Annotated in this window: 60 protein-coding genes and 3 tRNA genes (1 of these 63 running past the window's edge); 31 read left to right on the top strand and 32 right to left on the bottom strand. The window is 66.9% G+C overall.

All coding sequences use genetic code 11. The features are described from left to right. From purM to amcA, 3 genes are all read left to right on the top strand, one after another. A protein-coding gene (purM, locus tag CLV67_RS38505) for a phosphoribosylformylglycinamidine cyclo-ligase (RefSeq protein WP_106327642.1) crosses the window boundary here: on the top strand, positions 1 to 1,131 show its 3' portion. Its footprint begins 21 nt before the window's first position; the window shows 1,131 of its 1,152 coding nt (coding positions 22-1,152); its start codon lies off the left edge, out of view; the stop codon is at positions 1,129 to 1,131. A 169-nt stretch (positions 1,132 to 1,300) separates the two neighbouring features. Further along, positions 1,301 to 2,404: a cyclophane-forming radical SAM peptide maturase AmcB gene (gene amcB, locus CLV67_RS38500; protein ID WP_106327640.1), complete on the top strand. Its 1,104-nt coding sequence runs from the start codon at positions 1,301 to 1,303 to the stop codon at positions 2,402 to 2,404. Continuing rightward, positions 2,373 to 2,600, top strand: a complete 228-nt coding sequence (gene amcA, locus CLV67_RS38495) for a multiple cyclophane-containing RiPP AmcA (protein WP_106327638.1) — start codon at positions 2,373 to 2,375, stop codon at positions 2,598 to 2,600. Before amcB ends, amcA begins: the two co-directional genes overlap by 32 nt. Before the next feature lie 124 nt (positions 2,601 to 2,724). Here amcA and CLV67_RS38490 read toward each other — a convergent pair whose 3' ends face one another. Continuing rightward, on the bottom strand, positions 2,725 to 2,961 hold the full coding sequence (locus CLV67_RS38490) for a DUF3073 domain-containing protein (protein ID WP_106327636.1): 237 nt from the start codon (positions 2,959 to 2,961) through the stop codon (positions 2,725 to 2,727). A 205-nt stretch (positions 2,962 to 3,166) separates the two neighbouring features. Beyond that, positions 3,167 to 4,231, bottom strand: a complete 1,065-nt coding sequence (locus tag CLV67_RS38485; protein WP_106327634.1) for a Glu/Leu/Phe/Val family dehydrogenase — start codon at positions 4,229 to 4,231, stop codon at positions 3,167 to 3,169. A gap of 151 nt (positions 4,232 to 4,382) precedes the next feature. Here CLV67_RS38485 and CLV67_RS38480 point away from each other — a divergent pair, with 151 nt between their 5' ends. Both CLV67_RS38480 and CLV67_RS38475 read left to right on the top strand, forming a co-directional pair. Further along, positions 4,383 to 5,222 (top strand): DUF8083 family protein, encoded by an 840-nt coding sequence (locus CLV67_RS38480; RefSeq protein WP_106327632.1) that lies wholly within the window; start codon positions 4,383 to 4,385, stop codon positions 5,220 to 5,222. A 282-nt stretch (positions 5,223 to 5,504) separates the two neighbouring features. Continuing rightward, complete coding sequence (locus CLV67_RS38475) at positions 5,505 to 5,714, top strand: BldC family transcriptional regulator (protein ID WP_014687221.1); 210 nt, start codon at positions 5,505 to 5,507, stop codon at positions 5,712 to 5,714. A gap of 73 nt (positions 5,715 to 5,787) precedes the next feature. Here CLV67_RS38475 and CLV67_RS38470 read toward each other — a convergent pair whose 3' ends face one another. Continuing rightward, a complete protein-coding gene (locus CLV67_RS38470) occupies positions 5,788 to 6,159 on the bottom strand; it encodes a PPOX class F420-dependent oxidoreductase (protein WP_106327630.1) in 372 nt (123 codons plus the stop codon). An 18-nt stretch (positions 6,160 to 6,177) separates the two neighbouring features. Between CLV67_RS38470 and CLV67_RS38465 the strand changes: the two genes are divergently transcribed. The 4 genes from CLV67_RS38465 (at position 6,178) to CLV67_RS38450 (ending at position 9,449) form a co-directional block, all read left to right on the top strand. Continuing rightward, positions 6,178 to 6,954 (top strand): class I SAM-dependent methyltransferase, encoded by a 777-nt coding sequence (locus tag CLV67_RS38465; protein ID WP_106327909.1) that lies wholly within the window; start codon positions 6,178 to 6,180, stop codon positions 6,952 to 6,954. Further along, the gene (locus CLV67_RS38460; RefSeq protein WP_106327628.1) at positions 6,951 to 7,517 is read left to right on the top strand and encodes an RNA 2'-phosphotransferase; all 567 of its coding nucleotides are present in this window, start codon (positions 6,951 to 6,953) and stop codon (positions 7,515 to 7,517) included. The genes CLV67_RS38465 and CLV67_RS38460 overlap by 4 nt, the downstream gene beginning before the upstream one ends. Positions 7,518 to 7,599: 82 nt before the next feature. Next, positions 7,600 to 8,178, top strand: a complete 579-nt coding sequence (locus CLV67_RS38455) for a hypothetical protein (protein ID WP_106327626.1) — start codon at positions 7,600 to 7,602, stop codon at positions 8,176 to 8,178. Continuing rightward, positions 8,175 to 9,449 carry a PrsW family intramembrane metalloprotease gene (locus CLV67_RS38450; protein ID WP_106327624.1) on the top strand — a complete coding sequence of 425 codons (1,275 nt, stop codon included), beginning with the start codon at positions 8,175 to 8,177 and terminating at the stop codon, positions 9,447 to 9,449. The genes CLV67_RS38455 and CLV67_RS38450 overlap by 4 nt, the downstream gene beginning before the upstream one ends. Before the next feature lies 1 nt (position 9,450). On the opposite strand, the gene CLV67_RS38445 is transcribed toward CLV67_RS38450, so the two are convergent. Next, positions 9,451 to 9,705: a hypothetical protein gene (locus CLV67_RS38445; RefSeq protein WP_106327907.1), complete on the bottom strand. Its 255-nt coding sequence runs from the start codon at positions 9,703 to 9,705 to the stop codon at positions 9,451 to 9,453. 196 nt (positions 9,706 to 9,901) lie between these two features. Here CLV67_RS38445 and CLV67_RS38440 point away from each other — a divergent pair, with 196 nt between their 5' ends. Continuing rightward, positions 9,902 to 10,252: a hotdog fold thioesterase gene (locus CLV67_RS38440; protein WP_106327905.1), complete on the top strand. Its 351-nt coding sequence runs from the start codon at positions 9,902 to 9,904 to the stop codon at positions 10,250 to 10,252. A 50-nt stretch (positions 10,253 to 10,302) separates the two neighbouring features. Continuing rightward, on the top strand, positions 10,303 to 10,692 hold the full coding sequence (locus CLV67_RS38435) for a hypothetical protein (protein ID WP_106327622.1): 390 nt from the start codon (positions 10,303 to 10,305) through the stop codon (positions 10,690 to 10,692). A 6-nt stretch (positions 10,693 to 10,698) separates the two neighbouring features. Here the strand turns inward: CLV67_RS38435 and CLV67_RS38430 are convergent, their stop codons facing one another. Next, on the bottom strand, positions 10,699 to 11,052 hold the full coding sequence (locus CLV67_RS38430) for a hypothetical protein (protein WP_239166504.1): 354 nt from the start codon (positions 11,050 to 11,052) through the stop codon (positions 10,699 to 10,701). 87 nt (positions 11,053 to 11,139) lie between these two features. On the opposite strand from CLV67_RS38430, the gene CLV67_RS38425 reads away from it, so the two are divergent. The 4 genes from CLV67_RS38425 (at position 11,140) to CLV67_RS38410 (ending at position 15,238) form a co-directional block, all read left to right on the top strand. Beyond that, the gene (locus CLV67_RS38425; RefSeq protein ID WP_146169459.1) at positions 11,140 to 11,664 is read left to right on the top strand and encodes a permease-like cell division protein FtsX; all 525 of its coding nucleotides are present in this window, start codon (positions 11,140 to 11,142) and stop codon (positions 11,662 to 11,664) included. Between the two features lie 29 nt (positions 11,665 to 11,693). Beyond that, entirely contained in the window at positions 11,694 to 12,653 is a 960-nt protein-coding gene (locus CLV67_RS38420; RefSeq protein ID WP_106327616.1) for a calcium-binding protein, read from the top strand. 134 nt (positions 12,654 to 12,787) lie between these two features. Further along, positions 12,788 to 14,020, top strand: coding sequence for a calcium-binding protein (locus CLV67_RS38415; RefSeq protein WP_170154165.1), 1,233 nt, complete (start codon positions 12,788 to 12,790; stop codon positions 14,018 to 14,020). Positions 14,021 to 14,164: 144 nt separating this feature from the next. Further along, positions 14,165 to 15,238, top strand: a complete 1,074-nt coding sequence (locus CLV67_RS38410; RefSeq protein WP_170154164.1) for a calcium-binding protein — start codon at positions 14,165 to 14,167, stop codon at positions 15,236 to 15,238. A gap of 65 nt (positions 15,239 to 15,303) precedes the next feature. Here CLV67_RS38410 and CLV67_RS38405 read toward each other — a convergent pair whose 3' ends face one another. Then, complete coding sequence (locus CLV67_RS38405; protein WP_106327609.1) at positions 15,304 to 15,747, bottom strand: HIT family protein; 444 nt, start codon at positions 15,745 to 15,747, stop codon at positions 15,304 to 15,306. A gap of 137 nt (positions 15,748 to 15,884) precedes the next feature. Continuing rightward, positions 15,885 to 16,061 (bottom strand): hypothetical protein, encoded by a 177-nt coding sequence (locus CLV67_RS52250; RefSeq protein ID WP_170154163.1) that lies wholly within the window; start codon positions 16,059 to 16,061, stop codon positions 15,885 to 15,887. Positions 16,062 to 16,319: 258 nt separating this feature from the next. Between CLV67_RS52250 and CLV67_RS38400 the strand changes: the two genes are divergently transcribed. The 7 genes from CLV67_RS38400 (at position 16,320) to CLV67_RS51340 (ending at position 25,728) form a co-directional block, all read left to right on the top strand. Continuing rightward, the gene (locus CLV67_RS38400; protein ID WP_146169457.1) at positions 16,320 to 16,928 is read left to right on the top strand and encodes a hypothetical protein; all 609 of its coding nucleotides are present in this window, start codon (positions 16,320 to 16,322) and stop codon (positions 16,926 to 16,928) included. A 1,930-nt stretch (positions 16,929 to 18,858) separates the two neighbouring features. Then, positions 18,859 to 20,967 carry a hypothetical protein gene (locus CLV67_RS38395; protein ID WP_106327605.1) on the top strand — a complete coding sequence of 703 codons (2,109 nt, stop codon included), beginning with the start codon at positions 18,859 to 18,861 and terminating at the stop codon, positions 20,965 to 20,967. A 277-nt stretch (positions 20,968 to 21,244) separates the two neighbouring features. Then, positions 21,245 to 21,715, top strand: coding sequence for a hypothetical protein (locus CLV67_RS51350; protein WP_146169456.1), 471 nt, complete (start codon positions 21,245 to 21,247; stop codon positions 21,713 to 21,715). Positions 21,716 to 21,909: 194 nt separating this feature from the next. Further along, on the top strand, positions 21,910 to 22,860 hold the full coding sequence (locus CLV67_RS38385) for an Eco29kI family restriction endonuclease (RefSeq protein WP_203737253.1): 951 nt from the start codon (positions 21,910 to 21,912) through the stop codon (positions 22,858 to 22,860). A 595-nt stretch (positions 22,861 to 23,455) separates the two neighbouring features. After that, positions 23,456 to 23,818: a hypothetical protein gene (locus tag CLV67_RS38380; protein WP_106327599.1), complete on the top strand. Its 363-nt coding sequence runs from the start codon at positions 23,456 to 23,458 to the stop codon at positions 23,816 to 23,818. Between the two features lie 240 nt (positions 23,819 to 24,058). Then, complete coding sequence (locus CLV67_RS51345; protein WP_146169455.1) at positions 24,059 to 24,805, top strand: DUF6932 family protein; 747 nt, start codon at positions 24,059 to 24,061, stop codon at positions 24,803 to 24,805. Further along, positions 24,802 to 25,728 (top strand): hypothetical protein, encoded by a 927-nt coding sequence (locus CLV67_RS51340; protein ID WP_146169454.1) that lies wholly within the window; start codon positions 24,802 to 24,804, stop codon positions 25,726 to 25,728. The genes CLV67_RS51345 and CLV67_RS51340 overlap by 4 nt, the downstream gene beginning before the upstream one ends. A 215-nt stretch (positions 25,729 to 25,943) precedes the next feature. On the opposite strand, the gene CLV67_RS38375 is transcribed toward CLV67_RS51340, so the two are convergent. Beyond that, positions 25,944 to 26,447, bottom strand: coding sequence for an HAD hydrolase-like protein (locus tag CLV67_RS38375; RefSeq protein WP_307833878.1), 504 nt, complete (start codon positions 26,445 to 26,447; stop codon positions 25,944 to 25,946). 221 nt (positions 26,448 to 26,668) lie between these two features. On the opposite strand from CLV67_RS38375, the gene CLV67_RS38370 reads away from it, so the two are divergent. Further along, on the top strand, positions 26,669 to 27,451 hold the full coding sequence (locus CLV67_RS38370) for a tyrosine-type recombinase/integrase (protein ID WP_106327595.1): 783 nt from the start codon (positions 26,669 to 26,671) through the stop codon (positions 27,449 to 27,451). Positions 27,452 to 27,694: 243 nt separating this feature from the next. On the opposite strand, the gene CLV67_RS38365 is transcribed toward CLV67_RS38370, so the two are convergent. From CLV67_RS38365 to CLV67_RS38310, 12 genes are all read right to left on the bottom strand, one after another. Next, a complete protein-coding gene (locus CLV67_RS38365; RefSeq protein ID WP_106327593.1) occupies positions 27,695 to 27,910 on the bottom strand; it encodes a type II toxin-antitoxin system HicB family antitoxin in 216 nt (71 codons plus the stop codon). After that, positions 27,907 to 28,080: a type II toxin-antitoxin system HicA family toxin gene (locus CLV67_RS38360; protein WP_239166510.1), complete on the bottom strand. Its 174-nt coding sequence runs from the start codon at positions 28,078 to 28,080 to the stop codon at positions 27,907 to 27,909. Before CLV67_RS38360 ends, CLV67_RS38365 begins: the two co-directional genes overlap by 4 nt. A gap of 31 nt (positions 28,081 to 28,111) precedes the next feature. After that, entirely contained in the window at positions 28,112 to 29,245 is a 1,134-nt protein-coding gene (locus tag CLV67_RS38355; protein WP_203737257.1) for a tyrosine-type recombinase/integrase, read from the bottom strand. Then, positions 29,245 to 29,457, bottom strand: coding sequence for a helix-turn-helix domain-containing protein (locus tag CLV67_RS38350; protein WP_239166508.1), 213 nt, complete (start codon positions 29,455 to 29,457; stop codon positions 29,245 to 29,247). The genes CLV67_RS38355 and CLV67_RS38350 overlap by 1 nt, the downstream gene beginning before the upstream one ends. Beyond that, positions 29,450 to 31,261 carry a replication initiator gene (locus CLV67_RS38345; RefSeq protein WP_106327591.1) on the bottom strand — a complete coding sequence of 604 codons (1,812 nt, stop codon included), beginning with the start codon at positions 31,259 to 31,261 and terminating at the stop codon, positions 29,450 to 29,452. Before CLV67_RS38345 ends, CLV67_RS38350 begins: the two co-directional genes overlap by 8 nt. Next, positions 31,258 to 31,785, bottom strand: coding sequence for a DUF2637 domain-containing protein (locus CLV67_RS38340; RefSeq protein WP_106327589.1), 528 nt, complete (start codon positions 31,783 to 31,785; stop codon positions 31,258 to 31,260). Before CLV67_RS38340 ends, CLV67_RS38345 begins: the two co-directional genes overlap by 4 nt. Continuing rightward, entirely contained in the window at positions 31,782 to 33,212 is a 1,431-nt protein-coding gene (locus CLV67_RS38335; protein WP_106327587.1) for an FtsK/SpoIIIE domain-containing protein, read from the bottom strand. Before CLV67_RS38335 ends, CLV67_RS38340 begins: the two co-directional genes overlap by 4 nt. Before the next feature lie 2 nt (positions 33,213 to 33,214). Next, entirely contained in the window at positions 33,215 to 33,544 is a 330-nt protein-coding gene (locus CLV67_RS38330) for a hypothetical protein (protein ID WP_106327585.1), read from the bottom strand. A gap of 93 nt (positions 33,545 to 33,637) precedes the next feature. Then, positions 33,638 to 34,066, bottom strand: a complete 429-nt coding sequence (locus CLV67_RS38325; RefSeq protein WP_106327584.1) for a hypothetical protein — start codon at positions 34,064 to 34,066, stop codon at positions 33,638 to 33,640. Between the two features lie 92 nt (positions 34,067 to 34,158). After that, complete coding sequence (locus CLV67_RS38320) at positions 34,159 to 34,890, bottom strand: GntR family transcriptional regulator (protein WP_239166511.1); 732 nt, start codon at positions 34,888 to 34,890, stop codon at positions 34,159 to 34,161. Between the two features lie 5 nt (positions 34,891 to 34,895). Then, the gene (locus CLV67_RS38315) at positions 34,896 to 35,183 is read right to left on the bottom strand and encodes a hypothetical protein (protein ID WP_106327580.1); all 288 of its coding nucleotides are present in this window, start codon (positions 35,181 to 35,183) and stop codon (positions 34,896 to 34,898) included. 19 nt (positions 35,184 to 35,202) lie between these two features. Then, positions 35,203 to 35,460 carry a hypothetical protein gene (locus CLV67_RS38310; protein ID WP_106327578.1) on the bottom strand — a complete coding sequence of 86 codons (258 nt, stop codon included), beginning with the start codon at positions 35,458 to 35,460 and terminating at the stop codon, positions 35,203 to 35,205. Positions 35,461 to 35,711: 251 nt separating this feature from the next. Between CLV67_RS38310 and CLV67_RS38305 the strand changes: the two genes are divergently transcribed. Genes CLV67_RS38305 through CLV67_RS38295 form a run of 3 tightly spaced genes read left to right on the top strand, consistent with a single transcriptional unit; the run spans position 35,712 to position 38,100 of the window. Next, positions 35,712 to 36,578, top strand: a complete 867-nt coding sequence (locus tag CLV67_RS38305; protein ID WP_106327576.1) for a winged helix-turn-helix domain-containing protein — start codon at positions 35,712 to 35,714, stop codon at positions 36,576 to 36,578. Continuing rightward, a complete protein-coding gene (locus tag CLV67_RS38300) occupies positions 36,575 to 37,279 on the top strand; it encodes an HAD family hydrolase (RefSeq protein ID WP_170154162.1) in 705 nt (234 codons plus the stop codon). Before CLV67_RS38305 ends, CLV67_RS38300 begins: the two co-directional genes overlap by 4 nt. After that, entirely contained in the window at positions 37,276 to 38,100 is an 825-nt protein-coding gene (locus CLV67_RS38295; protein WP_106327572.1) for a phosphotransferase, read from the top strand. The genes CLV67_RS38300 and CLV67_RS38295 overlap by 4 nt, the downstream gene beginning before the upstream one ends. Before the next feature lie 133 nt (positions 38,101 to 38,233). Here the strand turns inward: CLV67_RS38295 and CLV67_RS51335 are convergent, their stop codons facing one another. Next, positions 38,234 to 39,085, bottom strand: coding sequence for a hypothetical protein (locus tag CLV67_RS51335; RefSeq protein ID WP_146169453.1), 852 nt, complete (start codon positions 39,083 to 39,085; stop codon positions 38,234 to 38,236). 367 nt (positions 39,086 to 39,452) lie between these two features. Between CLV67_RS51335 and CLV67_RS51330 the strand changes: the two genes are divergently transcribed. Continuing rightward, on the top strand, positions 39,453 to 40,481 hold the full coding sequence (locus CLV67_RS51330) for a hypothetical protein (protein WP_146169452.1): 1,029 nt from the start codon (positions 39,453 to 39,455) through the stop codon (positions 40,479 to 40,481). A 139-nt stretch (positions 40,482 to 40,620) separates the two neighbouring features. Here the strand turns inward: CLV67_RS51330 and CLV67_RS51325 are convergent, their stop codons facing one another. The 11 genes from CLV67_RS51325 to CLV67_RS38240 form a co-directional block, all read right to left on the bottom strand. Further along, on the bottom strand, positions 40,621 to 41,187 hold the full coding sequence (locus CLV67_RS51325) for a hypothetical protein (protein ID WP_146169451.1): 567 nt from the start codon (positions 41,185 to 41,187) through the stop codon (positions 40,621 to 40,623). 30 nt (positions 41,188 to 41,217) lie between these two features. Next, positions 41,218 to 41,679: a hypothetical protein gene (locus CLV67_RS38290; protein ID WP_106327570.1), complete on the bottom strand. Its 462-nt coding sequence runs from the start codon at positions 41,677 to 41,679 to the stop codon at positions 41,218 to 41,220. 687 nt (positions 41,680 to 42,366) lie between these two features. Next, the gene (locus CLV67_RS38280) at positions 42,367 to 43,608 is read right to left on the bottom strand and encodes an AlbA family DNA-binding domain-containing protein (RefSeq protein ID WP_170154161.1); all 1,242 of its coding nucleotides are present in this window, start codon (positions 43,606 to 43,608) and stop codon (positions 42,367 to 42,369) included. 236 nt (positions 43,609 to 43,844) lie between these two features. Then, on the bottom strand, positions 43,845 to 44,363 hold the full coding sequence (locus CLV67_RS53835; RefSeq protein ID WP_239166509.1) for a hypothetical protein: 519 nt from the start codon (positions 44,361 to 44,363) through the stop codon (positions 43,845 to 43,847). Positions 44,364 to 44,562: 199 nt separating this feature from the next. Beyond that, positions 44,563 to 44,636 (bottom strand) — tRNA-Phe (locus tag CLV67_RS38270). Between the two features lie 13 nt (positions 44,637 to 44,649). Next, positions 44,650 to 44,723 (bottom strand) — tRNA-Asp (locus CLV67_RS38265). Between the two features lie 57 nt (positions 44,724 to 44,780). Next, positions 44,781 to 44,853 (bottom strand) — tRNA-Glu (locus CLV67_RS38260). A 227-nt stretch (positions 44,854 to 45,080) separates the two neighbouring features. Beyond that, on the bottom strand, positions 45,081 to 46,025 hold the full coding sequence (locus CLV67_RS38255) for a MerR family transcriptional regulator (protein ID WP_106327566.1): 945 nt from the start codon (positions 46,023 to 46,025) through the stop codon (positions 45,081 to 45,083). Continuing rightward, the gene (gene idi / locus CLV67_RS38250) at positions 46,015 to 46,674 is read right to left on the bottom strand and encodes an isopentenyl-diphosphate Delta-isomerase (protein ID WP_106327564.1); all 660 of its coding nucleotides are present in this window, start codon (positions 46,672 to 46,674) and stop codon (positions 46,015 to 46,017) included. The genes CLV67_RS38255 and idi overlap by 11 nt, the downstream gene beginning before the upstream one ends. Then, positions 46,671 to 48,152, bottom strand: coding sequence for a phytoene desaturase family protein (gene crtI / locus CLV67_RS38245; RefSeq protein WP_106327562.1), 1,482 nt, complete (start codon positions 48,150 to 48,152; stop codon positions 46,671 to 46,673). Before crtI ends, idi begins: the two co-directional genes overlap by 4 nt. Positions 48,153 to 48,185: 33 nt before the next feature. Further along, the gene (locus CLV67_RS38240; protein WP_239166512.1) at positions 48,186 to 49,220 is read right to left on the bottom strand and encodes a polyprenyl synthetase family protein; all 1,035 of its coding nucleotides are present in this window, start codon (positions 49,218 to 49,220) and stop codon (positions 48,186 to 48,188) included. A gap of 125 nt (positions 49,221 to 49,345) precedes the next feature. On the opposite strand from CLV67_RS38240, the gene CLV67_RS38235 reads away from it, so the two are divergent. The 4 genes from CLV67_RS38235 (at position 49,346) to CLV67_RS38220 (ending at position 54,047) form a co-directional block, all read left to right on the top strand. Further along, positions 49,346 to 50,233 carry a phytoene/squalene synthase family protein gene (locus CLV67_RS38235; RefSeq protein WP_106327559.1) on the top strand — a complete coding sequence of 296 codons (888 nt, stop codon included), beginning with the start codon at positions 49,346 to 49,348 and terminating at the stop codon, positions 50,231 to 50,233. Continuing rightward, positions 50,233 to 51,555: a cryptochrome/photolyase family protein gene (locus tag CLV67_RS38230; RefSeq protein WP_106327557.1), complete on the top strand. Its 1,323-nt coding sequence runs from the start codon at positions 50,233 to 50,235 to the stop codon at positions 51,553 to 51,555. Before CLV67_RS38235 ends, CLV67_RS38230 begins: the two co-directional genes overlap by 1 nt. A 246-nt stretch (positions 51,556 to 51,801) precedes the next feature. Further along, positions 51,802 to 53,154, top strand: coding sequence for a dihydrolipoyl dehydrogenase family protein (locus tag CLV67_RS38225; protein WP_106327555.1), 1,353 nt, complete (start codon positions 51,802 to 51,804; stop codon positions 53,152 to 53,154). 35 nt (positions 53,155 to 53,189) lie between these two features. Then, positions 53,190 to 54,047: a Rieske (2Fe-2S) protein gene (locus CLV67_RS38220; protein WP_203737259.1), complete on the top strand. Its 858-nt coding sequence runs from the start codon at positions 53,190 to 53,192 to the stop codon at positions 54,045 to 54,047. The last annotated feature ends 786 nt before the right edge of the window (positions 54,048 to 54,833 follow it).

Genomic DNA, 54,833 nt, shown 5'->3' with positions numbered 1-54,833 from the left:
AGCAGTGCCGGATCCAACGGCGCCGAGGGAGGCGACCGTCAGCCTTGGACGGCCGGCTCCGCACGCGGACCGCGCAAGCGTTCGGCCACGTACGCCGCCGCGGGTGTCTCCATCGAGGCCGGTGACCGGGCCGTCGAGCTGCTCAAGTCGAAGGTCCGCAAGACCACGCGGCCCGAGGTGATCGGTGACCTGGGCGGCTTCTCCGGCCTGTTCCGGCTGAACACCGCGAAGTACAAGAGCCCGATCCTGGCGTCGTCCACCGATGGCGTCGGGACCAAGCTGGTGATCGCCCAGCAGCTCGACATCCACGACACGATCGGCATCGACCTGGTCGCCATGGTCGTCGACGATCTGGTGGCCTGTGGTGCCGAGCCGCTGTTCCTGCTCGACTACATCGCCTGCGGTGAGGTCGTCCCGGACAAGGTGGCCGAGATCGGCGCGGGTATCGCCGACGGCTGCCGGTACGCCGGTTGCGCGCTGCTCGGTGGCGAGACCGCCGAGCACCCGGGCGTCCTGCGCCCCGACGAGTACGACGTCTCCGCCACCGGTGTCGGGGTGGTGGAGGAGAGCGAGATCCTCGGCAAGGACCGGGTCGAGCTGGGCGACGCGGTCATCGCGATGCGCTCGTCCGGCCTGCACTCCAACGGTTACTCACTGGTCCGGCACGTGCTTCTCGGCGCCGGCCGGATGCGCCTGGACACCGTGGTCGACGACTTCGGCACCCAGCGCACCCTGGGCGAGGAGCTGCTCACCCCCACCAAGATCTACGCCAAGGACTGCCTGGGCCTGATCGAGGAGACCGACGTCCGGGCGTTCTCGCACGTCACCGGCGGCGGCATCCCCGGCAACCTGAACCGGGTCCTCCCCACCACCATGGACGCCGTGGTCGACCGGTCCACCTGGCGTCCGCAGCCGATCTTCGACCTGATCCAGGCCAAGGGCCGGATCGAGGACTCGGAGATGGAGGCCACTTTCAACATGGGTGTCGGCATGTTCGCGATCGTCTCGTCCGACGACGCGGACCGGGCGATGGCCTACCTGACCGGCCGTGGTGTCGAGGCCTGGCAGGTCGGCGAGGTCGTCGAGGGCTCCGGCGAGGTGCAGATGCTGGGGTCGTACACCCGGGGCTGACCGGAAAGTGATTCTGGTTCGCAATAGTCCGAACGTGAAATGATCCGCGTGTGTCGATGTCCGGCACATGCGGATCTTTCGCATGGACTGTGGAGCGCGAGGCCTAGCCTGACCTGAGTCACGAATGCCGGACGGGAGTGTGCGGGACATGGCGATTGCGTGGAGCGGGATGCGGGGCATCTCGGCGGAACCCGGATACGTCGTCATGCAACCCACTACCCTCTGCAATCTCGCGTGTGGCTACTGCTATCTGCCGCTCCGCCGGGAGAACCGCAAGATGCCGGTCGCGGTCGCCGAGGCCGTCGCTGCCGGAGTGGCCGACTTCGCCCGTACCGGCAGATTCTCGGTGGTGTGGCACGGTGGTGAGCCGCTCGCCGCCGGCCGGGACCACCTGGCCGCGTTGTTCGCGCCGTTCGGCACGGGCGTGGAACACCACGTGCAGACCAATGCGACCCTGATCGACGACGCGTGGTGCGAGTTCTTCATCGAGCACGACGTCCGGGTGAGCGTCAGCGTGGACGGCCCGCGCAGCCGCAACGACGACCGGGTGGATCGGGCTGGTAAGCCCGCCTACGACCTGATCGTCCGCGGTATCGAGCGGCTGCGGGCACACGGGATCCCGTTCTCCACCCTCTGCGTGGTCGGTGATCCGGGTCCGGGCGTCGCCACCGAGCTCTACGACTTCTTCCTCGGCCTCGGCTGCGAGGTGCTCGGTATCAACCTCGAGGAGCTCGAGGGCGTCAACACCCGGCTGAACAGGCATGATCCGGCCGCTGTGAGCGCCTTCTGGGCCGAATTGGTGACCGCCTGGCGCCGGGACCCCCGGATCCATCTCCGCGAGGTGGAGTGGACGCTGCGGTATGCGGCCGCGGTCCTCGACGGCAACGCCGACGACCTGCTGCCCCGGCGGCTGGACCCGATTCCGACGATCGCCCACGACGGGTCGGTCGTGCTGCTCTCCCCCGAACTGGCGGGCTTCCACGATCCCCGCTACGGCGACTTCACCAGTGGCAACGTGCTGACCACGCCTCTGCCGGAGATTCTCGCCGGTGCGGCCGGTACGCCCTGGATCCGGGAGTTCCTGGCCGGGATCGAGGCATGCCGCAGCAGCTGTCCCTACTTCGGCTTCTGCGGGGGCGCGCACGCCGCCAACCGGTACTTCGAACACGGCAGGTTCGACGTGACCGAGACGAACCACTGCCACAACAGCAAGATTCGCCTATTGGAGGGAGTGCTGGATCATGCCCGAGATCACGAAGCCACAGCTGTCTGACGGCGTGGAGACGGATCCGGTGACGGCACGGGTGCGCGACACTCGTGCCGGGCTGGCCGCGCTCATCGCGGAGGCGGAAGTGGCCAGGGAACAGCGCGCCGAGGAGTCACCGCAGGACGGCGGCTCGGCGGTGTGCGCCTGGAACCACTTTGAGAACATCCCTACGTTCTACAACTGGAACAACCGTCCCCGTTGAAGATGATGGCGGTTGAAGCCCACGCGGAGCTTGCCCGCGTGGGCTTCGTCGTCAACCGTAGGAATCGTGACCACGTGACACACTGGAGCACGCGGTAAGCCCGCGTGCTCTGTACGAAACGGGGTCAGCGCCGCCTTGTAGTAGGCGACCAGGATTCCTGAGGTTTCCAGGAGTCTTGGTCGTCTTCAGCGTCGTCCTCGTCATCGTCGACGAACTCATCGTTGTCGTCGTCGAAGTGACGGTCGGACTTACCGGCACCCGCCAGTTCGCGCTGCAAGGCGGTGAGGTCGGTGTTCGGGGAGTGATACTTCAACTCCCGGGCCACCTTCGTCTGCTTGGCCTTAGCACGGCCGCGCCCCATGGCTCGACCCCCTCGCACAGAATTCGGGGCAGCCCGAAGGCTGGGCCCCGATGACGTCAGGCATCTCTCGTGGGTCTTACGGTACATGGACGAGGGCGTCTTCGGCACCTCGGGTTGCGTGTGACACTGCCGCGCGTCGCGGAAGACCTTCAAAGACGCCGCGCGGCAGGCCCCACACGACCTCAGCCGAGGTGGACGAGCGACCTCAGCCGAGGTGGATCGAGCGCAACCGGCCGACCTCTGCCATCCGTCGCTCGGCGAGCCGGTCGGCCGCGGTCGCCGGCGGGACACCCTCGTCCACGGCGAGCTGGAGCAGCCGCCGGGTGGTCTCGAAGATCCCGGTCGCCCGGAGCTTGGCCCGCTCGAAGTTGAAGCCGTGGATCTCGTCCGCCACCTGGATCACGCCGCCGGCGTTCACCACGTAGTCGGGGGTGTAGAGGATGCCGCGGTCCTCCAGCAGCTTGCTGATGCCGGAGTGGGCAAGCTGGTTGTTGGCTCCACCGGCCACGACCTTCGCCCGCAGCACCGGCACCGTGTCGTCGTTCAGCGCGCCGCCGAGGGCGCACGGCGCGTACACGTCGATGTCGGAAGTGATCAGGGTGGCGGTGTCCGGCACGAGCCGGGTCTCCGGGTGGGTGGCGCGGGCCCAGGCGAGGGCGGACTCGCTCACGTCGGTGGCGACCACCGAGGCGCCGTCCTCGATGAGGTGCCCGGCCAGGTACTTGCCGACCTTGCCGAGGCCGGCGATGCCGACGGTCCGGCCGGCGAGTGACGCAGTGCCCCAGGTGTGCTCGGCGGCGGCGCGCATGCCCTGGAAGACGCCCCAGGCGGTGAGGACGGAGGAGTCGCCTGCGCCGCCGTGCTCCACGCTGCGGCCGGTCGCGTAGCGGGTCTCGCGGGCCACGACGTCCATGTCCTGCACGTAGGTGCCGACATCGCAGGCGGTGTAGTAGCGGCCGCGCAGCGACTCGACGAACCGGCCGTACGCCCGGAGAAGGGCTTCGGTCTTGAGTTTCGCCGGGTCGCCCCAGATGACCGCCTTGCCTCCGCCCAGGTCGAGACCGGCCATGGCGTTCTTGTAGGCCATGCCGCGGGACAGCTTGAGCACGTCGGCGAGGGCGGCCGCCTCGCTCGCGTAGGGGTAGAACCGGGTGCCGCCGAGCGCGGGACCGAGGGCCGTCGAGTAGATACCGATGATCGCCTTGAGGCCGGTGTCCCGGTCCTGGCAGAAGACGACCTGTTCGTGCCCGTCGGTGTCGAACACGTCCATCGCTGGTTCTCCTGATCTCTGCGTAGGCCTTCGTGGGGCCCATGATCCCGGCGGGGTGAGCCGGTACCGCCGAGCGTAGTCGTGCGAATGGCGCGCCGATTACGTCCGCGCGGGAAGTTCCAGTCGGCCGGTTTCGTGAAAGGATCGCGCCGTGCCGTCACTGTTCGCGTCGTACCTACGGGTTTACGAGCCACTGACCGCCTTCGACCGGGAGCGGCAGATCTTCTGGCGCGAGTACGCGCGCGAGGGTCGCGATCTGGGCCTGGTCGAGGGTCCCGCCCGGCAGCGCACCGCCGTGCTCGAGGCCCTCGGTGCCGGCTGGACGCGGCTTCCCGATCTGCCCGACGAGGCCTATGTGCTGGAGTGGGACAACGCCGTGCTGGTCTGCCCCTGGAACCTGCGGTTGCGGGTCGCCGAGGCGGCACTGAACGCCCGGGACGGCGTGCCCGCTGTGCTTGCCGACGCGTTCGTTCCGCCAGTGCTCGCCGGCCAGGCGAAAGCGGTCGTGGAGGACTGGCGCAGCGGCGCGAAGGTTCTGGAGCAGGGTGTGCCGAGAGTGCACGAGCAGATCTCCACGTGGGGTGTCCCGCTGCGCTGGTTCGCCTTCGTCGATCTGGACGAGCGGGAGATCGCGCTGACCGGCCGCCGCCGGGTGCTGCGGTACCGCACGGAGATCTCCAAGGCCCGCCGCCGGGCGCACCGGGCGGTGTCGGTGCTGCGCAAGTCGCTGGGCGACGCGCCGATCACCGAGGCGGTCGAGGAGGGAACCCGCTGGCTGGAGGAGTTCCATCCACGCTCGGTGGTGGAGCTCGACTACGGCGGTCTCGTCAACCTCCTCCCGGAGGACAACCTCACCGAGGACGATTCCCCCGGATTGGTGGCAGCCGGACTTTCGGCACTTTCTCGCGGTGACGCTGAGTCAGCAAGTGAGGCTTACGAGAAGCTTGTGGCGCGGTGGCGTGTCGTCCAGCTTCTCGAGCGATGCAATTGACCTGCGGAAATAGGACAGACACCCATTTTTCTCGGCCCATGGGAACGCTCCCGAAGCGAACACTCTTCGTAATCACCGTTCGCCTAAGCGTGATAATCGGGCCAAACGAGACACTATCTGGCGTATAAAACGCGCAAAAATCGGGCATGCTTCATCCGTCTATCTGGGGACGTTCGTCCGTTCGGCCCATGTCGGACATCGGGGACTAGCCGGACCATGAGAGACGCACCGGCCGGCGGGACCCCGGCCGATGTTTTTTAGGCACCTGTGGAGGAGTGACCGATGGCATCGCGTACGCACGATCCTGAGCCGCTACTAACGCCGGCCGAGGTGGCGTCGATGTTCCGTGTCGACCCGAAGACCGTTACTCGGTGGGCGAAGGCGGGCAAGCTCAGCGCAATTCGCACGCTGGGTGGCCACCGTCGTTACCGGGAGTCGGAGGTCCGCGCCCTGCTGCAGGGGCAGATCCCCACGCAGCGCCAGGGCGACTGACCAGGTCGACCGTAACGTCGCAAGGGGCGAGCGCTGGGGAAGGCGATCGCCCCTTCTTCGTTCACAGAACTTTTTAGGACACCACGACGGCGACAGTCCCGTCGACCCCCCGGCGCAGCCGGCTGCCGAGCATCGTCAGGCGGCCGACCAGCCCGTACTTCCTCTTGATGCCCTCGCCCACGCGAAGCCGGTCGGCGTGATCGCCGATCCGCGCGGTGGCCTCGACAGCCTCGCCAGTGGGATTGCCGCGCATGTCGCAGGGGGCCACCGTGACCCGCCCGCTGTTGCGGATCCGCTTGAGCTTGCCGCTGCCGGCCACTGTCCAGAAGGCCAGGCCGGAACCGTCGGGAACCACCCATAAAGGGGTCGGAACTGCCCGGCCGTCCCGGCGGAATGTGGTGAGAAGGACGTATTTCTCCGAGCCGAGTTGCTCCAGTGCGGTCATCGCTCAAGAGTAATGACCATGACTCATCCGGCGATCGGTGACGCCTTCGGAGAAATGATCCGCGACGCCTATGCGGTGCACCTCGGCGTCGGCCGCCGTCCGCTCGCGGGAGGGCGGTATCCGCGGCCCGTGATCGAGGTGATCGAGCGGGACGACGGTCTGATCAACGGAGCCCTGGCCGGGCACTATCTGACCGAGCCGGACGAATGGCGGACCTTCGACCACCGGGCGGTACGGCTGGCGCGCGGCCGGGTCCTCGACATCGGGGTGGGCGCCGGCCGGATCGCGATCGAGCTGCAGAGCCGGGGCGTGGCGGTGACCGGCCTGGACACCTCGGCCGGCGCGATCGAGGTGGCCCGCGACCGGGGCCTGCGCGACACGGTGCTGACCACGGTCGACGAGTTCTCCCGGGCCACCGTCCGGTACGACACGTTCCTGATGCTCGGCAACAACCTCGGCCTGCTGGAGGGTCCGGAGCGGGCACCGGTGTTCCTGGCGGCGCTGGCCCGGCTGGCGGCTCCCGGGGCCCGGATCATCGCGCAGGGCACCGATCCGTACGGGACGACCGACCCCCTGCACGTGGCCTATCACGAGAGCAACCGTGCCCGTGGGCGGCTCGGCGGGCAGTTGCGGTTGCGGCTGCGGTACCGCGAGCTCGCCTCCGACTGGTTCGACTACCTCAACTGCTCCGTCAGCGAGCTGGAAGCCCTGGTGGCGGGCACACCGTGGCGGCTGAAATCGATCGACGACAAGGACCACCCGTACTACGTTGCCGTCATGGAGTTGATTGAATGACGGTTCTCAACCGGGACCAGGTCCGCCTCAGCAGGCGGATGTCCCTGGTCCTGCGACACCGGCCGGAGTCGGCCGGTCTGACCCTGGACGCGAACGGGTGGGTGCCGGTCACCGACCTGCTGACCGCGCTCGGGGTCACCCGTGCCGACCTCGATCTCGTGGTCGCGCACAACGACAAGTCACGGTTCGCCGTGCAGACCGGCCCGGACGGCGTCGATCGCATCCGGGCCAGCCAGGGGCATTCGCGGCGGGTCGCCGTGGACCTGGACCTGCCTGCCGCGGCACCGCCCACCGAGCTGTTCCACGGCACCCCGCGAGCCAACCTGGAGGCCATCCTGCGTGACGGCCTGCGCCCGCGGAGCCGGCATCACGTACACCTCTCGATCGATCTTCCGACCGCGGTGACCGTCGGTCGACGCCGTTCGCAGGACGTGGTGGTGTTCAGCGTCGAGGCCGGGGCGATGGCCGAGGCGGGACACGTCTTCCATCGCAGCGCCAACGGGGTGTGGTTGACCTCGTCCGTGCCACCTCGACATCTTTCGGTTAAACGGACAAATACGTAATCTCCCAGGTTGATCCGGCCTCCACAATGGCCGGTCGCCGGTTCTCCGGACAGCGACCCGTGACCGCCGTTAACTTGGACGGATGGGGAGGGTCACTCGGCGTCATCTCACCGACCTTCCCGGCACCCTCGGTCTGCCCGTCGCACTCGCGGTGGCACTCATTCTGGCCCTCCTGGCCTTCGGTCTGCCCGCGCTGGACCGGGCCGTTCCGGCCGAGCGAACCGTCGAGTCCGGCCGGCCCTACCTGGTGGGCGCCGGGGTCACCGTGGTGCCTCCGGCCGGGGCCACGCTCGACGTCACCGGGACCAGGCCCGGCACCGATCGCGGGACCGCGCTGTTCCGGATCGAACAGGTGCGGTACGCGATCGAGGTCGAGCCCTTCGACGGTGACCTGACCGCGGCCGCCGTCCGGCTCCGGCAACGCATCACCGGCACCTCCGGTCACCAGATCACCGGCACCCAGCTCGCCGTCTCCACGGCCGGTGGGCTCGCCGGGATCCAGGGCGGATACACCGCCGGCGACCGGGACGGCCGGTATGCCGTCTTCGTCGCGAACGGGCTCACCATCGAGGTCATGATCAGCGGCGACGATACCGACCTGGGGCGGGCTCTCCCGGTGATCGACGCCAGCACGCGCACCCTGCGCTACGAGAACAGATGAGTGAGGCGGTCCGGCCCGGCGCGCCCCGATCGGCCGCGCTCGTACGCCAGCCGGCCTTCTGGGTGGTGCTCGTGCTGCTGGCCGTCGGCGCCGTCCGGATCTCCCAGATCACCGCGCTCTTCCTGAAGTCCTACCCGGTGGCGACGCTCACCGCGATCGTGCTCTTCGGGCTGCTCGCGGTCCCGTTCTGGCTGTTCCTGTCGGAGCTCGACTTCCTGGAACGGGAGCCGCCCAGCCTGCGCGTGCTCGCCTTCGCCTGGGGCGGCCTCGTCGCGACCAGCGTCTCCATCCCGGGCAGTACGGCCCTGGACAACCTGATCGCCAAACTCGGCTCACCCGATCTGGCCGCCGAGTGGGGCGCCGCGCTGGCCGGACCCACCGTCGAGGAGATCGCCAAGACCCTCGGCGTGGTGGCCATCGTGCTGATCGCCCGCGCCCAGATCAACAGTGTGCTCGACGGCATCGTCTACGGCGCCCTCGTCGGCCTCGGTTTCCAGATCGTCGAGGACGTGGTCTTCGCGATCGGCGCGGTCCGGTCGGCAGGGGAGGGCGACCAGGTGCAACCGGTGATCACCACGTTCCTGGTGCGCGGTTTCCTGGCCGGCGTCTGGAGTCACACGCTGTTCGGTGCGCTGGCCGGGGCCGGCATCGGCTACCTCGTGGTCAACCGCGACCGCAGCCGCGCGCGCCGGATCGTGGTGGCCGGGCTCGCCCTGTTCGGCGCCTGGGCGTCGCACTCGCTGTGGAACTCGCCGCTGTTCCGGGAGAGTCTCGGTGACGGTGCGGTGGCGCTGCTCGCGGTGCTGGTCTTCAAGGGGCTGCCACCGTTACTGCTGGTCCTGTACCTGGTGCGCCGTGCGCACGATCGGGAGGCGGCCTACTACGTGGCCATTCTGGCCACGGTCCGCGAGCGGGACCTGATCACCGAAGGCGAACTGCGGGTCCTGGGATCCGGTTCCCGGCGGGGTGCGGCCCGGCGGCACGCCGCGGCGAGTGCGGGGAGAAAAGGCCGGGCGGCGGTACGGCGACTGCAGCGCGCCCAGGCCGGCCTGGCCGTCGAACTGAGCCGGGCCGGCGCCGACCTCCCGGACGAGGCGACCCACGCCCGGGCGGCCGAGGTACGCGAGCACCGCGCCACCCTCGCCGCCCTGGGACATCCCGAAGCGGTCGAGGGCACGCGGTCCTGGCGGCACACGGCCTCCACCCTGGGAACCGCAGCGGTCGCGATCGCGGTCGTGTGGGTGGCGCTGTCCGCTCTGGGTGGCTCCTGATTCAGACCGTGCCGGCCGGCGGCAGGCCGCCGTCGCCGTCGACGATCAGGTCCGGGGTGCCGTCCTCGTCCAGGTCGACCATGGTCACGTCGACCTTGCCGTCGCCGTCGGTGTCGAACTGGAACAGGTCCGGCTTGCCGTCGCCGTCGGTGTCGGAGACCCACACGTCCGTACGGCCGTCGCCGTTGGCGTCGTTCGTGAGCAGGTCCACGCGGTCGTCACCACGGGTCTCGATGATTTCCTGCGGCTCGCTCATGGTGCTCCTCTCGTCGGCCGGATGGCCCGGCGGTGTGCCCGTCAGTACCCAGCGGATCAATCGAACAGTCCCCGGCCCTGTGATGGTTGTCGCTGGTCGAGCCCCGAAACGGGCGTAACGTACGCCCGTGGATATCGCGGAGGACGGCAAGCAACACCTGTTCACCAGCGGCGGCGGAGGTGCGCTCGCGGAACGCATGGGCATCGAGATCACCGAGGCCACCGCGGAACGGGTTGTGGGAATCATGCCTGTCGAAGGCAACACCCAGCCGTACGGGCTGTTGCACGGAGGCGCCTCCTGCGTGCTGGCCGAGACCCTCGGCTCGGTCGGCGCGGTGCTGCACGGTCAGACCGTCGACCGTCCGTTCGCGGTCGGCGTCGACATCAACGCCACCCACCACAAGGCGGCCCGCTCCGGTCTGGTGACCGGTGTGGCGGTGCCCGTGCACCGGGGCCGGGCGGTCGCCACCTACGAGGTGGTGCTCACCGACGAGGCCGGTGACCGGGTCTGCACGGCCCGGATCACCTGTCTGCTCCGTGGTGCCTGAATTCCCACGTCCGGGTGCGTTCCTTGACCGCCCGACGTACCTTTTCCAACGTGACCGACGTACCACAGCACGCATTCGACGACGCCGCGCAGGTTCTGCAGTGCGCGCTCACCGGCGACTCCGCGGCTGTGGCCGACACGTTCGACGCGGTCGTCGACCGTGACGGCGTGGTCGGTGCTTGGGACGTCGCCTGGTGCCTCGCCGCGACCATGGTCGGGCAGGTCCCGCCCGGCGGCGCGTGGACCCTCGAGTTCCCCGGGATCGACGACGCGCGGTATGACAAGCGCTGGGTGGCCCGGTTCGTCAGCGCGTACGTCAACGGCGACTTCCCGACCGGTGAGGCGCTCTTCGGCGCGGCGATCGCCGACGGCACCCTACCCGACTGCCTGCTCGCTCTCGCCGGCTCCACGGTCGCGACCCTCCGGCACCGGGCGGCCTGAGCGGCCCTACTTGCCTCGCAGATAGAGGGCTTTCGCATACTGCGCGGCGGCGGCGTTGTTGTACATAGTCGCCTGTGACATGAAGAAGCTGTTATCCGAGATCGCCCGGGTGGCCTGCACCGTCCCGGCCCATCTGATGTCGGCCTCGGCCTCGGAGAGCCCGCGAGACTTGAACTGGCGCCGCATCGCGATCCGCCCGCCGCGGAACGCCTCGGCAGCCTCCTCCGCGTACTTCATGCAGGACATGGCCTTCTCGAGGAATGCCTCGGCCAGGTTGTAGGCGGCGTGTTCCGAGTCGTTCGAGAAGCCGTTCACTCCCAACGCCTCCTTGCGTCCGAGGTTGACCGATCCCGTCAACACTCTGTAGCACCGAGCGACCGCCATCAAGGCCCAGCGTGACGGTGTGGACAACCACGGCATGGTCCGGCTGTTATAGCTTTGCGGATCATGACCGATCCACAGCCGACACACGACCCGTTCGACGACGAGCCGTGGACGGAAGAAGTCGGGGAACCGCCCCCAGCCGATCGGCGCTGGTTGCACCTGCTGGGCACGGCGGCGGGCGCTCTGGTGCTCGGTTCGGTCGCGTCCACCACGGTGATGCTCCTCGCCGGGTGGCGGTACGTTCCGGAACGCGAGTTCGCCGTCTCGGTCGCGATGGAGCCGGACGCGGACACGCGCCAGCGCGACGCGGTGAAACGGGCGCTCGGCGCGCTGCCGGCCAGGGACGGGATTCGGCTCGAGACACGCGAGCAGGCGTACCAGAGGTTCCGGGAACGCGCCGGCAATGACCCCGTCCAGCTGGAGGGGATCACCGCCGACTCGATGCCGGAGTCGCTCTCACTGACCACTGTGGGCCGTGACTTCGACTGCGGGCCGCTCCCGGCGGTCCGCGAGATGACCGGTGTGAACCGCATCCGGGTCGTGATGCGACCCGGGTCCGGTCGCCCGGGCGCCGAACTGGTTTGCTGATCGACTACTGAACTCATACGGGGGTTTTCATGAACCTGAAGTACCGCAGGACTCTGGCCGCGTTCGGCGCCACCGCCGCGGCGCTGGCCGCCACCACGCTGTTCGCGTCGCCGGCACAGGCCGCGACGGCAGGCCTGGCCACCGCGGGCAAGAGCACGGTCAGCTTCCGGGCGCTGATGGAGCGCACCAACAAGGTCTCGGTCACGATCTCGGGTCGTACCGTCACGCTCACCGACCGCGTCGCGGTCAAGGCGGGCAAGGGCTGCAAGCAGGTCACCCGATACAAGGTGCGGTGCACCACGTCGCAGGCCACGAAGCTGATCAAGGTCGCGCTCGGTGACCGCAACGACTACGTGCGCAACTACACCGGCGTCTTCATGCTGGCCGGCGGCAGCACCGGCAACGACACCCTGATCGGCGGCCCGGGCGGCGACCAGTTGCAGGGTGGTCCCGGCAACGACAAGCTCTACGGCGGCAACGGCAGGGGCGAGCTCTTCGGCGACTCCGGCGCCGACCGCATCGTCGGTGGCAGCGGCTACGACTACGTCGCCGCGGGCAGCGGGAACGACACCGTCTACGGCGGCGCGGGCGGCGACCAGCTGCACGGCGAGGCCGGCAACGACACCATCTACGCCGGCATCGGTAACGACACCGTTCGCGGCTGGGGCGGTAACGACAAGCTCTGGGGCGACGGGGGCAACGACTTCCTGATGGGCGACGCCGGCAACGACGCCATCGCCGGCGAGGCGGGCGACGACGTGCTGGTCGGTGAGATCTACAAGGCGGTCAACGGCAAGGGTGTGTCGTCCGGCTCGGCGACCGCGGTGGACCGGTTGTACGCAGGCGCGAACACCCCGGTCGGCGACATCTGCCTCGAGTCGTCGAGCAAGACCACCACGTCCGGTTGTGAGTGGTTCAGCGCAGTGGCTTCCGCAACCGCAGCCGGGTCGCCGAGCGTGACGCGGGTGTCGCCGAGTGCGCTCGACTGACCAATTCTGACCGTCCTCAAGTGACGAACGTCACTAGGATGGGGGCGGACGTCGCTACGGTAGCGTTCTACGCTGATCGTCGACGGGGACGGATCATCGTTCCGTCCCGTCTGCTTCGAAACGGGGATCTCATCATGGCAATCGTCAATCGCCGGACCCTGTCCGCGGTCGGTGCCGCCGCAGTCGCGGTGGCCGCCTCCTCCTTCTTCCTTGCAACCCCGGCCCAGGCCGCCAGCGCGGGTCTGGCCAAGGTCGTCGGCTCCAAGACGGTGCAGTTCCAGGCACTGACCGGCCGGGTCAACTCGCTGACCGTCACCATCTCGGGCCGCACCGTGACGCTGACCGACCGGGTCGCGCTCCAGGCCGGCAAGGGCTGCAAGAAGGTCACGAAGTACAAGGTTCGCTGCACCACCAGCGCGAAGACGGGGCAGATCACCGCGGCGCTCGGCGACAAGAACGACGTCGTGAACAACAAGACCTCCGTCTACCTGCTCGCTTTCGGCGGTAGCGGCAACGACACCCTGATCGGTGGCTCCGGCGGCGACCAGCTGCAGGGCGGCTCCGGCAACGACAAGCTGTACGGCAACAACGGCAACGACAAGCTGTTCGGTGAGTCGGGTGCCGACCAGATCCGCGGCGGTAACGGCAACGACAGCGTCTCCGCGGGCACCAGCAACGACAAGGTCTGGGGCGACGCCGGCAACGACAGCATCTGGGGCTACACCGGCAACGACGCTCTCGCTGGTGGCGCGGGCAACGACTACGTCGACGGTGAAGGCAACGACGACTGGATCTACGGCGAGAACGGCGACGACGAGCTCTGGGGTGGCGACGGCAACGACACCATCTCCGCCGGTAACGACGTGGACTACAGCGAGGGTGAGAACGGCAACGACAAGATCTACTCCGGTGCCGGTCAGCGGGTGAGCGGCGGCAAGCTCTACATCGACGTGGCGTGGGGCGGCCCCGGCAACGACTACCTGTACGGCGAGAACGACGACGACTACCTCTTCGGCGAGGCCGGCGCCGACCGGCTCACCGGCGGTGCCGGTGAGGACTGGGCCGAGGGTAACGACGGCAACGACCTGATCTGGGGCAACGACGCCAGCGACATCCTGGTCGGCGAGTTCGTCGACGACAGCGGTTACGCGTACGGCAGCGCGACCGCGGCCGACGCCATCGACGGTGGCGCCCACGACGTCAACGGCACCATCGACGGTGACGTCTGCCTGGTGACCGGCACCTCCGGTGTCATGAACTGCGAGTACCCGCCGGTTGCGGCGCAGGGTGCCCGGAAGCTGTCGGCGATCCCGGCGGCGTCCGACCTGGCGGCCGGTGCCAAGGAGGCGCGCGCTTCGCGCCGCTGATCCGACTGCTTGATCGAAGGCCCGGCTGCTACGGCAGCCGGGCCTTTCGCTGTCCGAAAGTGTTTCATGTCACCGGTCCGGGGGCGGTACGTCGAAACGGTAGCGTTCTATTATCGTGACCTGCTTCTATACGGGGGAACGAACATGTTTTTGATCAACCGCCGGGCTCTCGCCGCCATCGGCGTCACCGCCGCCGCCATCGGCTCGACAGCTCTGCTGTCCGCCCCGGCCCAGGCCGCCGCTGCCGGCACGGCCAAGGTCGTCGGCGCCGGCACGGTCCAGTTCACCGCGCTGGCCGGCAAGGTCAACGGCCTCACCATCACCGTCTCCGGCCGGACCGTCACCCTCGACGACACGGTCGCCATCAACGCGGGCGCCGGCTGTGCCGCGATCGCCGGTGACAAGACCAAGGTCACCTGCACCACCACCGGCGCGACCTCGGCGCTCACCGTCTCGCTCGGCGACAAGAACGACTGGGTCAAGAACAAGACCGCGGTCTACCTCAACGCCAACGGCGGTGCCGGCAACGACAAGATCTACGGTGGCTCGGCCTCCGACCGCCTCACCGGCGGCACCGGCAACGACTACATCGTCGGCGGCAACGGCAACGACGCGATCTACGGCCAGGCCGGCAACGACGTCGTGTATGGGCAGAACGGCAACGACAGCGTCTCCGCAGGCGCCGGCAACGACAAGGTGTACGGCCAGGCCGGCAACGACAAGCTGTACGGCGGCACCGGCGCCGACCTGCTCAACGGCTCGACCGGACTCGACAAGATCTACGGCCAGGCCGGCAACGACGTGATCTACGCCGGTGCCGGTGAGGTCAACGGCGAGGGCGACGTGGTCTACGGCGGCGCCGGCAACGACAAGATCAACGGCGAGAGCGGTGCCGACGAGCTCTACGCCGGCTCCGGCAACGACACCGTCTCCGGTGGCACCGGTGACGACCTGCTCATGGGCGAGTCCGGCACCGACAGCCTCAGCGGCGGCGCCGGTTACGACTTCCTGGTCGGCGAGTCCGTCACCAGCACCCTCCTGCCGGCCGGCAGCACCAAGGCCAAGGACAAGCTGTACGGCGGCGCGAACATCGACCTGTGCATCTCGCCCAAGGGCGCCAAGTACTCGAGCTGCGAGTACAAGAAGTGGTCCGACTACATCGACAGCCTCACGGGGTCGTCGGCGGCCGTCGCGGGGCGTCTCAACAAGATCGCCTGACGCTCACTGAACGCGGGATCGGCCCGGTCGCACGGCACCACGCCCGACGGCCGGGCCGTCCTCATTCACTCGTCGCTCAGGTGAACGCGTAGCCGTACACACAAGTTGTCGATCTTTTGATGTGAATGGCGCGGAGCCTCGGGCCACCGGTCGCCGGACATCCAGCCGTAGTCAGCCGGTGTGCCACGGTGGCGCACGAACAGGTGCTGATGAAAATGCGCCTGACTCATCCCGGCTACGGCCGAGAACACGAACTCGGCGTCCAGTTCCGCGCGCAGTCCGGCCGCGGCACGCCGGACGGTACGCCCGATCGCGGCGGCCTCCTCGTCGGTGAGGTCAGCGAGATAGGGAACGTGCCGGCGGCTCTCCACGAACAGATAGCCGGGCATCGTGGTGCCCGACTCGTCGACCGGCCGGTGAAAGACCAGGCAGTGCTCGTCCTCCCACACCCGGATGCCGCCCAGCGGCCCCGCACCCCGGTGCTTCGCGCAGATCAGGCACTCCTCCATGGCCGTGATCTTTCAGTAGCCCGCGTTCGCGAACCACCCCGGCCGCATCCGCATCGACGTCCTGCCGCCTGATCGCCGGCCGTCACCCACCCGCCGCCCCGCATTTGGACCACGGGTGGATGTACGTCCGGCGGGAATCAGTACGACGACGACGGATCAAGTCCCACGGCGTTGAGGATGGTCGCCACCACGAACGCGATGCCCATCCCGGCCGCGATGAACACCGCCATTCCGAGGAGGGCCACCACCACCGCCTGTCCGAGACCGACCAGGTCCTGCCGCATGATCTTGCCGAGATCGGTGTGCGTCCACACGATCGGCGGCAGTTTCCCGCCACTGCCCGAAACTGGAGTGGCCCCCGTCCGTGTCGAAGCCTCATGACTCGCCCCGACCCGGAAGTTGCCCTGTGAACCATTACCCGGCGTAGTTGCCTGCACCATGATGTCGCCCCCTTCGGCCACAACCAGCGCGATTGATGCCCTGAACATCGGCGGTTCTGATCCTCAGACGATGGGTCTTTCGGCCTGTTTCCCGGCGGTGCCATCGACGGTTCGATGGCCGATCATGGATCGGTGTCCGGTGATGAGACGTACGTGCCGGCCGCCTTCGTGGCGGCACACCGCTGGCTGCCGCCGACCTCGTACCGTGCCGATGGTCTGCCCCTGGAAGTCGTCTCCGTCAGTGAATGCCTGACCGATTTCCATCCGCACGATCGGGAGTCGGCGATCGTCGCGCCCTGGCACACGTCGCTCGATGATGCTGCTCTGGCGGCCGGCGAGACCTGCCTGGCCGGGCCGGTCCACATCCTTGGGATGAGCCTGCCGGGCTCGGATGCCGCCGGCCTTCTCACGCTGATCGAGCGGGTCTTCGGACAGCCGCGCCCGATCCTGGAGAATCTGTCCTCGGGCGTGGCTCCGTCGGTGGCGGGGGGTCTGGGGTTCGAGGTCCTCGGATTCGATGAGGGTCAGTTCCACAGTTGGCTCTGCTACAGCCTGCATCGGGACGCTGTCGTCGAACTCGGTATCTCTCCCGGCGAACACGGCCTGCTCGGCACGCTCGCCGAGGCGCGACTCGTCGCCGACATGGCCAACCGGGACCGCGACAGCGAGGACGGCTTCGCCGGGGACTGTACGTGGTTCCCGGCACTCATCAGCCAGTACGACCGCTTTCCCGGGCTCTGAGGGCGTGCCTGTTAGGCATCTTTGTCGATCGGGGTCTGCGCGAGCCTCGGCTGATCTAGGCGTCGGCCGGTGTATCGACGGGTCACGGTCTCGATAACCGCGTGGAGCCGAGCCTGCGTCTGCTGCGCCAGGCCGTCGATTGGATTCTGGTGGTTGCCGGAGTGGCAGGATGCGGTCGGCCCTGACGAGTGTCCAAGGTCGGCAGTCGAGTGGATGGGGCTGGACAGCTTCCGGAGTCAAGGGCAGGCCCGGAGCGTGCCGGGGCAAGGCCCTCCTGTGCCGGTCAGGCCTTCCCACAGCGGTCACGTCGGCCGGGGAAGCCGCATGCCTGACATTCGATCGGCCGGCCGCGCCTCGCGCACCCTTCTCGGCCCGGGAAGCAGCCATAGGGCACAGCCGGCCTCCAAAACCGGCCAAGATGATCGTCCAGCACTGCGCTGTTGCGGCTATTAGGCCCTGGAACTTCTATCCACCGGCTGATGTCGGGATCAGCCACGGCTCTCACTCCGACCCTGATCGAGAACGGTGGTAGAGAGCTTTCGCTGTTGGGGTTCCCGGCCCGTCGGCCGCATCCATCTGAGCTGTGGTGGCGTTCGGTCGGCTGATGGCCTGGCGTCACCGTCGTGGGCTCCGGGGGCGCGGGTCGGTTACCGCCGCGGTCCGGTGCTGGACGATCAACTAGGGCCGTTTTTGGAGCCGGGCTCCGGGATATCGCTGCCTCCGGCCCGGTGAAGGGTTCGCTGCCCAAGGCTGGGCGATCAAGCGGCCTGGGGAAGGGTTCACCGGCCACGGCTGGGCGATCAACAGCCTGGGGAAGGGTTCGCCGGGCATGGCTGGACGATCAGGCGGCCTGGGGAAGGGTTCGCCGGGCATGGCTGGGCGATCAGGCGGCCTGGGGAAGGGTTCACCGGCCACGGCTGGGCGATCAACAGCCTGGGGAAGGGTTCGCCGGGCATGGCTGGGCGATCAGGCGGTCCGGGGCAGGACTGTCCCCACCAGCCCCAACCAGACCCTGACCGTAAAGGTGTCTAGACGGTAAGCAGGCGGGCGGGCAGCCATGGCGGCGGAGGACAAGCGGCGGGAAGCAGGTGCTCGAAGCGGGAGACAGGTGGCGCGCAGGCGGGCCGGATGACGGGCGGCCGAGTGGCAGATGGACGAGCAGGCGGGCCGGGGCGGTCAGCAACCCTGATCCCGAAAGGTCTCCAGACGCCGGCCAGGGCACCGTCGTGTGTCGACAGTCACTGATTCGAGCAGGCAACCTCAAGGCGCGTGGCAATCCGTTGAGCACAGATCGGTGCCTGACCCTGGAAATGACGAAGCCTTCAACCGCGTTTCTGCAGGTGAGGGCTTGCGTACCGAGTTTCGGTGACTGTGGCCAGGGGCGGGGTCGAACCGCCGACCTTCCGATTTTCAGTCCGCTGGGGCGTCTGTCGGCCGATGTCGTGTGGTGACCGGTGACCCATTCCGGTGCAGGTTAGGCCCCTGGCCGCCATCGACGAGTGGCGTCAAGACTCAACCGCTATCACGGCTCGCGTGAGCAACTCGGCGTGGAGGCAGCTGCCCGTCGCTGGACCGCCCCGGGCCGATGGCGGATGATCGTGCGCCGGCGCGACGCCATTCAGCCAGGCGGAAATTCCGATCCGCCCGACGAACTTGCGGGTTTCGCCTTCCGGGCATGATTGAGTACTCCCACGAGGCCGGTACCACGGTCGACCGACGTCCTTGACCGGACGGAGGGCACGCAGCGCGAAGTGATCTTCGTGACTGATTCCCCTTGTGGTCGTCTTCCCATACTGGCGCGTCGTGACGCACATCCGCTCCAGGCGGAGTCCGTTACGTCGGTGGCGTGGCGCGTGGGCCCGCCGCCTCAACCCGAGGGATCGCTTCGGGTAGGCCGGCGGTGTACCGCCACGAGCACCAGGGGTAAGCAGTGAACAACGAACCGATCGAGTCTGACGAGCCTGTCGAGTCAGACGGCGACGTCCAGCAGCCGCCCAACCTTCCCGACGACCGAAACGCCGATGACGTCGCCGATGAGGTCGGCGAGACCGAGGCCGCACACACGGCCTGGAGCCGGTGGAGCAGCGAACCGATGCCGGCCCTGCCGAAGATGGCGGCGGTACGGCGTGCCGCGGAGGCGGGGCTCGCCGCTGGTCTGCCTGAGCCCTTCGCGTGGGCGCTGGCAACGGCGGCTACCGACCCTGCCGGGCTGAGAGCGGCGCTGAACTCCAAGCGCACCATGCCGGTGGTCGGGGGAGAGTTCGAGTTCATCGAGATCGACCTGTGGACGCCAGGGGTCACCCCGATGGTGACGAACCATCGGGCGTTCGCGGAGCGGGTGTATCCCGCTTCTGGATCGGCCGGCGAGATGGGCCCGCTCCGCGGCCCGTCATCCGCGAACGGCGCCACGTCCACCTTGCGGACTGAGGCGCGCGATGTGTCGCACGTGCTGCGGGAGGCCGAGCGCGCTCGCACCTTCATCTTGTCGGAGAACAAGCTGGCAGCGTCGATCGCTGAGCGCGGGATCATGATGCCGGTCGACGTCGTGTACAACGAGATCTACCACACCAATGGTGAACCGACGGCGTGCCTCCTGGCCACGGCTGAGGGCTCGAGCCGGGTGACGAACGCACATCAGGTACTCGGTATCGCCGACGCCAGGACCGTAATGTACGACTTGCCCGCAGACGGGGACCGTCTGCGGAGGTACATCAACTCGATCCTGGAGGACGACCCTGACGAGCCGGGCCTCACCTCGAGGGGCAGCGACAAGCGCCGCGGGCGGCGCAACGCGCTGATCGTGCGTGCCCGGGTGATTCTGCGTTTCGTACCGGCTGTGGCTTCCCCGTACGATTTCGCCCAGGCCATCAGCGGCTATCTCGGCATGCTGCACGTTAGCGGCCCCCGGCCTTGGCCTACGACCGGACGCAACGAGGCCATGGCTGAGTCCGTCGTCCGCGCCCTGCGTCATGAGGGCGTGATCTCCGATGAGGACCACGACTACCTCGCTGGCCTGATGGATCCGGCGACAGCGGTGAAGAACGGGTTCCCGGGGACGCCGGACGCGCAGGCCGCCCGTGTCATCGAGATCATGCTCGACCCGGAACTTCGGCCGATCGTGTCGCGTGCCATCCGAGATGTCACGTCCGCCGCACAGGCCTCGGCGTCGGCGAAGGCCGAAGCGGCGGCGGAGCTGGCCTTGCGGCCGATCCGCAGTCTGGCCGCTACCCTTCCGGCGGAAGACCCCGACCGTCGTCGGATCGACGCGATGCAGGCGGTCTATCGGCGAGCCTGCCGGCTCAGGCTGTACGCCACGGCCGCCTGGTCGGTGACCGGCCGCTCACCGGAGGAGCTACTCGACGCTGCGCTGAAGGAGCTGGCCGACTCGGCGGACACGCCCACCGAGGCCGGTGACTACTCGACCCGAACGGAGTTGGCTGCGCTCGCGCAGTTCCACCTCACACGGTGGGCCTCCCTGCGCCGCGAGCCGTACGGCAGCGGCGGCACCGACACCGACAAACGCGGACCCCATGACGTGCTGCTGGCGATGATGAAGGAGCCCCACGGGCTGCGTCTGCTATACCAGGCGATCATCGACGGCCGCGCGGGTCGCGCTCCCCGCATTGTCGACGAGAACGGCCAGCTGGTCCACGGCCACATCAGCGGGAGCGGTGCCCTGGTCCATGATCCGGATCAAGGCGAGGTGGACATCTCCGACCGATGGCTGCGCGATGACGCGTTCCCGCGGGTGGGCATGCATCGCCCGATGCCGACACCGCCGCCGTCCGAAACCCCAAGCATGGCACTCGCCCGGCTCAAGGCGCAGGTGGAGAGGTCCCTCGAGCTGCTCGAGGACAACATCGAGAAGCTCGAAGGGCTGACCGAGGGAGAGGCCACCACCCCACTGATCGAGATGCAGGGGTGGTCAACCGAGGGCGTGCTGCAGCGACTCGACGACCTGCGGAGCAGGCTGTCCTTCTGGAACGGGCTCGCGAGCCGCATCGCGCGGCGCGAGCGCCCGGCCACGGAAGAAAACTAGCCCGATCGAGACGGGCCGCCGATAGGCGGCCCGTCTCACGCCAGGCCAGCTGAGCAGCGGGTTCATGTACGGCCGAGCGGTAAGATGAAGCAAGAGCACGAAGCCCTGCCAGGGGCCACTCCCACGGTGCAGCGGGTGCCGAGAAGGCACAGCCACGCGGCGGTGACGGCGACAAAGCCCGATCTGACCGATCCGCGAACCTGAGACCCGGCGGTCGCTTCCCCCTGAGTGCACGAGCGTGGGCGTGGCCCCCGCGCTCCTCACCAGGAGAAGCGACATGACGCCAGCAACCAACCCAACCCAGGACCACCTGTATCCCCTACTGACCGCGATCGGTACTCCACCGGCGGGTCAGAAATGCGGTCGCCTCGCGAGCGGCTTCCCGGACCTCACCGTCCAGCAAGCCGTCTTTGACGGAGATGTCGAAGATCCGCGACTTCTCGACGCGGCCCGTGCCGTGTGCACCTCGTGCCCCGTGCTGAGTGACTGCCGCCTCTACGCCGAGGCCAGCCTCGATCAGACAACCTTCCTCGCCGGCGAGACGGCTACCGAGCGGGCGAGCCGACAAGGCCGGACCGCCCGCGCCCGCCATCGGAGGCAGGTCGTCAGGTCGATGCGGGCCGCAGGCGTCACGATCCCGGAGATCAGCTTCTACAGCGGCTACCCCATGCGCACCATCGAAGCTGACGTCGCACAGCGAACTCGTGCCGACGCGGTCTCGACTCGAGATACATCAGAGCCGCAGTGATCTGGTCCGTGTGGGGGCGCCCGCGCGGCTCGGCCACGTGACGGCCTGCTCGGTGACACCCGCAGGCTAAGTGTGACCTCAACTTCCTGAGCTGTGTACAGAAGAAACGGTTTACCGGTTGACCGACGGCTGGGTTGTCCCGTAGGGTCGAGAACGGAAACGGGATACCGTTTCTTCTGGACACGAGGAGTTGGATGACGATGAGCTTCATGCTCGCTGGCGACCCGGACCGGGTCAGCCCTGAGGCCCGTCTGGCGGGTATGGCCGAGGCAGCCAAGATCGGGGGTGTTAGTAGGCAGGCGGTGACGAATATGCGTTCGCGAGACGTCAACTTCCCCGCACCCCTTCAGGAGTTGGCGAGCGGGCCGATCTTCCGGGAGACGGACATCATCCGCTACTTCAAGGAGCGGGGACGTGCACCCCTGCCCTCGGCGTACGAGGAGGTGCAGCGCAAGCGCACAAGCCGGTTCGACCCCCTGGACCGCGTGAACCTCGCCCAGAGCGTCGAGCGTGCCCTCCTCGAGGAACCGTTCAACCCGCTCCCGCCGGCCGCTCCGTTCGCGGGTGCGGGTCTCTACTGCATCTACTACTTCGGCGCGTTCCAGCCCTACGCGGAGCTGACCTCCACCACCGACCCGACACCCCTGTACGTCGGCCGTGCCATCCCCAAGGGCGCAAGGGCTGGAGTCGGTGGAGTCCTCTCGACGGTGGAGGAGCCGGTACTGTTCAACCGGCTGCGTGAGCACGGACGTTCCATCGAACAGGTAGAGAAGCACAGTGCCGAGTCCGGAGAGCCGACGCTGCGGTTGGCGGACTTCCGGTGCCGCTTTCTCATCGTCGAGGACATCTGGGTCCCGCTCGCCGAGGCGCTCCTGATAGGCCACTTCCAGCCCGTGTGGAACCAGATCCTGCAAGGATTCGGCAACCACGACCCCGGAGGTGGCCGCCGCCGCGGCGCGCGGCCCGACTGGGACGAACTCCACCCTGGCCGGCCTTGGGCGCTGAAGCAGGAACCCGCCCGTCGCACCCGCGAGGAAAGCGTGGAGCGGATCCGCGGTCACCTCGACAACCGCCTCAAGCTGGACCTCAGCTCCATCCCGAGCCTCAGCGAGGAACAACTCAGCCTGCTCGGCGACGACGACTAACGATTAGTGGATCAGCGAGAAAGGGCCCTTCACCACCGCATCAGGTGGTGAAGGGCTTCTTCGTGCGTGTGGTGGCCTTAGTGGATCCGGACCCTTGTAACTTGCGTGACGTATTTACAGTCCGTACGGCTCACCCTACGTGAGCTGCAAGAACGGCTCGTGGCAACTGGACATGACCATGTATTTGCCATTGCGGTCGCCCTACGCGATCTCCTTACCCCTACGCCTCGCTGTCTTAGTGGGCGATCGACCGGTACACTTGCGCTCGCAGTGTGCTTGGGCGTAGAAATACGCGCCTAATGTTCCGACCCAGGCGAATCGGCGAAAGTCAGCACACGACTAGACCGTAGGGGATGGCTCCCCGAACCTGAGACTGGTGGCTAGACGGGCAGGGAATACCTGCCTGCCACCCGGGTGAATCTCAAATGGGGATAGCCGCCCGAGGAAGCCGAGCAGGGCCTCCTCGGAGTTCCTCAAGGTGAGAAGGGCATAGCGCGTCCTAACCCGACTTTTGACCCCTGTTGTTGAGGGGCGAGTCGGGCTGGGCTGCTTTCCCCCTCGATCTCGCTCCGACGGAGCGAAAGTCGAGGTAACCATGAGTTCCTCTCAAGCCCGGATCATGGTCGTGGTCGCGGCCCTGCTTGCGGGCATCATCGCCGGCATCATTACGGGAATTCTCGCCAAGGCCGACGGGTGCTCGATCCTAACGGCGGTCCTTCGAGGCGGTGGCGCCGTTGGCGCGACCATGGCGCTGATCCTGGGACTGGTGTCCTCCAACGTCGGCATCCTGGTAGCCAGCGTCGACGTCTTGTCGGCGCTGGTGGTAGGCCTCACTACTGGCTGGCTTTCGAAGGCCGACGGCAGTTCGCCATGGGCAGCATGCCTCCGCGGCGCCGTGGCCTTCACCAGCACGATCGGATTGGTCTTGCTAGTTCAACATTTCCTCGGGGTTCACTAGCCCTAAGGCTTTCGGAGGAGACGAGGCAGCGAAGATCTCAGTCTCGTCTCCTCCGACTAGGCAAACCCGCGAGGTGGCTTGACCGGCTGTCAGGTCAACAAGCTGAGCACACTAGCCTCAAGGCTGAGAAACACACAGGCGCCCACGGGCTGCCGGTGAGGAGTCATTCGAGCCTAGGGCGAGAGGCCGTCATACCTGCGGCACACCAAAATGTCGTAGGTCTGCCATACGGTTCTGCGCATGGTCCTCGCCGGCGTTGCGCCTCACGCGGGCCCTGCCAAGTCGCTTCTAATCGCCCAAGAGGTCGATGGGATCCGGCTCGGCGCCTGCCCTACAGTAGGTGACCACTGGAGTACAACGCGCCAGCCGCCTGCTGCCCGGAGGGGGACCTGCTCCTTGAGCCGCATCCCAGAGTTCGACTCAGACGGCCACTTGCCGCCAGGACGCTTCTCCGTGACGGTTGCCGAAGTGCAGGCCCGGTTTGTAGACGCTCCAATGTTCGAAGACTCTGTAACCCGGCAGACATGCTGGGAAGGCTTCCAGAACTACATGGCTCTTTGGGCGAAGTACAAGGACAGCCTAGGTGACGTTATTGGTGAGAGCTCGCTCGTGCGGTGCTTGTGGCTAGCGGGCAGCTTCATCAGCAGCAAACCTGACCCGAATAACATAGACCTCACATTATTCGTGGACGGGGACGTACTGGACGCCGCTAAGCAGGACGGGCTGCCAGTCACCACTCCTGTAGCTCGACTTAGCAACCGAGACAAGAATTTCAAACTCCACCGAGTAACGCCCATTATCGTTCGATACCGATACTTCAAAAGCCCTTTCAAGCACGGCTTCTACTCCTCGGAAGCTGAGTACATGCGGTTTAGAGGTGGATTGGACGACTTTTTCAGTCGCGTCCGCCAGCCGGGAGAAGACAAGCAGGCTCCAACAAGAGAGACTGGGGACTGGAAGCGCGGCTACGTGGAGGTGATGCTATGAGTGCAGAGCGTGACTCTCTTGCATCCTTCAAGGGGCGCGTCGACGCTGACCGTCTCGACGAGCTGTGGGCTGACTACACAGATGGACCCGAGCTGGATGAGACGCCTTCGCAGGTCCTCGACCAGCACCTTTTCGGCATCCTCAAGGAGCAAGATCCATCAGCTCGCCTCGAACGTTGGCTGAATCTCCGCCTCACGGGCGCCAGGGCGACCGGAGGGCGACTTGATATCGGGATCACCCAAGAGGTATTCCACGCCTTCGCCCAAGAGGTCGCGGGCGCTGCGGAGCTCAACTCGATAAGAGAAGGGGTGTCGCTGGAACTAGCTGGCGTGTCCGAAGGAAGCGCCATTCTTCATTTGGTTCCGGCGCGCCAAATCGACGAGAATTGTGACGGTCAACTCGCGGTTGACGTAGATCCCGTTGATGAGGTCTTGTCAACGATCACAGATCTGCACCATACGGCCGAGAGTCAAGGCGATCTCCGCAGATTTGCTGGGCATGAGCCCCTTGTCAGGGGACTTAGAATGCTGGCCTCCGCCCTCGATGAACATGATCTAGACCTTGAGGTCGGATGGCGATCAGGGACAGGTCAGCACCGTAATTCTCGCCTTGACCGAAGAACTCGACAGTTCTTGAAAAAACTATGGGAAGTCCGCTACACGGAGCAGAGCATCCCCGTAAGTGGATTCGTAGTACGGCTCGATCTAGGCGGAACATTCTCGCTCAAGGTTGGGCGGGCTCGCAATTCCAGACGGTATGACATTCACGTTGCTGAGGATCAGAACATCGTTGACCTGCAACTTGCGCTCGGCGAGTTTATTCATGTATGGGCGATCGAGCGTAAAAGAATAAATCATCTCGGCATCGAACAAAGTTCGACTTACCATTTCGTGCGTATGAACGGTGACCAGCTAACTTTCTAAGGCCTCTGGTGGCCCGCATAGTCCACCAGGCGGCGTTTCGCCGAGGATGGTCACACAGTTTGATCGGGTTGCATGCTGGTCGCAGGTAAGTGCAAACTAAGGGTCAAAGCGCCAAACTGGCCGCCCTATTCTTCCCTTGCGCGGCGGTGGCCGCGGGCAGCATCAAGGTGTCATAAATGTGGTGGCCCGTGATGGGGCCGTGAAGTCTGCTGCCACTACTGCACTATGTGCCATATCTCGGCTAGCTCGCGCATAGATGTCACTACAGCGTCGGCATCCGTAAAAGCTGCAACTTTCCACGGGTAGTTGGCGTACCCGATAACCCGGGTGCCAGCCGCTCTCGCTGCCTCAATGTCCGATGCCGAGTCGCCCACGAGGGTGCAGCTCGCAGGTTCCGCTCGAAGTACGTGGGCAGCCTCCAGCACCGGGCCGGGCTCCGGTTTCATCCGATCCGGTGCCGCGTACGCTCGCCCGACAATCGGGGATACATACCGTGTGAGGTTATGGGCGGCTAGGTACGCCGCGACCGCTGCGGCTGAATTGTTACTAACGACAGCTACGGGAATTCCCCGCGTCGCCGCGCCGACAATAAGTTCGTGTCCGTAAGGTGTTGGAGTGGCCAACGTGACTGCTTGCACCTCGGCTGCGGTAAGTGCGTCTTCAATCGCCGCAATTACCTTATGAGCACAGTTTTGACCTGCCCATCGGATTATTGCCATGGGGTCAGGGTCATTGCGGACTTCCTCTGTAAGGGGTGCGTCTAGTGCTGCAAGCAGGTCCACTAGCTCCGCTGCTACCTGTGGGGCCGGATAGCCGGCGAAGACCGAACACACGGGACCGTCGAAATCCCGCAGGCAACATCGGCCGGCACGTTACTCAGCGGTCGCCGGCGACGGTTGACGGCTACCGCCGGACCATCCGCGCCGCGTTGTCGGCCGCTATGCGGCGTGAACTGATCGCGGTCAACCCGGCAGAGGGTCGGATGGATTCGATCCCGACCTCGGTTGAAATCGATGACGGCGATGACGAAGGAACGGTGTGGGAACCCGAGGAGACGGCACGGTTTCTGGAGCACGTCTACGACGACCGGCTGTCTGCGCTCTATGAGCTGGCCGCCTACGCGGGTCTTCGCCGGGCGGAACTGTGCGGCCTGCGATGGTTGGACATCGATACCGACAGTGCGGGCTTGCGGGTCCGGCAAACGATCGTCTCAGTCACTCGCAAGCAGGTCACGCCCGAGCAGGCGGCATGCCCCGTGTGCGAAGAGGAGCACGTTGGCCGCCTATTCAAGGCGCCGAAATCCCGCAAAGGTCGCCGGTGGGTGCCGCTCGCCGCGCCCGCCCAAGACGCGCTCACCCGACACCGGGACCGGCAGCGGGACGAACGGGAGTTCTTCGGGATCGACTATCAGGATCACGGCCTGGTCTTCTGCCGAGAGGACGGCGCACCGCTGCGCCCCGATCGGGTGACGGTGGAGTTCGAGCGGCACGTGCGTGCGTGCGGCCTGCCGGTGGTCCGGCTACACGACACCCGACACGGCGCGTGCTCCCTCATGCTGGCCGGCGGCGTTCCGATCGAGATCGTGCAACTGATCCTCGGTCATTCCACGCCGGACGTGACGCGTCGGGTGTACGCGCACTTGATGCGCAAGACGACCTCGGAACAGGTCGAGAAGGCGGTGGAGCTTTTGACCCGCCACCGACCTCGGCGGAGAGCGCCGTGAGCAATCCGTGAGCAATCGCCACGATCGGAAGGTGCGAACGATGGGCGTTCATGCCTGAAAAGCAGAACGTCCACCGTGCGTTTCCGCAGGTGGACGACGCTCAAAGCCCGGCGAGAGGCTCGGTGGCCAGGGGCGGGGTCGAACCGCCGACCTTCCGATTTTCAGTCAGGGACATCGACGCAGGTCAAGGGATGTGCAGGCGGGCCGTATGCAGCGAACGTGCATCAGCGGCCCGCCGTGCAGTCATGCCGCGATGAGATCGACCGCTTCGGCCGTGGGCGGCGGGATCGGTTCGCCGGCCTCCCGCAGCCCCTCCAGGTGAAAGCCGATCGCCTCACGCATCTCTTGCAACGCTTCCTGGTGTGAGTCGCCCAGGGCGACGCAGCCGGGAAGGTCCGGAGACCAGGCGCCGAAACCGCCGTCCTTGGCACGTTCGATGATCACTGCGTACGCGCTCACGGGGTGCCCCCTGTCAGTCCAGCCTGTTTCAGGATGCTGCGCTCCAAGCCCGGCGGCAAGTCCCGGCTCGGCTTACCGGCGATCGTGACCCGGCCCGGCTTGGACGGGTGCCTGTACTGCCGATGACTGCCGCGTGTGGTGACAAGCACCCACCCGTCCGATTCGATCATCCGAATCGCGTCTCCCACCTTCAACGGCATATCAGCTCGCTCTCTTCGCGGAGACGGATTCCGGCAGACGCGCGGCGTCGCCGTGGGCGGCGAGCACAGACAGCGCCTTGGCGATCTCCTGATCCCGGCCGTCGACGGCGTGCAGGTACCTGCGTGCCGCCGCCATCGACGAGTGCCCGAGGCGCTTCATCAGGTCGGCCATCGTGGCGCCGGCCTGGGCCGCCAAGGTCTGCCCGGTGTGGCGCAGATCGTGAACGGTCAGCATGTCGAGCCCGACCTTCTTCCTGGCTCGAACGAACGCCTGATAGAGCGTGTTGCCGCGCAGCGGAGAACCGTCCCGGCTGACGAACAGCCGCTCCCGTCCCGCGTATTCGTCCAGATGGAGGCGCACGATCGGGATCACGTGCGGAGGGATGGCGACAGTGCGCTTACCGGCCTTCGTCTTCGGATCCTTGTCGTGTGCCTTGCCGCGATCGTGCAGCGGCTCGACTCGGTTCTTTCGCACGGTGATCGTGTGCTCGGTCAGGTCGACGTCAGCGACGCGGAGTCCGGCGATCTCACCGCGACGCAGTCCGCACCATGCGGCGATCAGGACTGCCGTGCGGTACCGGGGGTTGATGGCTTCGACCAGCTCGACCACCTGAGCCGGAGTGGCGATCGGGCGTTCCGCGGCGTGCACCACCCCGGCGCCGGGAATCTGGCACGGGCTGCGTGCGATCAGGCCCTCGCGCACCGCGACGTTCAAGACCATCCGAAGGAAGCGGTACGACTGGGAGATTGAGGTACGGCCGCCCTTTCCGCGCAGTGCCGCCGCGTGCCACTCGCGTACCTGAGTCGCTGTCAGCGCCCGAAGCGGAGTATCGACCAGCGGAGACAGGTGGAGCCGCATGTTTCGTTCGCAGGTCTCCCGCCACCGAACCCCGATCTTCGGGCTGTCCCGCAGCACCGCCCGCATGTAGTTGCCGAGCGATTCAGCCGCCGCGCGGTCGTCGAGCCAGGTGCCCCGTGAAAGGTCCGCTTCGACGAGCGTGAGCCAGCGGTTCGCATCCGTCTTGGTCTTGAAGGTGTCTGGGGCGTTCTGCCGAACGCCGGCCGGGTTGATGAATGAGGCCTGGTAGCGGCCGGAAGGAAGCTTGCGGAGCATGCCGAAACGACGCTTCGCCATCAGGCAACCGCCCTTCCGCCAGACCACGCCACGGTGACCGGTTCGACCCGGCCGGAGGCGATGAAGTCCTGCACATCACTCCGGTAGAACCGCACGTATTTGCCGACCTTCGTGAACTGGATACGTCGCTCAGCGACGAGCCGCCGGACGAAGCGGACCTCCACCTTCAAGACCAGGGCCAGCTCAGCCACCGTCAGCAGTTCGTCATCCACAGGTGTTTCCCTCCCCGTCGGTCGAGTGGATTGCAGTTGCCGAGACATTCACGGGCGGGTCGCCGCTGGCCCGTTGCCGAGCTGCGTTCAGTTGCCCGCGGCGGTGGATGCGTTCGGAGATCGCTCGCAAGAGCCGGTGTTCGAGGGCCGGGAGATCGGGGTCGTCATGACGGGCCATCTCCCAGGCGACCGCCGGCTTTTCGTCGGCCTCAGGTTCCGCGTCCTCGGTGGTGACGCCGAGCAGCGCCTTGACCCAGGCATGGGCGTCCGCACGATGGTCGGCGAGGGTCTTGCCGGACCAGTCACGGGAGACGAGCACCCGCCGTCCGCCGATGCCGAGGGTCGTCTTCTGGTGCACGCGTCCCTTGCAGTGGCCGGGCCGAAGCCTGCCGTGGGCCTTCTTGGGCTGGACGCCGTAGAGCAGCCAGTTCGAGCACCGCTCCGAACACGGGGTGACTCGGAGTTCGTGCCAGAGCCGGTCGAGGTGCTGGCGTTGCGGGTCACTGCTGGTCTGGTGGCAGTCGGCGGCGGACTTGGTCACGTACTTGGTGATGTAGCCGATCGTCCGCTCGACGTCGCCGGAACCGGGGTCGACGCCTTTGGCCTTGACCTGGGCGCCGAACCGGACCAGGTGTGCAGGCTCAGCGTCGGGGTCGTCGTCGATCGCGTCCAGGGCCTCAGCCCACGTCGCCAGCGGCCGCCCGTTGTCCGGGTCCACCCACGTTTCCGCTTTGGCGTCCCAGGTCGGTGGTCGGTCGATCGGGTAGCGGAGCCGGTCGGCCACCGGCCACCACACCTGGTGGTAAGTGGCGGTGGAGACCAGTTCCAGCATCGATCGCGGAATCGTGCCGCGGATTGCAAAGTGCGCGTGCGGCGCGAGGCGTCGTTGCGGCTCGACGCATCCGGCGTACTGGACGTTCCAGCCGACTGCCCGGCGGAGGTTCTGCCAGTACCGGTCGAGCAGCCGCGGGAAGTGCACCGCATCCCAGGCCGCCCGCCGGTAGTCGTACTTGCCGGGGTCGACTGGAGTACCCAGCAGTGGATCGCCGTCGGTGTGCCAGCGACGGCACGAGCAGGGCCGCCCGGCATGGATTGAGTGGACCGGACCGTAGCTGTCCAGGGTCAGGGTCAGCCACATCGACGGCCGGTGCTCGACACCATCCGAGCCGACGTACGTCCGGCCGACCGTGCGGGCTTCGACCTTCTGCCGGGGCAGGTCGGGCACATCCTGGCGCCGCTTGGTCGACCGAACCCGCCGAGGCCCACCGTCCTCGTCGTCGCCTTCGGCGTCACGGCCGCGACCCGGTGCGATGCTGCCGCGTAGTCCTTCTGCGGCGATCTCTTCTTCTACCGCGCTGATCGCTGTGTCGATGCGGTCCAGTTCCGTCGCGCGCTGGTCGGGGTCCATGTTCGCGAGTTGGAGCGCGGCCCGCTCGAATTCGAGGTGCGCGCGTGCGGTGATCAGGTCCCGCTGACGGGGTGTCGCCGGCGCCGGGCCGGGCAGCGGTTCGTCGGCCCGGTGCCAGCCTTCCCGGATCTGTACCTGCCGTAGCCGCCGTGCCCGTTTGGCGCAGGGCGGGCATCTGGCTTCGAGCGTGGCGCCGCACGGCAGGTCGACGAGTTCCGTCTTCCCGGTGGCCAGGTCGGTCCGTCGCAACGCTATCGGGCGGATGCAGACGCCGTGATCGATGGCCAGGTCTTTGAGCGCGTCGACGGCGCGGGGAAGCGCGAGTCGGGCGGCGCGGGAGCCGGGCCGAGGCGTCTGCGGTTCGGCAGGGGCCGGGAGCAGGGTTGGTGTGGTCATCGGGTCACCTGCCCGATGACCGGCACCCCGTTGGGTCGGGTGATCGGTCGGACCGGGACCGTCGGCACCACCGGAGCCGGACTCGGAGCAGGCACGGGCTGAGGCGCCGCGACCGGCGCCGACTCAGCAACAGGTTCCGGAGGTGGGCTGGTGAAGACGAGCTTGACCAGGGCCATGAACGCCAGCGCGGGCACCGCGGACAGAAGCCACCCGGACGGGCTTGGCTGAGCCACTGCGAGTTGAGCCGACAGCGACAGGGTGCCGGCCGCCACGAGCAGGACCAGCGGGTATCCGATCGGCGCCCCAGCCCGGCGCCGCCGCTTGATCGTCAGCAGTGCGGCGACGGGGACGAGTTCGGAGATGACGGCGTTGACCCAGCCGAACGCGTCCGGGGTCCCGACCGGGGCGTGGCGCATGGTCCAGTCGTGGACGTGGGAGAAGGACGCCCATCCGGCGGCCAGGGCGACGGTGGTGAGGATGGCGGTCAGGGTCAGGCCTTCGACGCGGTCAGCGTTGAGCTTCACGCCGCACCTCCAGCAGCCTTGCCGTCGACGAGCCGAAGCTGCCCGTAGTCATGGGCCATGTCGCGGACAGCGGTGTCGTCGCAGTAGGACAGCCGCACCCGCATGGGTGTCGGGTCTCCTTCGAGCACGACGTAGCCGATACCGGGCTGCGTCTGCGGGATCCGGTCGCAGAGCGCTCCGCGGTCGCGCATGCCGTCGCCGAGGACCATGTCGACCTCCGCCGGCTCCGACAGCCGCAGTCCGATCCGGGTCGGGAACAACCCACGAGCGGGAAGGACTTCCTTGCGGGGGTCCTGGATCGCCGCGACCACGTGGACGCCGACGGCGCGGCCCTGGGTTAGGACGATGCCGAGCGCGGCCTTGATCCGATCCTTCAGTTGCCGCTCGGTCAGGTAGGCGGTCAGGTTCGCCAGCTCATCGATAACCAGGACGATCAACGGCTCATCCACCGTCGGCACATGCTGACGCGTCTGACCCGCCAGCCGGGCAGCGCGTTCCTGAGCAGTGGCCGCCGCTTGCTCGATCATGGCGGCCATCTCGGCGAAATCCCGTGAGGCGAACCGGGCGAACAGCGGCCGGCCGATCCCCAGTTCCATGCCACCTTTGGGGTCCAGGCCCCACAGTTCGACCAGGCCATCAGCGACGCCGCCGGACAGGGCGCGGACGATAGACCAGATCACCGAGCCTTTGCCCGAGCCGGTGGCGCCGACGATGAGGACCTGGGTGCCGAACAGCCGTAGTCGGTAGAGGTTGCCGTCCTCCTGCACGCCGATGGGCAGAGCGGTGAAGTCCGGAGCGTCCGGCACCGGCAGCGGTTCCACGGTGTCGTGGAGGGAGTCGCCGCGCATGAGGACCAGGACCACGGTGGCGTAGGTCGGGCCGGGAATGGCCTTCACCTGCCGCACCCCAAACGTGTGGGCCAGCCGCTCGGAGGCTTTGGCGAAGTCGTCGGGGATCTGCCCGGTCACCATCCGCACCAGCACCTCATCGCAGCCCGCGCGGCAGCGGACCCGGCGGATCTCCGGGATGATCGCGCGCTTGTCGTAGGAGACCGACAGCTTCGCGGTCACCATCGCGGCCATCCACCGCCGCCGGTACACCAGCCGCCGCACCCTGGCGAGGATCGGCCACCAGCCGAGCCGCAACCACGACACCCGATGCCCGAACGCCCAGCCGGTAGCAACGGCCGCGGTCCCGGCGACGAGCCCGGCGAGCGCCTGCCAACCGTAGGCGAGGTAGAGCCAGGTCAGCCCGGTGGCCGGGAGAGTGACGTACCAGTGGCGGACGTAGGTGGCGACGAGCCAAGCGAGGGCCTTGACGGTTTCCCAGACGACGACGGCCCAGATCGGGAGGCGGAAAACCGGGGTGCGGACGTTGAGCGGCGCGACCGGGATGGTCTCGCCGCGGATGATGTTGATCAGCGGCATGGTCAGCTCACCGCCGTGGTGTCGGCCTGTTCCAGGGTGGCGAGTGCGTCGCGGATGTGGTCGAGGCGTTCGGCGTCGGTGACGTTCGGGATCAGCAGCGCCCACGCCTCGATCCGGCCGATCGCTCCGGCGTAGCGGTTGACGTGCTCCCAACCGGTGAGCGCGTGCGCCCGAAGGCCCTCCTCAACGGCTTCTTGATCAGCCGCGTCCTCGCAGCTGTCGCAACGGTCAATGCCCTTGGCCAGGGGCTTCACCTCGGTGCATCCGATGCAGGTACGCCATACGGTGTTGCTCGGTGTGGTGACGCGGGCAGCGTCGACTACCTTGGGCATCACAGCCCACTCCTTCACAAGAGGTGGTTGGAGCGGCCGGGGCGGGGAGAACTTCTTGGCGGTTGTTGGCCCCGCTCCCGGACGCGATGAGACCTAGGCGGCTCTGGTGCTCCCGGTGGACTGCGGCCCGGTCATCCCGGCCGCGCGGACCGACCAGCCGAGCCGCGACCGGCACTTGCCGGTGCCCTTGCACTTTTGCGAGTCCACGTACGGCGTCAGCGTGACGTCGGTGAACTCCACCATCGGCGGGTAGCCAGGCACCGCGGACGCGGGCGGAACCGGCTGCTGCGCGGCGATGACCTTGACCTTGAACTCCTTCGATCCACCGAACTTCCCGGCCTCCGGGTCCAGGTCGAGGACCCGGACCAGCCAGACGCGTTCGCCGGTCTCCTTGTCGCGCAGCTGGTCGTCGCCCTGGCCGCGCTTGTCGAAGTCGGTGGCCGGCTCCACGCCGAGGCAGAGCCCACCGTGCGGCGCGACGTAGTCCCACGGCACCGGCACCTTGATCGAGTTCGGAATCACCGAAAGACTCCTTCCGTCGAACCTGATTACTTGACTAACCAAGTTGGACAGAAAGCTAGCACATGGACAGCATGGCTAGCCAAGTAATTTGCCTAGCGAAGAGAAAAAAGTTCTTCGATGCCTGCTGGCGGCAAGATGCCCGCAAGATCAATCGCTAGCAGCGGAGATGCCGCCGAGTTCCGAACGACCAGCAGAATTGCCAGCACAACATCGTCTGTGCTGACAGCGAGCAAGGTCGATTCGCGGGCGGACGGTGCCCGCAATGTCATCCGCTCGACGACATCGGTTGCCACGAGCCGCCGGCGCCGTTCGAGGTGATCCAGCACGCCCTCACGAAGCGGGTCGACATCAGCGAAGCGAGTACCGACAGCCGCGACTGCCGGGAGGTAGACCGTCGAGAGCGTCGACCACGGCACGGCACTGCCCATCATGATCCGCTGACGAACGATCACCGGCTCACCGACAGGAACGGCGAGCATCGCGGCGATCCGCGCGGAAGCCGGCGCTCGACCCGCTCCGACGACAGTGCCGTTCCCGACCTCCGGCGCGTGCAACGACTCATAGGTCCGCGCTGGCGGCGACGGCCGACGCCGCGGGGGAGTGCCAAGAACGAGCCGCCCCTTGCCCTGCACACCTTCCAGGTAGCCGAGCTGCCGCAGATACTCCAACGCCCGCACCACCGTCGAACGAGACGCCCCGAACTCACGCACCAGCTGCGACTCACTGGGCAGCATCGACCCGAGCGGGTACGCGCCCCGCACGATCCGTTCCCGCAGCACGTCGACGATGTGCGCGTACTTCGCCGAACTGGAACCGCCGCCCATGCCGGTCACGCCGTGCGTCCCGCGGCAACAGTGTGCAGGTCGCAAGCCGCGACGTGCACCAGGGCTTGCGTCCACCGCAGCCGGTAGCCGTCCTCGGCGAGCTCGTCGCCCTCCAGCCAGACACACTGGCCGCCGTACCACTGCGAAATGTCGAGCCGGACCCGCCGGACGAACAGGACCAGGGCGCCATCGCGGTACCGGCACGAACCGGCCGGAACCCGCAGCACGTGACCGACCAGCTGATCCGCCGCCACCGGCAGGCGCGGAGGGGTGGAGATCGACAGGATGCTCATCGGTCGTTACCCGGCCCGCTCACCAGTGGTGCCCCTTGTTGGCCACGTGCGGACCGGCTGCCGTGCGCTTCATCGCCACCGCGAGACCGAGATCCGCGAGCTGACGAGCGACGCACGGGTAGAGGATTGCGGGACGGCAGTTCAGGCACCATCCATCCGGGCCAGGCTGATGATCGGCGTACAGGCGCCGAGCCAGCCGCCACACGAGCGGGCGGGCGCAGCCGGTAGGCGGATCGATCGGCGGTGCCTGCCCGCCGAAGTCGAGCGGTTCGGGCATGACGGGACCTCCGCAACAGCATGGAGAGGCACCGAGGCGGGACTATGTCGACCAGCGGGAAAGACCCGCCTCGGCGCCGTCTGCCCTCCCAGACAAAGTCGAACGCACCGAAATGCGACGATCAACGTCGGATGAGGGTCTACCTGACTAGCTTGGCTAGTCAGATCGACCGTACGGTTGTCCCTAGATATACGCAACCCTCTACGCCTCGAATCACCTAGCCTGGCTAGCCAGGCTTTAAGCTGTCGAATGTGAACACGGAAGCCCGCGACCTCGACGACTTGGAGCCGGACGACGCCCGCCCGGCCTCCCAGCAGATCGCAAACGTGCTGCGCGCGGCGATCCTGACTCGTCGCTTCGCCCCCGGTGAACGTCTGCCCTCGCAGAACGACCTGTCCGAGCGCTACGGCGTAGCCCGCGAGACCATCAAGTCCGCGCTACGCATCCTCCGCGACGACCGCCTGATCATCAGCCGACAGGGCAGCGGCGCCTTCGTCCGCGCCCAGACCGACCGCCCAGTCGGCTTGCGCCCGCACATCGAGGCCGCGTTCGAGCAGTCCCACATCACCATCGACTTCGCCGGCTTCTCCAGCGAAACCCTCCACGGTGCCATCCAAGAACCCTTGGACAAGATCCGCGCCGGCCGCCTCACACCCGAGTCGATCGCCATCCGCATCCTGCTGCCCGACCTGACACAGCCCGCGGTCGTCCCCTCCCGAGCCGAGCCCGCCGGCGACGACCCCGCAGTCCGTGAACGCGCAGCCCGGATCGCCCGTCGTCACACTGAGGCCATCGTCGAGTCGGTAGGGGAGTTGGCCACCTTGGGCCTGGTTCGCAACGCCACCACTGACATTCGCGCGTACGGCACCACCGTCCTGTCGAAGCTCTACATCCTCAACCGCGACGAGGTGTTCTTCGGCTTCTACCCCGTCGTCCGCAACACCGTCTCGGTAGAGAAGCAGGCCGTCCCGATCTTCGACGTCCTGGGCAAAGACGTCCCTCTGTTCCATTACGCCACCACGGGCGATGTCGGTGACGCCGGAGACCAGTTCGTTCAGCAGTCACAGGCCTGGTTCGACAGCATCTGGGACACCATCGCCCACGAGTACAACCCGTGACCCTCTCCGACCTGATCGCCAACACCCGCTGCCTGCTGATCGATTTTGACGGCCCCATCTGCTCCGTCTTCGCCGGCTATCCAGCCGCCGCAGTCGCCGACGAGCTGCGCACCGCCATCCGGCGCCAGCGAGGCGAGCTTCCGCGTGCGGTAGCCGACCTTTCGCCCGACCCGTTGCAGATCCTTGTCGAAGTTGCGGCCCTGGGGGACGACAGCCTGACCTGCGAGATCGGTGATGTTCTCCGCGATGCCGAGAACACGGCTGTTGCCGTAGCCACCCCAACACCCGGTGCCAACGATCTGCTCCGCGCCGCCCACGAAACCGGCCGCAGGGTCGCCATCGTCAGCAACAACGCCAGCGCCGCGATCGAGGCCTACCTTCGAGATCACGACTTGATCCGCTACGTCGATGGCCTTGCAGCCCGCTTCGACGGCATGGACCCGCACCTACTCAAGCCGCATCCGTTTCTGCTCGAATGTGGCCTCACCGCAGTTGGCTTGGACAGGGATGACGCAGTCTTCATCGGCGATTCGGTAAGCGACATTGAGGCAGGTCGAGCCGCCCAGATACCGACCATCGGCTACGCCAACAAGTCAGGCAAGCACCAGCGCCTGACCGATGCGGGAGCGGACCTGGTGATCGAATCCATGAACTCCCTGGTTGACGCCTTGCATCAAGACGCGGCTCGGTCGCCCCGATGAACGATGGACTGATCTTGCCCGCCGCCGTCTTGGCGAATGTGCAGCGTCGCTGGCCCGAGATTGCCGACCTATGGGCGGCGAAGGTGCACGACGAGTTTCAGGGTCTCTGCGAGCGCTACCAAGCCACCCCGTCCAGCATCCTGCCGGCTCGCTATGGATTCGTCGTCGCCGCCGACTCGCCAGACGGGCCTCTCGTCTTCCGTAGCAGCCCCGACCCACACGGATCTGACCAGGCCGCAGTCGCGACGGCCCTGGCAAAGTTGGGCGCCGCCCCAACGGTGCACGAAGCGACGACAACGAACCACGGCACATGGACAGTGCTCGACAGAGTGCTCCCAGGTACATCCCTCATCCGTACGGATCCGACAACGGTCGACCCATCCGCGCTCTTTGCACCGCTAGTAGCGATGCGCGATCAGCCGCCACCGATCCCCGGCATGCCCTCGATTCTGGACTGGCTCCGCGAGCGACTAGAAGATGACCATCTCCGCGATCTGCGGCCAGGAACTGCCGTCGCTCCGGCCGGCGAACGCCAGAACGCACTGAGGCTGCTAGCCGACCTAGCCCACAGTCATGTCCCGAGCCTCTGCCACGGCGACGCTTCCAGCGGCAACATCATCGCCAGCGGACCAAAGGACTGGATGTTCATCGACCCCCGCGGAATGACGGGTGACCACACCTACGATGTCGCAGTCCTTGCCATCAGGGTCAGCGAAGCTCTTGGAACACCGAACCTCGTTGAGGTGATTGCCAGTTTCGCCCAGGTCGCGGTCGACCGTTTGCAGGCGTGGATGATCATTGCCAAAGCCGCGCGCGTCTAGTTCGCCGGTATTCCTGTGATCAGCTCCCAGAACAGGTCTAGTCACCGAATAGGATTTTGGTAGTTGTTGCACTGATTTGCCGAGTTGAGTGCATCGCGGGAACGTAGCTTTGAGGCCGCTGGAGATCGCGCGACTATTCTTTATCCAGCACTTGCATCCACAGCCGTATGTATCCATCCGGCCGCACTGGGGGTGCCATCGATGCCCAAATATCTCGCTTCTTCTCCTTCCACCAATTCAGCCGTTTACCTGCCGTCAAGGGGACACGGGAAAGTCGGCCTCCGCCGAACGGAAGCCGGCCTGTAAGGGTTGACGAGATCTCGGCTTGCGCCTCTCTCGCATTATGACGAAGCCTAAGCATGTCGATATCCAGCAGAAAGACGTCAAAGAGGGTCTTGTGAAAAATTGCGACGCCGCCCTCGGGAAAGAAGGCGCGTAAGCCAGCCAAAGTTTCATTTCCATCGACGTCTTCTGCAGGGCCAAGAAAATGGCCATCGCTAAGATACCAGTCGGATATGCTGGGAACGTTAGTTGAGTACAGCGCAAGATCCATCCTCTCGTCGATGTGCTCCAGGCTGTCACGAAGAGTCTTGACTTTGTAGATCAGCGTCCCGTCCTCGCTGTCAGGTAAAGCCAGGACCCGCCGGAGCTCACGAACTCGCCATTCTGCAGCCATCTTGGCTGCCTTTCTTCCCTCGCTCTTCGTGCCTGGCCAGCCGTCGGGTTTAGGATCTGGTCCTAAGGTCACCATCCGGCTGACCACAATTCCGGCAAACATCGCAGCCTGCAAGTGTCGCCAGACTCTGACGCTGTCGTCCTCCCGTAAGGCCGAACCTATCGCATCTTCAATCTCTTCATTGAAGATTTCCGCTTGCCGTTCGACCTCACCTAAGTAGAAGAGGAGGCGCAAAGCGGACGTGGCCTCATCGTCGTTGCCGCGGATAGATTGCACCGGGATTCGGCGGGTTGCGTATGGTTCTCCCATCCGGGCATAGTGCCACGCGCCTGAGCGAGGTGAAAGCCTATATCGCACATCAAGTCCGAACAGCACGTGTTGCCGGCGAAGCGAGATCCCATGAGCTCGATCAGGTGAGTTAGCTGTTGCCACGTAGAGCGAATACGCGAGCCATGCTCATCTAATAGGTTTTGTCGGCCTGTGGGCACAGGACAGGTGCAGGATGACTCCGGTAGCGCCCCCGCACCTCGGCTGCCGGCCGGTACTCGCTCGTGCCGATGAGAGCGCCTTCCCAATAAGCCGAACCTGTTCACAAAGGTGTTCACTGTCTGTCGGTCAAACTGACTGGAAGGCGGATCACTCGCCCTGGAGGACACACGGTGTCAGACTAGATGCCATGTCATTCCGCATCCCGTTGCGAGCACGCGCATTCCCGTCTTACATCCATGTGCCGTCTTCTATGACCGTGTCGAAGGCAAGGCTAGTCTGGGCTTCCGTAACCATGGGAAGACAGAACTGGGCCGACGTGATGAGCCCGAAAGGATGGCCATTACACGTCATCTGGCGCGCAAGCATGGTGATGGGAACCTTCGATCTTTCGGGAGCTCCAGGCTCGCCGCTTACCGTCTTGCCCGCGTACACTGATTTGGACGGAACCGAAAAGGTTACGGTTTCGTACTTCATGGGAGGGGTCGCTGCGAAGCTCTTCGCGGAGGAGCTTGGTGTTCCTTGGCTCGTACATTTTGATCGAATTCTGAGAAATGCGGGGGTTTCCTGTCATGGGTCAAGGCCGGACTTCATTGGAATTGGAACTCCGCCTTTCTCCTTTAAGGTGACGGTGGAGGCCAAGGGGACGGCCCGCACCCCCCAGCCGTTTGACGTCAAGAGAGCCAAGGGGCAATTGAAAGCGGTACGTGCCCGGACCAGCGGCCGCCGGATTGCATGGGCAAACTTCTCGATCCTTGACAAGCAAGGCTGGCGAATCGAAGCGCATGATCCAGATCCTGAAGATACTGATCAATTTCCGTCAACATCAGACCTTCTCGCGTCGTATTACGAACCCGTAGCGCGATCCATGGAGGCGCGAGCGGATCTACGTGAAGAAGAAGTTCGTGCCGAGTTCCCCGAAGTGGGAGTGGCGATTCGTTTTCCAGCCCGTCTTTTTGCGGCATCGCTTGAGTCGGACGGCGAAGCGATCGGGCGTTTTTTGGTAAATGAATCGCGACTGGACAGAAATTTTGAGGGCCTCAATGACGTGGGCGACGGTAGTCGATTTGGATACCTTGACCCCGACCGGCGAACACTGGAAGAAATTACTACGGCTGTTTATCGGGGGAATCTCCAAGAAAAGTTCCAGAACTCAGGTCCCACCTACCAAGGGTTCGACGCAATATCAATCGACCTGGACAGCGAAATGTGGTCCTAGCTGCGCCGCTCACTACTGCGGGGCGAGTGGCTCACTTACGCATTTTCGGCGCGCTCTCTTGCCGCCGATAGCCCACTGGATTGCGGAAACGTGCGGATTAGCTACTAGGTGTGGCCCCTGCACCTGGACTGCATAGGGTTCAGGCCTTAGGAGGCGTGTCCGCGGGCTGGCGGTCGTCCGGCGGCGGCTCCCGACGCAGCGGACGCTTGGACGGCTGCGCAATATATCCCGGCTTGGGCGTGACGGCGAGAATGTCCACAGGCCAGCCGGAGTGCTCCGCCGCATTTACAGCCAGGTTCCGAGCTCTGGTGCCAATCGACGCTCCGGTGGACACCCAGAACATCCCCGCGCACGTAAGCGCAACGCAAACCGCCGCGGAGGTCCACCATTGGGGCACCGCTGTCTGAGGATTTCGCACCAGATGTTGGAGCAAAATCGCGAAAGCCATGAAGGTCGGCACCCCTTGGAGGTATCTCTTGCGAGACTCTGCCTGGGCGACGGCAAGGGCAACTTGAAGTTCAGCAGGGTGCTTGGCGAACCATACGACCATGCTGACGTAATCCTCCATCCGCTGCTCGTTCCTCAACCGGGCACGTTCGCTGCGCTTCGACCAGAATGCCTGCCAGCGGGGCGTGGCCAGGTTCGCTCCGATCGAAAACGGCACTCCAAGGAAGAGCCCGATCAGGATGAAGGCAAGCTCATTCAAGGATGCTCCCTGAGTCGATTGACCGGCCCATCATGCGGCGTCGGCCTCCGGGTCGGGCGTCCACCTGATCATCTGCACGTAGCTCGTGACCATCCAAATCCGGCGCATGATCTGACCCATCCACAACAGCAGAAGCAGGCTGAGCACGACAGCGACAGTGGCGAGGACGCGGCGTTCTGTCGAATCGGTCTCCTTTACGAGATCGGGCGATGACATGGTGACGCCGACTGCGACCCCCTCCATCACGATGATCCCGAGCAGGGGAATCATCAGGCTCACCAACCGCAGCACGTACATGGTCAGTTCGGCCGGGTGGTCGGCCCACCGGCTCATCTGCTGCTGGAATAGGCGGTGTTTCCGAGAGTTGGAATCTCGGATGCGCTCGCTGCGCTTAGACCAGTACGCCTGCCACTTCGGCGTCAGAAGGTTGGCAACGACAGACAGCGGGATCGAGAGCAGCGCGCCTAGAACAAAGGTTAGGATCGCTCCCACGCTCCTTCCGGTCGAGTGACCGGACCATTATGGAGCGTCAGCGCTTGCGGACGTAGCTCCCCTGCCCCGACGCTGACGATCAGCCCCGCCTCCCGGAGGAGCCGGAGCGCGTGCCGTGCCGTGTCTCGCGCGATGCCGTATTGCTGCTGGAGGGTCGTCTCCGAGGGCACCGGCGGTTCGGAAACAGTTCCCCGGCCTCGATCTGTTGCCGCAGCTCATCGCTTCTGGCTCGCGTCTCCTGGCGGTTGCGGCGGCCGCGTACCTCGGCCGGTACCGGGGCCAGTCCCGGATACACACCGACTCCGACCTCAGAGTCTTCCTGCGCCCGCAGACGCTGAACCCACTGCAAGCAGCACAAACAGATATCGAGTGCTACGTTCGTTGACGGCGGGACGTCCGGCTGTACCAGCCGACGACGGTGTCCCGGCAGCTGTCAGGGGTGATCGGCTTCTACCGGTTCTGCGTTGAAGCATTCTGGTCTTCGACCAGTTCGCCTCCACTCACATGCCGCTATCCGCGCTCGGCTGGCGCCGTCGTCACGGCTGGCGGTCGACGGCTGAGAACCGGCGTCTTGTTATGCCGTCGACGGTGCGTGCCGCGCGTAGACGTGGCCTTTGGGGGCGCCTGGTGAACTATGAGCCGATTCTGCTGTGAAGCGGCTTGCTCCTGCCGGGCTTGAGCTGGCCGTCAGCTGGGCGGGGAGATTGTCTGGACGTGCCCGATGCCTGCCTGGTTGACGCAGTCAAGTGCTAGGTCGTGTACCTGCTGGTAGAAGTCGGCAGCGTCCGCATCGGCTCGCAGGGTGACTTCGATCGGCGTGAACTGTGCGAGCGGGATGGTGCCCCGACTTTCTGAGCCGGACATTCCGCCCGTGGCCCAGATCTCCAGTCGGTCCTTCTTGTCCCACTCGAAACCGATCTTGACCTCGTACTCACCCAGTGTCAGCCGGTCGCTGGACTCGCGGATCAGGCCCATGAAGTCGGCGATGGCAACCTCAACGGCTCGCGACTCGACGACGTGATCGTCGTGGTACTCAGTGCGTGACCGCCGGTGACCGCCGGCCGCGGCTGCGAGGCTCACCGAACCGTCGTCGTGAATGCTGACCCATGCCTCCTGCCAGCGACGGCTGTCGCCGTCAACCATTGGGCGGGATGTCCAGCGGCGCAGGCCTGGGCGAGGATTGTTCATATCAGTGTTTTCAAGTGGGTGTCTGCTGCCCCGTCCGACGTAGACCAGGGCGTTCTTGCCCGCTTGATCGAAAGCCATGCGGGCAGCCGTGTTTGTCGGCCGCTTGGTGCCGGTGCCCGGCAACCGAGGGTGTGCCACGGCCACGATCCAGGCCGGACTGTCTGCGGACCGCATCGCAGCGGCCTGGGCATAGAGCTTGTCGAGCACCTCAGCGGATCGACGGCGCTCGTCGAAGCGTGCCCGGTACATCGCCTCGACCTGACGCTCCTTCATCCAGACCGTGTCAGCGTCGTTGCGGAGCGGAGCACCGAAGTACTCACCCCGGTAGATGAGGTGCGGACCGTCCATACTCTGCGGGACCACCACGACGACGCACTGGTTGCCCGGCTCACCGAGCTGGACGACATCGAGCCCGAATACGGGCGGGCTGATAGCTGTTACGGCAACGCTGCGCAACGCGCTCTCGTGGCGCTCGCTTAGTTTGCCGGTGTCCGTCCGGCCAGTCGCCGCCTTCTGGCTCTCGGTGATGCCAAAGACCAGTGTGCCGCCGCCGCTGTTGGCCATGGCTGCGACGTCCTTGGGGAAGTCGGACCTGGCTAGGTCGCCTGGAGCGGGGAGTTCGGACTTCCAGTCCAGATCATCAGTCTCACGCAGACCTTGGGCAACAGCGCGATCGACCATGTCGTCGGTCAGCGGTCCGGGTGCGTCGCCGAGGTAGCGGTGGAGTGCAGTAAAGGTCACCTGGTGACTTCTACCTTCTCTGGCACCCTGACAACAAACATTCGCTGCGGTTGCTGACGCACCGGGCTGGGTGCCGGATTCGCTGTCTCCGTCTGTCCCTTGGTGGAGTACTGCTGAATTGGTCTTTTCTGAATCAAGGCGCCGCGCAAGCGCGGCGCTGGCCGGTCGCCCTCGGCCTGCTGGCGGGCTTCGCCCGGCATCGGCCGGCGCGCCGGCCCCGTGGCCTGTCGAGAGGCTTAGTCCTCCGGTGCAAGCCTGAAGACGCCATCACTTCGATCCGGCTCCCAGCCCGCGGCGAGGGCAATCCGGACACTCTGTTCGACCGTCAGGGGCGTTACCGGCCTGCCCGGCAGGTTGAGCCAGTTGTCCAGCCGTGGTGATCGGGTCTCGACGGAGAGAACCTGCCCTGGAGTATCGGCGTGCTCGACAGCGAAGGTCAGCCGGCCCCAGTTGAGTCCCTGGCAGTACGTCGGCTTGGCTCTGACCGCCCAGCGGTAGACCATGCCGTCGACGGTTATCAGGCGGCTGCCCTTGCGCGGTATAGCCATCGTCGAGACCTCCCCGGTTCGCAGTCGGAAGCCAGGGTAGGCGCGGCGCCAGGCCGTGACGATCGCTTTCGTGGGCTGGGCGCCGTCGTGGCTTCCGGCGATCGCTGCCGCACCGCTTCGCGGCTTGCCCTCGGCACGGGTGGTCACCGAAATCTGGAGCGCTCCGAAACGCGAAGGGCGGCGAGGGCCGTGGTCGGTGTCACCCATTGGGGACTCGTGATCCGACGGCAGAAGCTTGATCCAAGCGTGCAGCGAACGTGCAACTTGGAACAGCGATCATGGGAAATCCGGGGGCACCAGAGGTCAACTTCGAAGAGCTGAGGGGCGCCGAAAGGGTCCGGATAGCAGAACGTCCACCGTGCGTTTCCGCAGGTGGACGACGCTCAAAGCCTGGCGAGAGGCTCGGTGGCCAGGGGCGGGGTCGAACCGCCGACCTTCCGATTTTCAGTCGGACGCTCGTACCAACTGAGCTACCTGGCCGTGAACTAACTTGCGGTCCTGACGGGACTTGAACCCGCGACCTCCGCCTTGACAGGGCGGCGAGCACTCCAACTGCTCCACAGGACCTTGCTTTGTAACCGTCTTGCTTGGCTCGCCAGTGGCTTGCTGCCACTAACTTACCAGTACCCCCAACGGGATTCGAACCCGTGCTACCGCCTTGAAAGGGCGGCGTCCTAGGCCACTAGACGATGAGGGCAACTCCACTATCATTGCACACCGCGCTGGCTGCGCGATCGGCAACGCTTGGTGGTTGTGGCCCCAACCGCGCCCCCCGCTTGAGGCATGCAAAGCATATGCGATGCCTGTCCTGATCTTCAAACCGGTATCCCCCTTTCTTGCGAACACCGTCCTGACCAGCGAAAACTTCCGCGGCGATGCCAGTGACAACGCTGGCGAGCCACCAGTGAGCCGCCGGGAAGAGCGTCAGGCGCAGGCGGCCGATACGACCCGGACGGCGTCGGCCAGGCCGTTGAGGAGGGTTACCGAGGGGGGTAGCGCGTCCGTCGGCCAGCCGGGGCCGGCGGCTGCCACCACCACGGGCGGGTGCGGCAGGTCGAGCAGGCGTACGAGCTGGGTCACGTCGCCCGTGGACGGGAGCTGCGACCAGAGGACCACCACGGCCGGGCCGGTACGTTCCACGGCGTCCAGCAGGGCGCGGGGCGGGACACGGGCGCCCAGCAGGCGGCTCGGCGTCCCGTTCTCGGCCAGCGCGGCCGCCAGCGCCTCCAGCGGCAGCGTGTGCTGCTCCTCGTCGGCGGCGGCCAGCAACGCCCGCGGGGTGATGTCCCGGGGTGGCCGGGGCACGGTGCTGAGCGCCTCCGTGACCGACCGGGAGAGCAGGTGCTCGACCTCGACGAACCGATCGGTGGCCTCGTACCGCTCGCCGATGCCGATCAGCACCGGCATGACCACCTTGGTCCAGGCGGACAGCACACCACGGTGAGTGACCGCCGATTCGAGGATGTAACGCATCGCGGGCGCGTCCAGACGCATGGCGGCACGCGCGAGTCCCCGGGCGGCCGGATCGGCGCGGGGGCCGAGCGCGATGGTCTGCCCGCCACCCGCCGGCGCGTCACCGAAGAGGGCATGCGAGCCAGGCGGCGAGGGCGGCACTGTGGGTGCCTCGGCATCCGTTACCGTGGGTGACTGACGCGCCCAGGCGGCCGCCTGGGCCGGGGCCACCCCCTGCGCGGTGAGCCGCTGCATCACCTGCAGTCGGACCATGTCCTCGACGGTGTACCGCCGATGGTGTCCCGGCTCGTGCCGGCTGGGACCGAGGCCGTACCTCTGGTGCCAGGTACGCAGAGTGGTCACCGCGACGCCGAGGCGACGTGCGGCCGCTCCGGCGCTCAGGCCGTCATTTGCCACCCGACCGCTCCGCTGCCGGCTGTGCGGGAGGGGTCCTTGTGGCGGGGGGTCGCCGGTCGAGGTGGGCGGCGAGGCGCCGGGTCACCCCTTCGAGCCAGGGGGCGTACGTCGTAGGCGCGGCCCCCAGATCGGTGAGTAACTCGGTGACCGTCACCCACCGTAGTTCGGCCACCTCCTCGGGATCCGGTCGTGGCTCGGTCCCGTCGGGCAGGTCGCCGAGCAGGACGTGGTCATACTCGCGTTCGACGCGACCGGTGACCGGGTCCTCGGCGAAGTACACGTAGACACCGACCTCGTGCAGGGGCACTCCCTCGATGCCGAGTTCCTCGGTGAGGCGGCGTCCGGCCGAGACGGTTACCGGCTCGCCGGGAGACGGGTGCCCGCAGCAGGTGTTGCCCCAGCGCAGCGGGAACCGTGTCTTCACCGCAGCCCGTTGCTGGAGCAGCACCCGGCCGGCCGAGTCCCGCAGGAACACCGAGAAGGCGCGGTGCAACATCCCGGGCGCCTCGTGGGCGTCGAGCACCGTCGCCGTCCCGCTGAACTCCCCGCGGTCGTCGACGAGCTCCACCAGGTCGGATTCCCGGGAGCTCGGGGAGTGAGGCGAGCCGGGCGAGGGGGCGGGAATGGGCGAGGTCGGGTGGGCGGTCATGCGCGGGCTCCGGTGATACGAGTGGCGGCGAGCTTGCCGGAGATGAGAACCATCGGTACGCCGACGCCGGGCTGCGTGCCGGAGCCGGTGAAGACGACGTTCGGCAGTGTGGGGTGCAGATTGGACGGCCGGAACGGTCCGGTCTGCGTGAACGAGTGCGCGGCCGCGAAGGGTGTGCCGGCGGCCATGCCGTCGTCGGCCCAGTCGGCGGGCGTGATGATCCGTTGCACCTCGACACCGTCGCGGAAGCCGACGTAACCCCTGCCTTCGAGGACGCGCAGCAGCTCGTCGGCGTAGCGCCGGTCCATGCCGCGGCGCCAGTCGATCGGGCTGGTCTCGAGGTTCGGCGTGGGGGCGAGGACGTAGTAGGTCTGCCGGCCGTCGGGTGCCGCCGTCGGGTCGGTGTGCGTGGGGTTGGTCACCAGCAGGGACGGATCGCTCATCAGGAGCCCCTTGTTGATGATCTCGTCGAAAGTGCCCTTCCACGCCGTACCGAAATGGATGTTGTGGTGAGCGATCTTGGAGTAGGCCTGGCTGGAGCCGATGTGCAGGACCACGCAGGACGGTGAGTAGCGAAGTCGCCGAAGGCGGCGAGCCGGGAGGAGATCGCGGTAGGCGACCGGCAGGTCGGGGTTGAGCACCACGACGTCGGCCGGGATGTGTTCGCCGCCCGCGGTGATCACGCCGGTGGCGCGGCCGTTCGCGGTGGTGACCCGCTCCACCGTGGTGTCGTAACGGAACGTGACGCCGTGTTTCTCGGCGGCGCCGGCCAGGGCCTTCGGCACCGCGTGCATGCCGCCCTTGGGGAAGTACACGCCGGCGACCGAGTCGAGGTAGGCGATGACGGCGTAGATGGCCAGCGCGTCGTGCGGCGCCAGCCCTGCGTACATCGCTTGGAAAGAGAAGATCCGTTGGGTACGGGGATCGCGGAAATACTGGTCGATCTTGGGCTGGAGCCGCCGGAACGCGCCCATGCCGAGCAGTTTCAGCAGGTTGAGGTTCATCAGGTCGACCGGGGTGTCCAGGTTCCGGTCGATGAAGTGGTCGCGTTCGAGCTGCCAGAGCCGCCGCGTGAAGTCGACGAACCGCAGGTAGCCGTCGGCCTCGCGGGGACCGCAGACCCGGGCGATCTCGGCCGCCATCCGGGTGGTGTCGGTACGCACATCGAGGGTGGACCCGTCCGGGTAGTACGCCCGGTAGGCCGGGTCGAGCGGGCTCAGTTCCAGCCAGTCGCTCAGGTTCTCGCCGACGGCCTGGAGGGGCTCGGCGATCAGGTCGGGCATGGTCAGCACGGTCGGGCCGGTGTCGAACTCGTATCCGCCGACGGACAGCCGCCCGGCCCGTCCGCCGGGGACCGGCTCACGTTCGACCACGGTGACCTGCCGGCCGGCCGCGGCCAGGTGCAGGGCGCAGGCGAGACCGCCGAGCCCGGCACCGACGATGACGACCCGGTCGGTGGGTCCGGTCACTATTCGCACGTCACGGCTCCAGGAAGAGGGGAGGAAGGAACATCATGCCGGTCGGTGCGTAACCGCGGTTGCCAGCTCGATAAGAGTGGCCCGCGCCTCGGCCCGGATCGGGGCGTCGGCGATCGCCGCGACACCCTCCTCCACCCGGAGCCGAATCATCTCCTCGACCTGGGCGGGGGCGCCGGTGGCCGCGATGATCTCCGCCTGCCGGGTGATGCCGGCCACCGTGAGCTCGTCGAGCTGCGCGGTGGTGGCCAGCCGGCGGGCAAGCATGAGCAGTGTGGTGGGCTTGCCGGTCCGCAGGTCGTCGCCAGCGGGCTTGCCGGTGACCGCCGGATCGCCGTACACGCCGAGCAGATCGTCCCGCAGCTGGAAGGCCTCACCGACGGCGAGGCCGTAGATCCGGTACGCCTCCTCGAGCGCGGGGTCGCCGCCGGACGATGCCAGGGCCAGCCCGAACCCGAGCGGCCACTGCACCGTGTAGCTGGCCGTCTTGTGCCGCGCGACCAGCAGCGCCCGCTCCACCGACCAGGCCGCCGGCTCGGTCTCGCCGAGCACGTCGAGGTACTGCCCGGCGACCGCCTCGACCCGCATCCGGTCGTAGCGGGTGCGTACATCGAGGAGGGTGGCGGGCGGCAGCGCGGTCCGGGCGAGCAGCTGGTCGGCCCAGACCAGGCACAGGTCGCCGACCAGGATCGCGGCCGAGTCGCCGAACCGATCGCCGTGCTGGGCGGCGAACAGCCGGTGGGCGGTGGGCCGCCCGCGCCGGGTGGCGGAGCGGTCCATCAGGTCGTCGTGGACCAGCGCGAACGTGTGCATGAGTTCAAGAGCGCCGAGAGCGGGTAAAACGGCCTCGACCGGTTCGGCGGAACCGACGACGCCGCGCCAGCCCCAGAACGCGAATGTCGGCCTGACCCGCTTGCCACCGGCCATGACCAGGTCACGGGCGGTGCGGGCGAAACCTCCGAGGGCGGGATCGACGGCATCGAGGGCGGCTATCTGGACGGCTAGGAAATCGGCCAGCGTGCCCTCGACGGCGCCGATCAGCGCCCGGTGCGAGACCGGCTGGCGAGGGATCGCTTCAAGGCGTTTTCCCTCGAGGGTGTGATTGGCCACGCTCGGTACCGTACCCTAACTTCTTGAAGTTGCGTCGATTCGTGCGTCGATTTTGATTCAGTCGAGCTTTGTCCGGGAGGACCGGGATGGAAACCGATCTGGCAGCGGCCTACGAACGCTGCCGTGAACTGCACCGCGAGCACGGTCGGACGTACTACCTGGCGACCCGGTTGCTACCGGCGTGGAAGCGGCGACATGTGCACGCCCTGTATGGATTCACCCGATATGCGGACGAAATCGTCGACCGGACCGAGTCCCGTCCCTCCGCCGAGCGAGCGGCGATCCTCACCGAGTGGTCCGACCGGTTCCTCGCCGGACTCCGCGGCGAGCCCACCGACGATGCCCTGCTGCCGGCGGTTCTGCACACCATCGCGGTGTTCGACCTGGACCTGGACGACTTCGCGAAGTTCCTGCGCAGCATGACGATGGATCTCACCGTGACGGGCTACCCCACATACGACGATCTACTCGACTACATGGATGGCTCTGCCGCCGTGATCGGCACCATGATGCTGCCGATCCTCGGATCGTCCGACCCTGTCGCCGCTCGCGAACCGGCCCGCCAGCTGGGATTCGCCTTCCAGCTCACCAACTTCGTCCGGGACGTCGCCGAGGACCTCGAACGCGGCCGGGTCTACCTGCCCGAGGAGCACCTCGCCGAGTTCGGCGTGACGCGGCGCATCCTCCAGCAGGGCGTCGCCACCCCGGCGGTCAAGGCACTGATCAAGGCCGAGGTGGCCCGCGCCCGCGAGCACTACGCGCTCGCCGCACCCGGCATCCCGCTGCTCGAACCCGCCTCACAGGCCTGCATGCGCACCGCGTTCCAGCTCTACGGCGGCATCCTCGACGAGATCGAGGCGATCGACTACGACGTCTTCGGCCGGCGCGCCACCGTCCCCAACCGCCGCCGGGCCGCGGTCGCCGTCCGCAGCCTCCTCACCCGGCCCGGCACCCCGGTCCAGCTGGCGGCCTGATGCGTACCGCGGTCGTCCTGCTCACCCGGGACCTGCGCGTACACGACAATCCGGCACTCGCCGCGGCCTGCGCCGCCGATCGGGTCGTCCCCCTCTACGTCCTCGATCCCACCCTCGCCGACATCTCCCCGAACCGGACCAGATTCCTCCATCAGAGCCTCGCCGACCTGCGCGGACAGTTCCGGGAACGCGGCGGCGACCTGGTCGTGCGCCACGGCGATCCGGTAGCCGAGGCGATCCGGGCCGCCCGCGACACCGGCGCCGACACCATCCACCTGGCCGCCGACGTGAGTGGTTACGCGCGCCGCCGCGAACGACGCCTCACCGCCGACTGCGAACACCATCGGATCGACCTCGAACTCCATCCCGGCGTCACCGTCGTCGAACCCGGAGCCGTCCGGCCCGGTGGCGGCGGCGACGCCTACCGGGTCTTCACGCCCTACTATCGCGCCTGGTCAGCGAGCACCTGGCGCAAGATCGCGCCGACACCCGAACGGCTCACGCTCCCGGACGGCCTCACCGCCGGGGACCTGCCGGCCCTTCCGGCCGGAGAATCACCCCACACCAGCGAGGGTGGCGAGAGCCCGGGACGGCGGCGGCTCTCGCTCTGGCTGAAAAAAGATCTCAGTGGGTACGGCGACGCGCACGACGACATGGCCGGCGATGCCACGAGCAGGCTCAGCCCGTACCTGCGATGGGGTTGTCTCTCTCCCCTCGAGGTGGCCGAAGCGGCCCGCGCACGTGATGCCGACGCCTTCGTCCGTCAGGTCTGCTGGCGGGACTTCTACTACCAGGTGGCGCGCACCTACCCGAAACTCTCCACCGAGGCGCTGCGCACGTCCGGCGACCAGAACTGGCGCTACGACGACGACGCGCTCCAGCACTGGCAGGACGGGCTCACCGGAGTCCCGATCGTCGACGCCGGCATGCGCCAGCTGCGCGACGAGGGCTGGATGCACAACCGGGCCCGGCTGATCACCGCGGCCTTCCTCACCAAACACCTCGGCGTCGACTGGCGTCTCGGCGTCGCCTGGTTCTTCCGCTGGCTGCTCGACGGAGACGTGCCGAACAACTCGGGCAATTGGCAGTGGACCGCCGGCACCGGCAACGACACCAGGCCCTACCGGCGGTTCAACCCGATCCGGCAGGCGCTCCGGTTCGACCCCGAGGGCGTGTACGTTCGTCGTTACGTACCTGAGTTGAAGGGGATCGAAGGCGCGGCCGTGCACCAGCCGTGGCGTCTCCCCGAATCGGAATTCCGCGGCCTCGACTATCCCGGCCCGCTCGAATCACACCGGGACGAGGCGGTCTGGCTGCGGTAGCGGGGCCCGCCGGCGGTTGCGTCCGTCAAACCTTCTACCGGCGGGTCTTTCAAGACCTCGTCTAAGCCTTCACGGCGGGTCTTTCACCACACGAGGCGGCAGCCATGAGGATGGCGAGCGCCAGCCAACGCTCGCCACCGCCCCCTCATGGCCGCCTCTTCCTCGGTGTTACCGCTTCCGCGACGGTTCTGAATCGGTCGCCTCACCGCCCACATGAGGAAACCCGTCAGTGGTTAGCTGGCATCCATGGGCGACGTGCGGAACGTGGACGTGGTGGTCATCGGACTCGGCGTGGGCGGTGAGGAGGCCGCCGGACGGCTTGCCGCCGCCGGACTCGACGTCGTGGGAGTCGAACACAACCTGGTCGGCGGTGAATGCCCGTACTGGGGATGCATCCCGACGAAGATGATGGTCCGCGCCGGGTCGGCCCTCGCTGAGGCGCGGCGCATCCCCGGCCTGGCCGGCAGCGCCACCGTCGAACCCGACTGGGCACCGGTCGCCCGGCGGGTCCGTGACGAGGCCACCGCCGACTGGAACGACAAGGTCGCCGTCGACCGGCTCACCGGCAAGGGCGGGAAGTTCGTGCGAGGCCGGGCCACCATCACCGGTCCCGGCAGCGTCCGGGTCGGCGACGAGGAGTACGCCGCATCGCGCGGCCTGGTCATCGCCACCGGCACGGTCGCCGTCATCCCGCCGATCGACGGGCTCGCCGGTACGCCGTACTGGACCAACCGCGAAGCCGTCGAAGCGTCCGCCCTGCCGGCCTCCCTGATCATCCTCGGCGGCGGCGCGATCGGCTGTGAGTTCGGGCAGGTCTTCGCCCGCTTCGGCGTCGAGGTCACGATCATCGAGGGCTCCGAGCGGATCCTCGCCATGGAGGAGCCCGAGTCCTCCGAGGTGGCGGCCGCCGTGATCGGCGCCACCGTCCGGACCGGGGTCCGCGCCACAAAGGTCACCCACGACGGCGCCTTCACCGTCGAACTCTCCGACGGCAGCAGCGTCACCGGCGAGAAACTGCTCGTCGCCACTGGTCGCGCCGCCCGCCTCGGCGACCTCGGCCTGGAGAACATCGGCCTCGACCCGTCGGCGCGATTCGTCACCACCGACGACCGGATGCGCGCCGGCGACCGGGTGTGGGCGGTGGGTGACGTCACCGGCAACGGCAACTTCACCCACATGGCCATGTACGAGGCCGACATCGCGGTCCGCGACATCCTCGGCCAGGGCGGGCCCGGGGCCGACTACCGCGCCCGGCCCCGGGTCACGTTCCTCGACCCGGAGATCGGTGCGGTCGGTCTGACCGCGGCACAGGCCTCCGCGCAGTTCGAGCAGGTTCAGGTCGGATACGTACCGCTCAGCTCCACCTCGCGGGGATTCGTGCACGGGCCGGGCAACGAGGGGTTCATCAAGGTCGTCGCCGACGCCGGCCGCGGGGTCCTGGTCGGGGCCACCACGGCGGGCCCGGCGGGCGGCGAGATGATCGGGGCACTCGCGGTCGCCGTGCACGCCGAGGTGCCCATCTCGACGCTGCTGAGCCAGATCTGGGCGTACCCGACATTCCACCGCGGCATCGGTGACGCCCTGAAATCCCTGGCCTGAGGTTTGACCCGGATCCGGGTGGGCACCGGCAGTACATGTTGCGGCAGGTTCTCACCCGGATCGAACAGGCGGACGCGCTCGACGGCGCCAGCGACAAACTGCAGGCCGCGGTCTCGTCCGCGGTCCGGCCGCGCCCTCTGCGCGACCTCCTGCACGGCAGCTGGTTCGGACATCCCCTGCATCCCGTACTGGTCCAGGTTCCGGTCGGAGCGTTTCTCTCCGCCGGGGTCCTCGACCTCCTCCAGCCATCCTCGTCACGGACGGGTGATCGCGGGTCCACCGTGTTGATCGCCGCCGGGCTGGCCGGGGTGATCCCTGCCGCCGCTGCCGGTTGGGTCGACTGGTCCGAGATGACCAAGGACAGGCGCCGGATCGGTCTCGTGCACGCCGTCACCAACCTGGTGGCCACCGGGCTGTACGCGGGCTCACTCGTGGCACGGCTCACCGGAAAACCAGCCCGGGGCAGGGCGTTGGCCTTCGCCGGTCTATCGGTCGTGGGGGCTGGGGCCTTCCTGGGAGGACATCTGTCGTACGCCCAGGGCGGCGGAATCAGTCATGCGGCGCCCGAGGTGGCTCGCGTGCCGGAGGAGTGGACTGTGGCGGGGCCGCTGTCCTCGCTGCCGGAGGGGAAGCCGGTCGCGCGGACCGTGGGGGACACCGCCGTCCTGCTGTACAGGCAGGGCGACCAGATCACCGCGCTGATCGACCGGTGCTCGCACGAGGGTGGGCCGCTCAGCGAGGGCTCGGTGTCCGATGGGTGCGTCGAGTGCCCGTGGCACGGCAGTACGTTCCGGCTCAGTGACGGTGCTGTGGTGCATGGGCCGGCCGGAAACGATCAGCCGGTCCTCCCGGTGCGAATCCGTGACGGCCGGGTTGAGGTCCGCCGTCCCTGATCCCTCACCCGCCTCGTCTACCTTGCCGTTGGCCGGGTCCTCTGCCTGGGCTTCTGCCCTGTTGCCGGGGCCGCTCGCCCTCCCGCACGGCAGTTGGTTCGGGCATCCCGTACCGGGCCAGGTCCCAGTCGGGGCGTTCCCAGTCCGCCGGGTCCTCGACGTCGTCCACACCCGATTGCCGTCCTCTGCCCCGTTCCCAGTCTTTGCTCCTGGCTCCGTCCTCGGTTCTGCTCTCTGAGCCGCTTCCCGCTTTCGTCTTCGGCCTGATCCTCGGATCCCCTCTGCGTCGTTTCGCCGTCGCCCAGCGCCCCGCTGGCTGACGGGAGTGGCCGGCCTTCTCCGCTCACCTCATCCCTGGCGGATGAGTTGCGAGACGAGCCGTAAGGGCATTGACCTGCGGAAACGACTTAGGGTGACCCCCGATTTGGAGCGCCGGGAACCGGCGGGTAATGTTTTGGGAGCCGCCAGGGAAACGGGCGAGGCAGACGGAACGAGCAACAGCGAGATCCGGACCGGCCGTCCTGACGGAAACCTCCGAACCAAGATCACGGCCTAGCCGTGTGCTGGGTTCAGGAGATTTCTAGGGCAGATCGGGGCCAACCGGGATAAACCGGTTGACAACCCCGCGAAGGCCTAGTAATGTAGAGCGAGTGCCCCGGAGGGCGGGCCGCGGAAGCGGGTCGCAAGATGGTGTGCGGTTGTTCTTTGAGAACTCAACAGGGTGCTTGATAAGCCAGTGCCAATTATGGCAATACCCGGGCTTGTCTTCGGACAGGTCTAGGATTC

Origin of the sequence: Actinoplanes italicus, from assembly GCF_003001815.1 — a bacterium.
Lineage (GTDB): Bacteria > Actinomycetota > Actinomycetes > Mycobacteriales > Micromonosporaceae > Actinoplanes > Actinoplanes italicus.
This window is presented reverse-complemented; position numbering and strand designations above follow the sequence as displayed.

Bases quoted from the DNA above. Each gene is read 5' to 3' on its own strand.
- CLV67_RS38475 (WP_014687221.1), top strand. From the start codon at position 5,505: ATGGCATCGCGTACGCACGATCCTGAGCCGCTACTAACGCCGGCCGAG.
- amcB (WP_106327640.1), top strand. From the start codon at position 1,301: ATGCGGGGCATCTCGGCGGAACCCGGATACGTCGTCATGCAACCCACT.
- CLV67_RS38420 (WP_106327616.1), top strand. From the start codon at position 11,694: ATGAACCTGAAGTACCGCAGGACTCTGGCCGCGTTCGGCGCCACCGCC.
- CLV67_RS38380 (WP_106327599.1), top strand. From the start codon at position 23,456: ATGAGTTCCTCTCAAGCCCGGATCATGGTCGTGGTCGCGGCCCTGCTT.
- CLV67_RS51340 (WP_146169454.1), top strand. From the start codon at position 24,802: ATGAGTGCAGAGCGTGACTCTCTTGCATCCTTCAAGGGGCGCGTCGAC.
- CLV67_RS38235 (WP_106327559.1), top strand. From the start codon at position 49,346: ATGGAAACCGATCTGGCAGCGGCCTACGAACGCTGCCGTGAACTGCAC.
- CLV67_RS38440 (WP_106327905.1), top strand. From the start codon at position 9,902: ATGGGCATCGAGATCACCGAGGCCACCGCGGAACGGGTTGTGGGAATC.
- CLV67_RS38225 (WP_106327555.1), top strand. From the start codon at position 51,802: ATGGGCGACGTGCGGAACGTGGACGTGGTGGTCATCGGACTCGGCGTG.
- CLV67_RS53835 (WP_239166509.1), bottom strand. From the start codon at position 44,363: ATGGGTGACACCGACCACGGCCCTCGCCGCCCTTCGCGTTTCGGAGCG.
- CLV67_RS38310 (WP_106327578.1), bottom strand. From the start codon at position 35,460: ATGCCCGAACCGCTCGACTTCGGCGGGCAGGCACCGCCGATCGATCCG.
- CLV67_RS38405 (WP_106327609.1), bottom strand. From the start codon at position 15,747: ATGGAGGAGTGCCTGATCTGCGCGAAGCACCGGGGTGCGGGGCCGCTG.
- CLV67_RS38320 (WP_239166511.1), bottom strand. From the start codon at position 34,890: ATGGGCGGCGGTTCCAGTTCGGCGAAGTACGCGCACATCGTCGACGTG.
- CLV67_RS38220 (WP_203737259.1), top strand. From the start codon at position 53,190: ATGTTGCGGCAGGTTCTCACCCGGATCGAACAGGCGGACGCGCTCGAC.
- amcA (WP_106327638.1), top strand. From the start codon at position 2,373: ATGCCCGAGATCACGAAGCCACAGCTGTCTGACGGCGTGGAGACGGAT.
- CLV67_RS38410 (WP_170154164.1), top strand. From the start codon at position 14,165: ATGTTTTTGATCAACCGCCGGGCTCTCGCCGCCATCGGCGTCACCGCC.
- CLV67_RS38345 (WP_106327591.1), bottom strand. From the start codon at position 31,261: ATGACCACACCAACCCTGCTCCCGGCCCCTGCCGAACCGCAGACGCCT.
- CLV67_RS38230 (WP_106327557.1), top strand. From the start codon at position 50,233: ATGCGTACCGCGGTCGTCCTGCTCACCCGGGACCTGCGCGTACACGAC.
- CLV67_RS38455 (WP_106327626.1), top strand. From the start codon at position 7,600: ATGGGGAGGGTCACTCGGCGTCATCTCACCGACCTTCCCGGCACCCTC.
- CLV67_RS38370 (WP_106327595.1), top strand. From the start codon at position 26,669: ATGCGGCGTGAACTGATCGCGGTCAACCCGGCAGAGGGTCGGATGGAT.
- CLV67_RS38445 (WP_106327907.1), bottom strand. From the start codon at position 9,705: ATGAGCGAGCCGCAGGAAATCATCGAGACCCGTGGTGACGACCGCGTG.
- CLV67_RS51345 (WP_146169455.1), top strand. From the start codon at position 24,059: ATGGTCCTCGCCGGCGTTGCGCCTCACGCGGGCCCTGCCAAGTCGCTT.
- CLV67_RS51330 (WP_146169452.1), top strand. From the start codon at position 39,453: ATGTCATTCCGCATCCCGTTGCGAGCACGCGCATTCCCGTCTTACATC.
- CLV67_RS38295 (WP_106327572.1), top strand. From the start codon at position 37,276: ATGAACGATGGACTGATCTTGCCCGCCGCCGTCTTGGCGAATGTGCAG.
- CLV67_RS38460 (WP_106327628.1), top strand. From the start codon at position 6,951: ATGACGGTTCTCAACCGGGACCAGGTCCGCCTCAGCAGGCGGATGTCC.
- CLV67_RS38485 (WP_106327634.1), bottom strand. From the start codon at position 4,231: ATGGACGTGTTCGACACCGACGGGCACGAACAGGTCGTCTTCTGCCAG.
- CLV67_RS38355 (WP_203737257.1), bottom strand. From the start codon at position 29,245: ATGGCGAAGCGTCGTTTCGGCATGCTCCGCAAGCTTCCTTCCGGCCGC.
- idi (WP_106327564.1), bottom strand. From the start codon at position 46,674: ATGACCGCCCACCCGACCTCGCCCATTCCCGCCCCCTCGCCCGGCTCG.
- CLV67_RS38415 (WP_170154165.1), top strand. From the start codon at position 12,788: ATGGCAATCGTCAATCGCCGGACCCTGTCCGCGGTCGGTGCCGCCGCA.
- CLV67_RS51350 (WP_146169456.1), top strand. From the start codon at position 21,245: ATGACGCCAGCAACCAACCCAACCCAGGACCACCTGTATCCCCTACTG.
- CLV67_RS51335 (WP_146169453.1), bottom strand. From the start codon at position 39,085: ATGGGAGAACCATACGCAACCCGCCGAATCCCGGTGCAATCTATCCGC.
- CLV67_RS38450 (WP_106327624.1), top strand. From the start codon at position 8,175: ATGAGTGAGGCGGTCCGGCCCGGCGCGCCCCGATCGGCCGCGCTCGTA.
- CLV67_RS38315 (WP_106327580.1), bottom strand. From the start codon at position 35,183: ATGAGCATCCTGTCGATCTCCACCCCTCCGCGCCTGCCGGTGGCGGCG.
- CLV67_RS38470 (WP_106327630.1), bottom strand. From the start codon at position 6,159: ATGACCGCACTGGAGCAACTCGGCTCGGAGAAATACGTCCTTCTCACC.
- CLV67_RS38360 (WP_239166510.1), bottom strand. From the start codon at position 28,080: ATGATCGAATCGGACGGGTGGGTGCTTGTCACCACACGCGGCAGTCAT.
- CLV67_RS38335 (WP_106327587.1), bottom strand. From the start codon at position 33,212: ATGCCGCTGATCAACATCATCCGCGGCGAGACCATCCCGGTCGCGCCG.
- CLV67_RS38375 (WP_307833878.1), bottom strand. From the start codon at position 26,447: ATGGCAATAATCCGATGGGCAGGTCAAAACTGTGCTCATAAGGTAATT.
- CLV67_RS38465 (WP_106327909.1), top strand. From the start codon at position 6,178: ATGACTCATCCGGCGATCGGTGACGCCTTCGGAGAAATGATCCGCGAC.
- CLV67_RS38425 (WP_146169459.1), top strand. From the start codon at position 11,140: ATGACCGATCCACAGCCGACACACGACCCGTTCGACGACGAGCCGTGG.
- CLV67_RS38385 (WP_203737253.1), top strand. From the start codon at position 21,910: ATGACGATGAGCTTCATGCTCGCTGGCGACCCGGACCGGGTCAGCCCT.
- CLV67_RS38490 (WP_106327636.1), bottom strand. From the start codon at position 2,961: ATGGGGCGCGGCCGTGCTAAGGCCAAGCAGACGAAGGTGGCCCGGGAG.
- CLV67_RS38330 (WP_106327585.1), bottom strand. From the start codon at position 33,544: ATGCCCAAGGTAGTCGACGCTGCCCGCGTCACCACACCGAGCAACACC.